We start from the raw sequence: 49849 nt of genomic DNA, 5'->3' as shown, positions 1-49849 counted from the left end.
GGCTGACAGTGCCTTCTGATGCTGCTCAGACATACTATGCACAGATATAATCACCCGTCCGTCCTTGTGATTATCGGAAAAGGCCATGCACCGGAGTCGGCAAACCGGTATGCAGTGATGTGACTTTAATCTTTATCAGCAGGCGCATTTCGTATTAAGGGAGCCAGTGTTAGCAACCCTGCCCAGGACGGAAGGACACTATCAGGACTGAACGCCAGTTTGGCGATTAAGGGGGTTAAATCTGCAAGCGGATGACAGTGCCCCAGCTGCTGCTCAGTCACACCACGTCCTGATAAAATCTCCTGCCCGGTAATGTGATGACCGAAAAAAGCCCGTGCACTGGTGTCGGCAGACCGGCACGCAGGAATATGACGTTAATCTGTATCAGCAGGTACATCTCGCATTAGGGAGCAAGTGATAGCAACCCCGCCCAGAACTGAAGGCCAGCATGAGGACAGAACCCCAGTTTGGCGATTAAGGGGGTTAAATCCGGCAGCGTGAGTAAGTGCCCGTGCTGTGTTAAAGAAATATTCCCTAAGGACAATCTTCCGCTCGGCCTTTTGTATAAAGTTGTCACCCCGGGAGCGGGGATCACTTTACCTGCTTAGCCTAAATCTTACGTCAATCGCTATCCGGAATTTTAGCTTAATGGTCCTGAGTAAGTTAAAAGGGCTACCCATAATGACGTCCCCAGATGGTGATAAAGGAGTTAATTCCGCCTTCGGCTTACAGTGCCGCAGCTGCTGCTCAGCAACACCACGCCCTGATTAAATCTCCCGCCTGTCCTTGTGATGACCAAAAATAGTCCGTGCACTGGCGTCGTAAGACCGGCATACAGGAATGAGGCGTTAATCTTTATTAGGTGGCAGGATTCGCATCATGGGAGCAAGGGCCCTAGAACTGTAGACTAACATTAGAAAATCACAGTTTGGCGATAAAGGGGGTTAAATAAGTTAAAAGTCTTCGGTGAGCAAATTGGATAAATTTTCAGAAACCAAACCGTTAATAATAAACTTTTAGAAGAATGATTAAAGGATATTAAGTTTTGTATGCAAAATGACACCAGTGATCTGTTTTCACTAATAATGCCGCGCTACTTTGATTACCTTTGGTAAACAAAAATGTAATTTACGTGATTTTCATCTTATAATGTCAGTATTGAAGTTATAAATTTTGTTTACTTAATGCGTACACAACCTAACTGCGATTTGTATTTATGTCACTGTTTTTACACCACATTAATTATAAAACCAAAATTTGCAGCACAGTGATGAACTCATTAAGTCACAACCTCATTTGTTTACTTAAGGCATACAATAAAAAACCAGATTCTTATGAGACATCTGGTTTAATTATTTTTGCTTGAAGATATTTACTCTACGCGGCCAAACCCGCTGCTACTTCTTGAGCATAGAGAATTTCTATTGCCTCGCCATAGCTACAATTCTCGCGGCTTTGAATTTCCCATAATTTACTCCTGTCAGCACTATCCGTAGTAAAACAAAGCTCCATTTTCCGGTCTACGTATAACCGACAGATCTCTTGGAAGTTTTCGAACCTGACTAACATCTCTGAAAACACCTTTTTGACTGTACGAATATTTTTCATACGTTCATATTCTGCATCTGAAGTAGAAAAATATTTATTAGCCTTCATTGCTTCAATGCTTTCTTTTTCTTGTTTCATGATTATCTTCCAAGGCGAGTTAGCAGTCAGGGCCCGGCCAACAGAAGAAGTAAAATAATCTTCAAACGACTGTGTGATACAGATGCCAGCGCAGTTTGTTTTCCTGAACCTACGCCATGCCGCTTCGAGGAAGGAAGAGAAGAATTGGTTTGATTGATTTCCGGCACCTGATGAATTATCAGGACGAATGTACTCCCATGCTTCATCAAGGATGAACAAGCGACGACGCCCATCTTTTTTGATGAACATTGCATGCTGAGCAGCCTGAATGATAGACATTAATACAACTGTCTGAAGGTGGGGGGTGCCTTTTAGCTCCTCCAGTTCCAAAACAATAAATCTGCTGTCGAAGTTGATTGGAGGCAACGTATCGGTAAACCGGTGCCCATAAATTCCACCTTCGCACCATGCTCCGAGTTGCTCCCCAATATCCTTTATACGTTTGTCTTCATGCTTCTTGCAACGCAGAGCAAAGCCGGTTATTGAACCGGTCCGACCTGATTTTCTGGATTCTTGGTACTCTTCTGCAATAAGCTGAAGCATCACTGATTGTTGATAATCATCGATAAGGCCTTTCTCTGAAGCCATAATTTTTAGCTGATTCAAAACCATTATGGTCTGAGCAACTTTGTCTTTTTCTGCATCGTTTGAAGTTGATTCACCGGTAAATTCAGGTGCTTCGTTAAATACATCGTCGTTAACAGTGATGTCAGTTAGGAAGGCAAAGGGATTTAGGGTGAAGTCAGGGGTTTTACCGAAATCAATAAATTGACTGTTTGTATATTGTTCCGCAATCCCCTGGTAAGAACGGCCCACGTCCACAACAAATACTTGAGCACCGTCAGGATCATCATCTGGGTATTCGTTTTCTAAAAAATGCTTAAATGTTGAGCGATAATGAACGAGGTTATTAGATCGCGGTCCAGCTCCAAGATAGTTATTGATTAGATATGCTGTCCAGAATGACTTCCCTGCACCTGACGTTGCACCAATAACCATGTTATAGCTTGCAGAAGTCTTGAAAATATCAAGTCCCATGAGTTGACCTTCACGAGAAACTAAACTCAGTACTGGTCTATCTGTATTACCTTTCCAGGGCCCAAAGATCGGTGTCATATGAGCCGCTCCGGTGTTGCTCACTACTTCGGAACGGTCAAGGTCGAAAATTGTCTTTGGGTCATTGCACATTGGCAGACATGACATAAATGACGGGAAAACGATAAAGGAATCATCTGCTACTTTGACCCGGCTTTCGAGGTAAAAGGATTTGAGATCGTTAGCTGCTGTCTGCACAGAATTGGCATTACTACCCATAACAGTGAAAGTAAGATACCCTCTTAAAAGCTTTGCGCCATCCTCAAGCTCGCGAGTTACGGCCATGTAGTCATTATCCATATCCCGCAGGCGAGGGCAGAATGTGACAACTGAAGGTATACTTGCCTGTTTATTAGTGATTGCTTTGTAGCGGACGTTTTCTTTTGACAACTTGAGCGGATCGGCAAACTGAACAGTCTGAGTGATCATAAATGGGCTGAAAATTGTCTTACGTCCATGCATCCAGTTAACTACTAACTCATACATACAACCGAAATTGACGTATTCAGGAAACTTTACAACGGAAAGTTGTTTGAAGTAACGATGCTCAGATTCGTCGTCACTTTGTGTGACTGATGAGAAATGATTTTCTGTGACTGTATACTTACGGCCGGGAACGTTAACTTGTTCATTAAGCCTTTTCATAGTGTTAACGTCTATGAAACCTTCAGCCCACCGGGAGTTCTTTCCGGGGTTTACGACCTTATCTATACAATAGAGCCAGTTTTCTGCATCGACCTTAAACGGATGCAATCCAATCGTAATTAACTTACTTACAAGTTCAGAGTAAAGTGAATCGATACGCGAATGTTCCAGCTCGGTAGGAAGGGCAGACTGTAAAGGAATCGATAGCGAGATCCATACCTGAAAATCCCTCAACATAAGGTTATCATGATCAGGTTTTAAAGGCTTATGCATACTTCTGTCGTAGTAGTCCAACTGATAACCATTAAGCAGATCTGCTTTAAGCTTATCGTTCCCAGTCATACGCCCACCTCGCACAGCTGACCAAGCACTAAGCTGTAAAGTCAGGTCTGGCAATGCAGTCAGAGATATTTGACAGACAGTATCTGTAGGGAAATCCATTTTGAACATTTCAGCAAGAACATCTTGCTGATTATCAAAAACTCCAGGGGATGGATTACAGATAAACATAAACCCTAATCTGTTGCCATCAATCAAAAAATAGTGAGTCCCTGCTAATTGATCGTAAACAGGGATAAACCCACCTAATTGATGGCGATTTAAACCGCTATTGTAATTATTGATAGCTTCCATATTTGACCTTACAGTTGTCTAACAATGCCGTTCGAAGAGACAGCTTTAGTTGCTTTTTGTTGCTGCTGCATATTTTCCCGGGCCGCATCCTGTACTTCTAAAGGAACTATGCGAGCTGGGTTTGAGGTCGAATTCTTGCCAGCAATCCATGTTTGCGGTTTTACGTTGACATAAACGTAGCCGGGAAGATTAAGCGCATCGTTATCATCGGTATAAGGTGCAAAAGTAATTCTCATTACTTTCCCCTGTTGCAGAACAGCAAGTGGTTCAGGAGCCACTACAGCTTGTTTATAACCTTGCGAACGGTATTGCTGGATCTGCCCAGGGTTGAGAGTCGGGTTAACGGGCTGGCCATTGTAAAGAGAGTACATATCCTTACCAGGGCTGATATCAGAATTAGGTGCAACGTAGCGTGGGGCATTTCCAGCAGAAACCGGATAGCTTGTTTGTTTAACGACTTCCGCAGCCGGATGAACGAAAGGGTTACCAGTTGAAGAGGCAGTGCTATAACTGCTAGTCATCCTTACGTTTGAATTAACCGGTACACCAGAAATAGGCCGTGGTCCAATGGATGAAGTAGGGGCACCCATTTTTAAAGTTTTATCGTACATGACAGGTAACTGACCAACTGGCTTAATTTCGGTTTTTGAATAAGCCACAGGCTGATTTTTAAGGGTAGTAGACTGTGGATATTTGACTTCCCCTGGAGGGCTAATTTCAGTTGGATAACGGCTGTCATTGACAGCCGATTTCTCCTTTCCCGATTCCGACTCTTCCCCCGCCAGTGCAGACAGATCATCTCGATTATTAGTTAACTCCATAACTTCGCGAGGACCTTTACAGATAACGCCCTTTTCAATGCCTGGACATTCGGATTCGGAACTACCGATGGAGCACCCCGTAAGATATGAGGATGTACCTACAACCAGAGCACTGAGTACCAATCTTTTGATGTTCATAAACTAGCCTTAATTTGTCTCAAATGGATTTTTTAAGAGAGGTTCAACGCTTTGGTTCAACCAGTAGTCGAAATCTTTTGGAATGCCATTACCAGCCAAACCATCCTGTCTGACAACTGAAGGTACACCCTGCAATTTATAAATTCCTGCGAGCATCAATGACGCTACCAAAGGTTCCGCCGGACATTCTTCTGCTTCTTTTTGAGAGAGCAATCTTTTTTCAATGTCGGATTTGCTTCCCATTAGCCAACGAAGAATATCGAGGTTGTTTATTTTTCCTTTTTCTTTACTACACCAGAGCCTTCTAAGCTCTTCTTTTGGCTCACCGGGTGAGGGAACTAAAACAATATCTATCCGATACTTGTCCCGATCTGCATAGAATTTCTTAACAAGTTCCATGCAACCGTCACAATCAAGTGTTATGAAAATGGCTGCTTGTCTTTTAAGCTTTGAATTTCCCAGAGGAATGGACGCTACAGTTTCCAGAGGGAAGGGGGCCTCATCAAGACTAATAAAATAGGAATTCCTGATTTCTTCTACAGTCAGAACAGGTTTACGTTTAATTACATCAACAAGGCTTCCCCCAGTAAGGGAGTATCGGCCATCGGTCGTTACTGCCATTAGCTGCGAACGTTCGTCCTGAAAGAGGTATAGCCCACCAGAAGGAATGTATATGGCATCCTTAGGTTTATATCCTTTCATTTTTGATAACACACCCGAGATCTGACTGGGTGAAACGCCACCTTCCTTTGCCTTTGCCATTAACGCAGCAGCATCACTATTAGTTAGGACCTGCTCTGAAGCATAAGTGACCGTATTCGCCATAATGGCGAAAGCCGCCATTAAAGGGAAAAGTAACTTTTTCACTATTGGGTGCCCTCTACTTCTTTGCATTATAAGAACTTGATTGTACCGCTTCAGAGCTATCTTCAAGTTCCATATAAGTGACGATTTCAACACTATCCGGTACAGTAACGGCAAGCGTTGCATCAATAATTAAATAGCCACGGTCACGGTAGATCTTCATTAATGTTCTGAAATATTCTTCGAATTGAGATCTATCATTGTCAGCAGTACGGCCTCCGTGATGCTTGAAAAATTCCTTACGTAATTCAGGCATGTCAAGCACTGCAATCTTGTACGAAGGCTGGGATTGTTTATTGAAGTAATCGTAAACATTCATAAAGCCTTTATAACCATAAATAATGACCAATACGGCAAAGGCGAAGAAAAATAAATACTTCAATATTTTTTCAATATCAATTTCGAAGGTAATTTTTTTTGTTGTCCTTTCTCGCACCATTTTTTTAGTGATTTCAGGTCCAGCTGATTCAGGCGATTCTTTTTTTTCTAAACTATCCATTTAAACCTCAGCGACTGGTCAGATTCGTTGGAATTGTAGTTCCGGTCTGAACGACAAATGTAATAGCTCGGCCAGGGCTAATTTCTACGATTGGCCACTGTTGTTCTGCAATTGCGGTGTAGTAATCGACGAGTCGATTAAGACCACCTTGAGCTGCACCAGCCCCGGCTAATGCCCCAAGTGCACCAAAATTAGGGGACTGATACTGAGCCTGTGAATTAGGGTCGATGTTAAGTGAAGATACCTTACTGGGACTTAAGCTACCGGCAAGTGAAGAAAGTCCACCGGCAAATGCAGCTCCTGCAATTGCGTTACCATTTCGGCTGATAAGCGTGCCTCGGATCCCATTTTTTCCGTCATTTTCACTTACAGCATATGCTTCCAGTTTTACGTCAAAAGCTTTCCCTTTTGAATTAACACAAGAGATAGAAGTGGCACGTATGTAAGCACGCTGTGACGCCAGATCACCAACAGCTGAACCCAGAAGGTTACAGTCACGCAAATCCATGGTGAAATTATTGGGCATGATGACATCTTTTTTAATACGCATCGTTACTGGCATTGGTTCTGATTTGGAAGAAAGGCTTGTAGGCGCTTCAAGCCCGGTAATCAGAACACCAGTGATAATAGATGTTGCCGGAAGAAACATTTCATCTTTTCGGGCAGCATGCCGCGCTTTGCTATCAACTGGCGCAGTACCATCACCTCGTACAGTCCGAGTTGGCGCTTTATCTCCTGCAATGACCTCTCTGCCTTCCTTGATTCTGTTTTCAGACACGGGCATAACCTGAATGACACCATCGGTACCATTAGTCTTAATGGAACTTTGTGTGATTGTTCTCATTGGGCTATTACGCGTAGGTGTGATAGAAGCGTAATTAGGGTTTACGCCATTAATCGGCGCATTAGCATTAAGCTGATAAGGAGCTGCCGGTGCCTGCTCATTAATCGTTTTACGCGAACTACCAGCATCCAAGTTACGATTGCCGTTTCGATTTGTCTGCATATCATTAATTTGCTGAGACAGCTGCTGAAGTTGAGAAGTTAAACTTGCAACTTGGGCTTTAGTTTCCTGTTGGGCTTTTTCTGCTTTTTCGCGGTCCTCTTTCGCCGCATTTTGGTCAAGTCGGTTTTGCTTAACCATTTCTTTATATACTTTCTGGCTTTCTTCATTACTCAATTTGTTCATTTGCGAATCATCTAACAACAAATTGGTCTGCATGTCTTTTTTCTGTGTTTTCTTTTCTTTCTTAACTGGTGTGGAAAAAATAGACTGGCTAATAATATAAACAATCACTACCAGCAGAGCGCCAATAACAGAAAGTCTGACGGTCTTATTTTCCCAGGCCTTTTTAATGTCCATGATTAGCTCCACTTGTAGGTTTCTGGAATCGTTTAATTTTTAGATTTCGTTCGCTGTCAGACATCTGAGGAACGATATAGGGTTCACCTGCTCTGGCCCAGTTTTCACGAACAGATGGATGATTCATTTCAGCTTTATCTATCTGGCTCGTTCTAGATATTTCATGTTTGTAATTAGGTTCCAAAACGTTACTTTTGTGATAGTCAAAAGCATTCTCCTCATTAATATTGCCCTCTCCTACAAATTTATCAATAAGAGTTGGATCGTTCATTATTACTGTCTGAACGGGAAAAGCGTTACTGCCATCTTCGATACTAATGGGTGCGTCCGGAACGATTAATACACTCCTTTTTGGTATATATTCTGACCTGTAGTAAAAGCTGGTTAAAGCAAATACGACAAAACCAATCACGGTGGCCCCAAGCAGAGCAGGCAAAGTAACTTTTCCCATATTATTTTCTGATTAGACTTGGTCTGGTTGTAACCCGGGCCTCGCGTTCCTTGAACAATTTATCCCGGACTATGTAAAGCTCTGTTTCTTCTCCCGGTTGCAGGTATGCTTTATCAAATAAAGCACTTGCAATAACGCCTTCTGCCATACACTGCTGATCAGCAACGATTTGACCGTATGGTTTATCGTTTTTCACAAGAATTACATCAATAAGTTCACGTGAGCCAACCAGTCTCTGACCGAGCTTTGCATACATATTAAAGTTACATGGTGACTGCTCTGGCGCAGGAATACGAGAAAGTCGGTCCTGTTGTAAACTGAATCCTGAAGGGACCTCACCAAGAGCCACAGGAGTCAATAAATCAATGATTCTTTGTTTATGATCGTCTTGTTTTGGATCCGTTGGAGCCAGTTCTTCTGACTGGGAGCGGGCCAACATTTCCTCATAGTTTTGCTTATCCAATGAGGTTTCACGTTTGGCTTGCATAGATGGGCTTAAAGATGTAGTAACTGAAATCATCGCACCGGGAACATCAAGCGGTACCAGGGTCAGGTTATAGGTCGATTCAGGTACCTGATCTTCAGACAACATAATCCCGATTGGTTTATCGGTATTAGTTGAAATAAAGACATCGCCACCATTAACAAATATGCTTGCCTCTTCAGCAGGGGTAGAAGTACTGACAGAAGCATTCTTGAAGCTGGTCGATATTCTGTTTTGAAGTCCTCGTGAAACTGGCAGTACCACATTCCCACCAGGCGGCACATTTACACGCTGAACTTCTTTATATCGGTTACGAGCTTCGACATAAAGTTCATCGGCTTTTGACGTGGCGGTCGCATTGGTTGCATTCTGCTGGGAAGAGGTACCTGTTGGTCTCCCATAGCTATCAATTGCACCAGATCGGGTCTGTGCGTCAAATCCGGGGAGACTAGGATTATTTGATAATGCTCCAGTAATAGCGCTTACCGCAGGCGAAGCATTGCTGGCTGGGGAAAGTTGCACGGTAGGGAGATCAGTTGTAGGTTTTTGTCCCTGCGCATTACCGGCTTCACTAAGGTTTGTTTGTGCACCTGACTGTTCAGAACCAGCTTGACCCGGAATAATGGCTTTTGCAGCTCCATTCTGAAATCCGTCAGCACCAACTGGCATTACAACCGGGTTATTAATTGTTGCTGGCAATTGGTATTCTTCAGCGATTACGCAGTTCGAAGTCGTGAGCATGATCAATGCTGTAATTGCGTTGAAGCCTAAGCCCTTTTTTTTAATCATCACTTGTTACCTGTAGACGGTGGCGGATTATCCAGCGTTGCCAGTTGCTCTTTGCCGTTTATCGTAATTTTTTTAATATTCGGTGTTCCGGAATATTGATTTACATATGCAATTCTTGGGCGACCATTTTTCATCCCGAGAACCCATTCATAAGTCCATTTCGATGATTCAGTTTTGTCCGGAACATTTACAAGTCGAGTCGTTTTGGTACCCCAGACATAGACCATGTCATTTTTTGGATCAAAGTAAATATCATTAGGCTTAAAGGTCTGCTCAACACCACGAGCCTGCATGATATTTATCTGCTCCTGTAAAGACTCACTCGTTTTAGCCTGTAGTTCAGGTGAAAGGGCATCGAGGACATAGGCCGTCACAAAGGAAATATTAGTTGGATTAATATTCCCTAAAAGGGTACTAAAAAAGAGAGCCCATTGTGTTTTATAAGATTCCGATGCTTTGTTACCAACAACCGTGATCTCTTCATTCATGTTTGGAGGGGTAACAATCGTCACTGGGTCAGTGAAAAAAAGAATCTTTGCAACCAATAACCCAATGACGGCTATTGAAACAGTATTAATGCGGATAAGTTTTGTATCACGATTAATCAGGGCGCTGTATGTAATTCCAGCACCTGACGCTTCAGCTTGTGGGCTAAATCGTTTTTTAATGTCCAAAAAACGTCCCTTAGCACTTTCATCTTTCTTTACGTATGACTGTTCAAGATCACCGTTTTCATCCTTTTTAGATTTTTTGAAAAAAGGGATGTTAATGCCACTTAGCATTTTCATTCATAGCTCCATCAAGAATACAAATCTCTGATAAATGGATCGTTGAAATAACGGCTACTAAAAACTGCTTTACCTGGCAAAAAACCGAGCCACCAGAGTTTGTGTTTTAGCAATCCTCTTATTCCTGACTCAGCTGCTTTGTTATACGCAATCCAATACACAACCGCTGCTACAACAGAAAACCCGAAGCATTCGAAGATATTCCCAAATGCAACCAGAATGAATGCAAGCCCTAATTTTTTGGCATCCCAAAACAAAATCAGTAGAGGCATGTTGATCCTGAAAGGGAATCTATAGGTATGCTGAGGAACGTCGTTCTGCTTACTCATTAAAAATCCAGAGAGGGGGATGAACCCCCTCATGCATGATTAACAATAAATTACAGCGGTACGCCAGCATCCATAAAGGTGCTGATAATTTTCTCGCCGTTGGCCATTACCAGCATCATGAATAATGAAACCAGTGCCAGGCCCGGGTTAGGCTTAAGGACAGAGAAATATACGCTTGAGATCAACATCGCGGCTGCCAGAATTTTGCCCGGAGCTCCAGTCATACTTTCACTCATGTATGACCAAATATCTCCCAGTGCCCCATCATCTGAACCCGCATATGCCAGACCGCAAAAAAGCACGGTCAGCAGAACAAACAAAATCACTTTTGCGCTTTTTGTTTTAAAAAGTGCAGCCGTGTTAGATTTCTTTTCACTAAGGCCAATATTTAAAGAAAGTTCCATAATTACTCCGTGTAGATTTGAGTTCACGTAAACGCGAATGAATAATACTTTTTTATTCCGATCCTTCCGTTCGCATAAACCCCCTTTTTTTAACGTTTAGCGATTGGTGAATTTTTAAGCAAAGGGCCTAAAGCATAATCTTTGAAAGGTACCAGTGAACGCTTAGTAAAAGTTTGAAAGAGGGGAGGGGGTAAGATTACGTTAAGCTCAATCCTGAAGCTGATGAGACTCCTCAAGCATAAAAGTCACTTTTGATGGTTTGAAAAGCTCTAACTAGATATCGGGCAGGTAACTAAGCTTCATATCTAATCTTTTTTGTTCCCTTATTATCTATCTCTTGATTCTGAGAAGGCCGCATATCACTGTGCTCCCTGGTTCGGCAACTATCAGTTGGAGAAACTACATACAATCCTCGGGCCGGTGCGTCATTCATCTAAATGCCTTTTACACCTCTGGGCGTGAGTGGGACTTTGTCTTGTCCATACGAACATCATTCATTCGAATGCTTTTGGCCAATGCTATTTAAGCAAATGCTTTCTGGCTGAGTCCTTTTGCGAATGAGTCTTTGATATAACTGCATGAATTTTGGGTTGTTTGGTGTACTAACAAAACAAAGGCATTTCTTTGAATGCCATTGGAGTTGTGATGCTTCTGATATTTTTTTGATCTCATATCAAGCACATAGTCCTTCTGATGCCCAATGTCATAGATGTCTTGGACCATTCTCGCTCTTAACAAAGCTGAACTGTGTGTCATTCGACCTAATGCCATTCACCAAAATGCCTTTTTATACCACTGCATAGCTATGCTCGGGATACAGTGGCAAACAAAAGCATTTCAATGAATGAATTTTTGGGATACCGACATCAAAAGCATTTGTATGAATGTAAGAGGCGTAATCCACAAAAGGCATTCACGTGAATAGAGTGCGCACGAAACCATCTTGCTCAACGGCATTTAATGAATGGGCTAGCATGTACGCTTGAGTCAGAAAGGCATACAGATGAATAGTCAGGAGTTCGTTTGAAAAGTTACTTTTTTGCACATTAAGCCGAGATGTAAGACCAGTAGTAAAAGAAGCACTAAGCATAGCACTGATAAATAACTTATTTTTCAGCAGGTTATAACCAGTGCATACCAGATAGCTTTCAACCTTGTTTGGCAAGGGCCAGCTTAGGGCTTCTTTTGAAGATCTGAAATTGTATGTCGCGACCTTTCTTAACTTCTTGATAATCGAGATATCCGATAGATTCAAGTTCCCGCATTGCTTTACGAATTATCTGGTTTTGCGTACGAATAGGGGTTGTAAGAAGCAACCTTTCCCTCAACCGTTTCATATTAACGAACAACGTACCAGCTGGCATTGCTTCAAAATAAATATAGAGAGATTGCGCAGCTTCTTTTTTAGCCAAAATGTATAGAACCTGAAGGCTTAACAATGTCTTATGGTCGTAACGATACAGTTCCCACATAGAAGGATCCCCAACCAGCTCAACAGTATCGCTTTTTGGATCAATCATAGCCTTCTGCACCAGATGCGTTACTGTGAACCGACCACTACGAGAGTCTGAGAAGGCAAGCACTACCGATGCAAGGTTCATTAATGACTCTTTAAAGCGCGCACGAGTTCGTTTGTTGATGTTTGTTGAACTGATACCACACATCTTCGCAAACTCGTTAAAAGTCAGGCTAATCTTCTCGGAAGTAAAACCATATTTACTGAAAGCCATGATGATCCCGAGCCAGCACTTAAAGTCGGTAGACATAGATAGTTTGACACCAGTTATCTTGATGTCGTCATAACCCTCCGATCTTGCAATTTCCATACACGAAAGCTCATCAGAGGCATCAACTTCAAAGTTTCGGTCGCGGTTTTCTTTTGTGCCGACAGGGGTAAATACACTCAATCTCAGCAGGGCCACGGGCTGAACCGACTTGGACGAGTTAGGCGTCAGTTGATAAGTCTTACCTGATTCATTACTGGTTACGTCAAAAGGATGGATTAACTCGTTGTTTTTAATCATTAACTTAACTCGTCGGTGATAAGATTTTCATTTGGCAAACTGTTTATAACATATTCTTGCAAATGCTTTTTACGCATTTACCTAAATGCCATAAGCATTCCAGTAAATGCCTTCCTTATTCATTCAAATGCTTTTCGCATGCATCCGAATGCCGGATCCTTTCATAAAGTTACTATAATCAATGAGTTAAAGATGCCGTGATCTTTACTTGAACTCTATTGATCTTTAGTGATCTAAAGAATTGATCTAACCTGTTGAAAACAATGATAAGTCCATATAAAACAAGGAATAGCGCTCCTTTATCAATATCTACAGATCGCAAACGGAAATGAAAGTGGGTTTACTATCATTGTTTTATTCAAGACAGTTTTTATTTTAATTTTATTAAGCAAATTTTTTGAGTTTACCTTTTAGATGTATCAGCCCTATTTGGCAAATTTGAGGTTCATGTATCATGTAGTAAACAGGAGGAAGATATGAACAACAGCAAACATACAGTCATTGAAGTGGATACTAATCTAGTTGAAATTGAAAAGGGATTTAATCCCCGAGAGGCGGTAATCGGAGATTTGTGTTACGAACAAGAACCTGTCAAATCGATGATTGTGTCAATCAAACAAGCCTTTAAGGAAGGAAGGCAGGTTGATATGATCAAGGTCGTAAAAAGAAAAGGTAAATATTTAGTTCGTCAAGGTCATACTCGTTTTCATGGCTTAAAATTAGCAATTTCTGAAGGTGCTAATATTCCAAAATTATCTGTTATCTTAATCGATTATAAAAACGAAATTGAAGAATACCTTGAGAACCTCGATGGTAACAGAAGCAATGGGCTAAATCCGGTTGGGCAAGCTCATGCATTAGCTCATGCTGTTAGTCTCGGGTATTCGGTTGAAGAACTAGCAATGCGATATCAACGATCAACTACCGCAATTCGTAATATGCTAAAAATCCTTGATATGCCATTAGAGCTTCAACGTTTGATTAGCCTAAATCTAATCAAAAAAACGCTCGCCATTGAAATAATGTTAAAATATTCCAACGATCACAAAATGGTTTTAAAACATATAGAAGGTTTCTTACCTGGCGTTAAGAATATTGAGACTACAACGAGCAAAATTGTAGGCATACCTGAACACAATGCAGCTGGAGCAGGACCAGACACCTTAAATAAAGGCGGACCAGAAAAGAAAAATTCGGCAGTCACACGTAAGACTTTGGGTATTAAGCGCCTCTCGCATAAGAAAACAGAACGGCTAAAATCTGAATTTCTTGAGCTTGTGGAAAGTACACATACGGAATCTATAACGAATACTCAAACAGAACTAAAATTTGGTAGAGATAGTGCACACTTGTTCAAAAATGTTGATAGTAAAAATGTAATATTTTCTGATGATGGTGTTCAAATAATCTTGAATGATGAAAAGCTAAATATTTTATTGTCTTTACTTAACGACGAAAATACAGCAATCATTCTTTCTAAACCAAAATTAGAAGAGCTTCTGGAAATTCGAGATCTCCTTAAGGAATAAAAAACCGAGGATTAGTTGAGTGATTAAACCTATAAAGCTGACTCTTATCGATAATTATAATGATTTGCTTCTAACTCATGAAGTCCTTAAACGCAACATGGAAGAGTTAGAACACGGTAAACGTTTTGACCAATTTCCTGAAGGGCATGACCACTATGAAAAAACTGTGAAAGAAGCTGTAGCAATCGTAGAGGCACGTTTGGAGGTGTTTCGAAAATGAAATCTCTTTTCTTTACTCTTGATGGTCATATGGTACCAGCCTCAGTGAATGTATCCCTTAACGGAGATGGAAATTATTATGCACCTATCGAAAGAGAATGTAACGAATGTGCGGGCACAGGCCACAAAGGGGCTGATGTATGTGAAAAGTGTCATGGGGTGCAAACAGTTGGACCCATTATTGAAAAATTAGTGGTACTAGAGCCAATTACCTTTCTCGATAACATTCCGGAACTGCGTGTTAACCCAACACTCGAAGCATGGAAATCCAGAAACCACGTACTTATTGAGAAAGCAAAAAAGGCTAACACTAAGTTTTCTAATAGTATATTGGCGCAACTAGACAATAACCGTTTTTTGACAGAACGCCAGCTGGATTGTTTCTTTACAACCTTTGATGTGATGTTGTCTGAAACTCCGGAAAATGAACAAGAAATTTTAAAACATAGCTACAATATCGGCCAGGTCATAAGCATTGAACTAACATTTACTGAAGTCAGGGCCGCGTACGCAAAAAGTAAAGGGAGTTATTTTTTTACATTTACTGGTAAAGTTAGAAATGACGGGATCGCTTTAACGGCCGATAAACAGGATCACATTTTATTGGGTGAACGTTATCATTTGACTGGAAAAGTCAGAAAATTCTATGATTTTGATTCGAAAAATTATGCTGCAATAACAGTTTTTAAGTTAAGTAAACTCCAAGACAGTTAAATGTTTTACTGCTTAAATATAGAGCCAAGACTTAAACTGTCGTTAGGACTCACTCACGTAATATTGTTGCTTACGCAATGGGTTTTATCCCTCATAAAGATCTGCGAGTATAAATCTTTTACATTTAAATTCCCCTCTATCACAACCTTTTCAATAGTAAAAAAATGATAATCTTATTAATTATAATTTTTAATTTTTTGTATACCAATACCATACAGTTAAGGCTAAAAGGTGATGATGGAGATGGACTTTAAAATGCACAATGATCTGGGTCTCGGTTTCATTTGTAAAAATGCAAGAACATCGTCAAAGCCAACGTTAAGAAAAGTTACTTTTCCGGTAAGCGCATATGAAACGTCTAAGCTTTCTTTAACCGGTTTTCAATGCCCCACAGCCTGCCGATTTCCTTTTTTTGTGCTATGCATGATAATCCATAACCATCTTTCGTCTGCATGCCCTATCAACCAAAATGAATGTTCAAATCATATATCGCAATTTTCTATCGACATTAAAGTACAAGATTGGCTTAGCCGTTCAAGAGTAGCGTTTATTGATTTCCATAATCTAAGAAATACAGATAAAACCACATTAATAACAGTGGAACATCTTGAAGCTTTACTTACTGTTATGTCAACTACTCTTGTCGCTTACGCTCCATATTCAAAAAAGAGACTTAACTTTAGCTTTCTAAATTCATTTACTTTGTCTAAAACTTCTCAAAGTTACACATTAACTTTCCCGGTAGTTCTCAGTCCGCTTTTAGATGCTCTTGGCGGTTTCATTCAGGAATGCATAACCGAAAAATTGTTAAAACGACGAAATTCGAATTTCATGGTTTACGAGTATCTTAAACGTTCAGGCCAGAGCTCTCATAAAGTGGAGGACATTAATAACGACTTACAGCTTAAAACTCTAAATATAAGACTTATGAGCGTCCTTACTGGGCTTTCTCAGCAAGGACTCATTTCATTTATTTGCGAAGGAAAGAGGGGCGACCGGAGAATAGAAGAGCTTCAGTTTATACCTTATGTTCAACGAACTCACCCTGAGGTATTAACTTTTCAGGAATGGATTAGCCCCGTTGATTAGAATTAACTCTATTTCAGCACGGCCAGTATTTCTGTTTCCGTTTTCCGTGTATTTGGCTTACTTCCTACGGATCGGTAAGCGCTGAGTCTGTGTATGACGAATCCACGCTCTTCATAGAGGCCCAAAGTGAATGGTGTCAGGCTATTTGATATCGCAACAGCAGCGCCTTTTCTGTGAGCGTCAACGAGCATATTTGCTAACAGCACGTGGTCGCTTTGGCTGAACGGTTTACCATCGTAACTGACAAAACTAGTTTTGCTTGTTTTGTCATATGGCGGATCACAATAAATCTGATCTCCTTCGCCGGTTGCGGCCAGAGTCTCCTCAAAACCAGCGGTGATCAGTTCAATACCTGAAAGACGAAATGAAAGGTAGTCTATTTTATTGAAGTCAAGCTTCAGTTCTGTATGTTTCCCCCAGGGCACTGAATAGATTCTTTCTGAGTTATAGCGGCACATACCGTTATAGCCCAGGCGATTCAGGGAGTAAAACAAAGCCGCTCTTTGAAGCGGTTGACCAGAAATACAGGTTTTGTTGAAACGGTCCCTCATCTCATAGTAGTCCTTTTCGACAAAGGTTTTATCCGCTAGGTTTTGGACCTGATTTATAAAGTTAGTTTTCTGTCTTTGAATAGTCCTGTATAGGTTGATCAAGTCTGGATTGCTATCTGCAAGCAATGCATTTTGTGCAAACATGTTCAGAAAAACGGCACCACCGCCTATAAAGGGTTCTACCCACCGGCAACTATGATCGTGTGGGTAGTGATGGCTGATGAAAGGCATCAGTTTCGTTTTTCCACCAGCCCATTTGATTATCGGCATGTGTCTGAGATGTCGAGTCAAAGTGTCTATACCTGAGAGAGAAATTTAGGTGCTGGTATCGTACCTAACCACGGGCTTTAACTAATAACTTAGGGAGCAAAAAAAAGTTGTTTAAGACGCACAGTTTTGACTTTCAGCATTGCGGATTTATAAGATTTTTCCTCACTGATACCTGAACTTTATGTTTTGGATTTATGTCTTTGTTTATGAAGCGATTTTGATGCCATCACAAGAAATGGGGAGCCCTCTTTTTTTGTGAAAAATCAGAATAGGCTCAAAAAGTACCTTTTTTGCGAAAAATTATGGATTTTTTTTTCGGTAGTATCCCCGCTACGCAGAAAGTAAGCAGAAAAATGTAACGGAGCCCCTATGAGTGTTTTACTGACAGAACCTACACAGCAAGCTAATGACAAGGTCTTTAAAACGGCCCATGTTGCCTTTTCAGTAGTTACTGGCACAGGTCGTTACGTCACTGGGCTTAAACAGTTCCGTGATGCAAACCCTGAACTTTGTACTGAAGTAAGTGACCAGAAAGCATGGGCTATCCACCCTTCAGTAATTCAGGTCACGCCAGGCTTCAACTCCCGCGAAATGGGAATGGGTGACGATTACTATAAGCTCCCTGAGGTTGAAGAACACATCTACAACATCAAGAATGCCTACATTCGAGGTGACTATGTAGACCCTATCCGAGTACGTGTCATTGATGGGGTACCTTTTGTTCGCCAGGGGCACTGCCGTTTAAAAGCCGCAATGATGGCATGTGATGAAGATCATGACATCACAATCCTTTGCGTTGAGATTAAAGAAGATGAAATTGGCTGTGAGCTCGCGACCATTGATGGTAACCGTGGTCTTGCGCTTTCTCCTGTTGCGCTTGGCGAGTCCTATCGTCGCCTACATTCTCTTGCTGGCTGGTCACTCGAACGAATTGCTCAACGTGAAAATAAAAGCCCGACGACCATCAGTTCTCTTATCCGCCTGACAACCTGTTCTGTTGTTATCAAGAAATGGATTCATGCTGACGCTATTTCGTATGTTAACGTGCTTTCACTGATCGATGAGCTCGGTGAAACAGAAGCAATTTCACGTATCAAGAAGATGATCGCGGAACTTGAGCAGGCCGATGCGAATGGCATCACGGTGAAAAAAACCCAACATGGTCAGGTACGAGTCAGACCTTCAGACTTCAAGCCAGCACGGATTCCGCCGGTTATTGCCACAAAAGCCGTAGAAGGCGTCAAACTCATCACCACCAGCTTATTACAGAAACTGGGGGATATTGAATTGCCGGAGATGACAGATTCAAGTGCTGACGAAGAAATCAACATTACGTTGAACCGCAGTACTCTGGAGATGCTGAGAAATCTTTCAAAAGAGATCACAGAATCAGAGAACAAGCAGCTTCGCCGTGCGGAGAATCGTCAGGCAAAACTTAATGGTGAGAAGCCAAAATACCCACGTAAAAAAAATGCTAAGAAGGCAGGGGAAGAGACCGATCAGGATACTGACCCACAGCCGGACGCAGAATAATTTACTTTTGGCAAAGTGTTGGTTTTGTCAGAGTCATTAAGGATTCAGGCTTTTTGCCCGCCTTTTTTAAACCTCCATGTATCGTTCTTGCCCCGTTTATGCGGGGCTTTTTTTTTGCTTCTTTCTATGAGTTGACATCTTTAAGTTTTATTCAGAGACATAAAAAACTTTTTCGTGTCACTGAACCTATTAGGTTACAGAGCGACGTTGCTATCCTGGTAAAAGTTTTTTCTAAAGGACCGGTAAAATGTCATCTCTTGATTCTGAAGCTAAACCCGATAATGCAGGTCACAGCGTACTGGCTTTAACAACCTCTCATAGCCTGGTGGTTAGCTCTTCTGAAACATTTCTTCCAGATATGCGCAAAGAGCTCGGCATTATCGCGGATCTTGTTGAGTCCTATAATGATGAACTCTGCTTGTTGAAACACATGGCTGTCCAGTTCAAAACCCACAATCACCAGAAACTTTATTCTTATCTCTCAGGCTACAACCACAGTATCTCTGAAGCGGATGCCTTGTTCGCGGAAAACGCTCTGAGATCTGAATACTGGAAACGCGTTATGGCACTCACTGATGTTTTGCCTATCATGTCGGATGCCAAACGTAACGAATGGGATAAGCAGTTTACGGCCGACCGCTATATTATGCCGCCTCAGGTGATCCCTGATTTCACAGCTGACGCTGTAGTAGGCACAGTCGTTGCTTTGCTTAATGACCGCAATCAATTTATTAAAGAAAGGGTTTACGACGTCTTCCAGTCTCTGAGCCGCAGTCATAAGACAAACAAAGCTTTTGGGTTCTCCACCCGCATGATCACTACCGGAGTTTGCGAGCCGTCTAAATACCCCTGGCAGAAATTAAGGGTGGATTTTAAAGAGTCTGGCATTTCACCACTGAGCGAGCTCCGCGTTATATGCGCATTCTTCCGTGGCGAACAGGTGAAGGCGATCCATAACACCAAATCATTGGTTGAGGCGTTGGTCGAACATGAGGGGTTCAGAAAATGGATCTGCATCGATGGCAACAGTATTCGTTTCAGGGTTTACAAAAATGGATCAATGCATATTGACGTCCACCCTGATATCGCCGAGCGGCTTAACAATATTTTATCAGCTATCGTACCGCTGGCATTACCTGCCGACCGCATGGCTCATAGCAAGAAATCTTTGGAGGCATTCCCTGTACTTAAGCAGTGCATCGACTTTGATACCCGGATGCAGCTTTCTGAACTAATGTTTAAAAATGACGGGGACAATAAATGGAGTTGCTGGACATCTTTAGGGTCTCTCGCCGAACGCAAATCTTCGAGTGTTGCCGCTGACACCCTTCGGTTCTTAGGGGCAACAGTAACAAAATACGATGTGACATTTTCCTATGATCCGTGTGAGGTTATTCGTTACATCGGCCAGATAGGGGAGATGCCTGATATTGTATCGCATCAGTTTTACCCTTCATCTTGCCGAATCAGCGAATATGTATATTCCCTGCTCGGTGCAGGGGAAGGGGATACCCTCCTGGAGCCTAATATTGGCCATGCGGATTTGCTTAAATCATTCCCTGCCGGTGTGATCGTTACTGGCATCGAGCTTGATACTTTGAATTGCCTTATCTCCCGGGCTAAGGGATACGATACGACAGAAGCTGACTTCCTCACATGGTCTAAGTCTAATCAACAGAAGAAGTTTGATTATGTCGTGATGAACCCACCTTTTGCCGATAACCGGGCCAGGCTGCATCTCCAGGCAGCTGCATCTCATCTCGCAGCCGGGGGATCTCTAGCAGCCGTTCTTCCATTATCTCTTCAGGGGCTCGATAACCTTCTGGGGGAAGAATTCCGGACGGAATGGATGGACGTTTTTGAGAACGAGTTTGAAAACACGACCGTTTCGGTTCGCATCCTGTACGCCGAACGTATTCAACAAGAGGAAGTCCTATGAGCAACCAACCCACCAGCCTGCCAGAAGAAGATATTGAGTTTGTTATGGATACCTTTCAGAGGAGCATGGGTAAATCCAAACCTGTCAGGGATACTCAAATAGAGGGCGAGAAACCGCAAAGTAAAGAGTCCGCAAACTCAACTGAAAACCCCGGTTATGAAGAATTCTTTTAATTACGCTCATGATATCCTGGTGCAGTTATTTAGAATGATATTTGAGGGATGGGGGACATTGTGATTAAAAGGCGTAACATTCGACGATCAGTTTATGGATTGCTTATTGTTCTTATCGCCGGAAATGTGTGGTTAGGCCTTAGAGCTGATAAAATTCATAAAGTGCGTTATCAGGATTTCTGGTCACCGGCAACTGTGATTAAAGTAACTGTAATGCCTTCAACGAATGAAATCCAGCTCAGTGGTAAAATCCCTAAATCGGTAAGAGTTTCAAACAATTATGTTGAGTACTCGTTACCGGGCACACTCTCGGACAAGACCATTTACCGAAGCGTGTTAGAAGATGAGATGCTCACTTTGCTTAATGCTGGAGGTCAACTTGAAGTTAAATACACTCTGGACAAGCAGACAAATCGAACTAAGGTATGCACTAAGTGCTTACGGGTGATTAAAGATATTAACCATCAATATTCAGCCACTGAGGTAAAGCATGGGCAGTCCTAAATTTGAAATTGCTGAGCAAATTAAAATGTGGATCGTTGTTTATCTAGTTTGCTTTTTAGCACTTTACTGTGTGTTAAGCGCTCTACATGCGCTTTATGATCCGCTAAATTTACCTGCCCTGACGTGGCCTATCAGCTGGTTCGTGGTGCCTGAAATGACAAGTTTTGGCAGTGCATTATTAGCTTTTGTCCTAACGCCAGGCCTTTGCTCTATAATTGCTGTTTTATTCGGTAAGTCTACCTTTAAAAAAGCTAAAACAAAAATATAGAGTTAATTAGATTGGTGGCTCAGGTTTATAAAACCTCTCACTAGAGAGGTTTATTTATTATTTTTGACTGAGATTAACAGCGTTTTCCATAAATGTATCAATAACAACCGTAAGAGACTGGCTGGTACCATGGCTATACTCAGGCCAAGGTAAAAAAGGATATGAAGAATACGCCATCAACATGATACTGGTTGGGCAACGCCAGTCCGTTGGAACACCTTTACTGTAATGGACAATCATAGCCGGGCGACTACAATCAATATCTCCAGCGTTTTTATCGAGTACGAAAGTAGCCAGAACGCCGGTGTCCTTCTGGGATACGAAAACAAGGCTGTCAGTAAAAATAAAGGCCATTAAGGAAGAGGCCAGGAAAGCGCCAGTAAATAAGGACTTCTTCTCTTTCCAAACGCGTCGAGCATATAACCCCATTAGCGCTACCGCTGAAACCATTCCGGACCACTGAGCACCCAAAGAAAAATCTGTTACTGTTTTAGATGTCATACTTTCATTAATAGTAATCATTGCGACAATGAATGGTGATGCAATTCCAAGTGTTGCTAGGACTATCAGCGATATTTCAGACCGGTTTTCTTTAGCGGATCCTTTACTTATTGCAGACATTGCTCTGAACATAACGAATGTACTGTTGAGCATCAGAAAACAGCATAAGAGCATGTATAACATTGGGTTTCCTCAACCTAGAAGTGATGGTTACCCTGTTATTTTACATAAATTTGACTCAACAGATGCTTTTAAAATCTCGCTTCCTTGAATTTAAAAACATATCAGCACAATTGGCAAACATAAAGGAGCAGCGTCTATCAAAAGTTACTTTTATGATTGGTTGAATACTCATTTTGAAGGCTAAAATCCAAAAAAGTGGGTACAAAAAGTTACTTTTGCGTCATCCAGATGCACTGCCGCCATTTTGCATTCTGTACGTTGGTTGCTTTCTCACTTGATGTCTCTTTTAACAGGCAAATTATCACTTTATCCGACCGGACCTTGTAGGCTGAATCCGTAGAATAAGGCTATAACCTATTCCCGGAGCATCATATGCGTAAAACTCTAATTGGCTGCATGGTTGCAACTGCCCTTGCTACTGTATCTTCGGCACATGCTCAGGTATTTAGCTACTCATTTACAGATACCAATAAGGCTGTTCGGAATATTAAGCCTGCAACACAAACATATCTTAATCCCGCTGGTGTTTTGACTCTGAACTTGATATCGGGTCTTGATCGGTACGAGCGAGTGACGGTCACACGAGACAGCGATAAAAAGGTTATGTATTCCTCCGTCTCGACCAAAACGAGCGTTGCAGATCGTATCGTTGCTGCCGATGGAACAGAATACTATGGAAAGGATATGGTTCTACCGGCGCTCGGAGAAGGGACCTTTACTGTAGTCAATGAAACTCTGGATATTCGCCAGACTGTAGTGAGCACATCTACTTATCATTTCATCGTTGATACAACTCCTCCACGCTATAAGAGTATTTATCCGAGTCAAAACGCAGGTTACGACATGGTACTTTCTGGGCCACTTTGGGAGTTGGGCCGAGGCGGTAGTGGCCAGTTTTCTATATTTGCAGACGGTATTGAGGATGCTAGTGGAATTGCCAAGATCCGTCTTGTCATTAAACGAAGTAATGGTTCTGTGGTCTCCGACAATAACCTGAGTTATGACACAGCCAATAAACGTGCGTTCTATCCGTGGATTAAAGATATGAACACCCAGGCTGGCATGCCCTCAAGTGATCTTGATGAAGAATTCACCTTCAATTTCATCGTTACGGACCTGGCAGGAAATACGCTTAACATTCCTCCCCAGCGGTTTTTATATGACGATCAAATGGGAGAATTTACGCCATTTGCAGTTCATGACTCACGTGTAAGCACCAGTGTTGTACCCGGCATTTCTTCGGGATACGTCCCGTTTAAACGAGGCCTTACAGTGCTGGAAAACCCCTACAAGTTGGTTATACGTATCCCAAGAACTAACTGGAAGCCATATCGAAATGGTGGCATGAGCATTACCAATAACTATGGCGGAGTACAGGTCCTTTCCGAAGATGCCACCTATGTCTACGTGGAAGTTAAGCTGCCACAGGGTGCCTTAGATGGAAACTACTATAGACCTGTGAATACATATCAATGGTCTGGAGGAGATCTTGGTCAGTATGCCAGCTGGCTCAACTGGGATCCTGCCTCTGTAAAGAGTCCGGCTTGGGGAAGTTCACCCATAGAACGACAAAAGGCTGATGGAACATGGTTCAACAGCGTAAACTGGAACCTGTTCAAGGCATCTGATATGCCTATAAAACTTACTAATATCCGGTTCAATGTACAGGCTAGGCCATATGATCAAAAAATCACTGGCGGAGCAACATGCAGTATTCCAGCTGGCTCAACAACCTGTACCGTCTCTTTGCCCCAGGATATTATAAATGGCACTACCGGCTATCTTCATAGTGGCTATGAAGTAAGGTCAACCACCGAAGCAACCTTCTTTGCCCCTATATGGGAGAATATAGCCTGGCATACACTGGGTCCCTCCGTCACTGGATTTGATTACATTGAAACCACCAACATTCTCCAGGTTTACGTGAATCAACCTGGAGATGGTTCATATTTCGACCATGTTTATGTAAATCGAGTTTGGTTGTCAGATAAAAACCGTAACAACGCAGAAATAAGCGTAACCGGCAAACAAACAGGTAGAAATATGGCGTCTGGGAACTACACGTATGAGTTCAACATGAAAGAGGTACCAGAAGGCAGTTATAACGTGGTAATTAATGCCCAAGATACATTCAACAATACCGGTAACCTCCCTTATCAAACTGTTGTCGTTGATAATACAGCACCATCTGTAAGTATTAGCTACGAAGGAAAACCGATCAGCAAAAACGTAACAGTATATGGGCTGGAGAACGTCCGTATACAGCTCACCGATGCTCTAACTAAACCATCCTTAAGCCGTATGACTCTTCGCGGTGGCCCTGTTTCTGATGCGGTGGAATTGTCTTGGGTGAATCTGGGAAACAACCTGTATGCACCTAATTATCCCAAGATCTTTCCGTCTCTTAATGAAGGCGAAACATACACTCTCACAGTTCAGGCCAAAGATGAGATGAACAACGTTAAAGAAAGCTCAGTCGAATTTAACTACCTTCCAAACAATCTCGTCAGGCTAGAGAATCTGAAAACCTTAGCTGTCAATGCTTCTCTCAAAACATCTGACAATACTCCTCTGGCTGTTCTGTATGCCAGCCAGCTGCGTAAAAAGGATGGTTCAATCGCTACAGGGCTTCAGGACGCAGTGCTTACTGTCCGTAAGGACGCTGCATTCGGCGTGACTGTAAATGGTGTTTCTGCGATGCCAGGTGAAAGCAAAGAGCTTCAACTGGATTTGGGGCTCGGGGACAGCCGTAGCTTTCCTATTTTCCCTGCTGTATCCGGCCTTACAGGCAGATCTGAGTTCATGATTAACATTGAAGAATTAAAATAAAGCAGGGCTGTTTTGCTGAAGCACAACGGCCGTCTTCTGATGCGCCGTAGCCCATGTTGTTGCAAATCAGTCCGACGTTCATTGCGTAAGTAACGCTTACTGCGGACCATGGTAGTGATTAGACTCACTACCATGGTCATTTCACCACATATCTTCTCTGCATTGCTCTTGTTGGGCAGACTAGTAACTCGTCACTAAATTGCAGCTTTTGTCTTGCTAAGTCGCTGGTATAACTGCACTACGAAATCGTCAAAAGATTTTATCCCTCATGTAGATCCAATAAATGATCCCAAAGGTGCCAGAGAGTACAAAGAAGATCCCGGTACGCTGTAGGCCGCATGGTTACTGGGCTGGAGCATTGTCACTGACAACAGTAGCGACATAAGTGACAACGGGAGTGACTTAAAAGACAATGGTAGAGACTATTTCGACGTTGGTAATGATTTTAAGTGACAATGGTAGTGAGGTTAGACTTAAACTTCCACTGTAAGGTAAGGTGACTCGCATTATTTAAATAAATTATTACTTTCAATTACTTGCGACACGAGTCTGCATGTATGCTTCTATTTCTCAAAAATTTATCCACCGAAAATGCCTGTGGCTGTGATTTAGCTTTGACGACAGTTTTTATCAGGGAGGCAAGTTGAGACCTGTATAAGAACTAAGCATTTATTTATCCCCATTTTCCACAAGGTAGTTCCAATAATTAGTACCTTAGTGTTCCTGATAGATCAAAAGAGATCCCCGCTGCCTCCAGGCCAGACGGCACAAGGCCTGAGACGTGATCAGTGACAACAGTAGTGATTATTTTGACATTGGTAGTGATTATTATAACGTTGGTAATGAGTTTTTTGACATCAGTAGTGATCAGAGCGACAATAGTAGTGACTTTTCATTAGATCTTTTTAACTTGATCTGATCCGTTGTTGATAAGAGTTGCAGGTCATTGTATGCAAAGAGTTTTTGCCAAGTTTTAATGAGTGGAGTCGTTTTTTTAGGTAGAACTTATGCACAGATATGGATCATCACAATGATCCATCCAGTGACATAGAGTTCGCTGGGGCTTACTATTCACCAATCTGTTTACACATTCAGTGATAACTTATTATGACTAAAGAGAAAGATACTGAGCAGCAGGACCTGGTCACCAGGGCTTTCTCTGTTAGAGAGAAAGAATCAGGTAAAGACATCATTTTGCGTCCTAACAGCAACCGTACGGTGCAGTCTATTGCTTTGATGCGGCTCGGGCTGTTCGTCCCATCACCAAAGAGTGTGGGGCGTCAAAATCGGGAATATAAAACGGTTGGCTTTGACGCAACGAAAGAGTTACAGACGCTCTCTTTAATGGAGAGCGAGGGGTTCACCAATATTTCAATTGTCGGTGAGCGTCTTGATATGTCAGTAGATTTTAAGACGTGGATGGGCATCATTCGAACCTATGCCAATCATCCGATTAACAATGACACGATAAGCTTAAAATTCACTGAATTCCTCAAGCTATGTACGCCTGAAAATTATCGCTCATCTACAGCGTCCAGAAAACGTATAGACGCCTCCTTACGCAGGTTAGCATCCGTTACCTTGTCGTTCACCAGTAATAACTCGTCCAAAGTCTATACAACGCATCTGGTACAGTCTGCCCTGTTAGACCCGGAATCAGATCAGGTTGTCCTTCAGGTTGATCCTAAGATTTTCGAGCTCTATCAATACGATCATAAGGTTTTGATGCAGCTGAAGGCAATTAAGGAGTTGGCCAAGAAGGAAAGCGCCCAGGCTCTCTATACGTTCATAGAGTCATTACCGCCAAATCCTATACCGATATCCCTTACTCGGCTGAAAAATCGTCTGAACCTCAAAACACGAGCAAATAGTCAGAATGCTACCGTGAGAAAGGCTCTTGAAGAGTTGGCATCGATAGGATACCTCCAGTACACCGAAATTAAGAAAGACGGAAAAGTATACTTCCAGATTCATAAGCGGGATCCCGATCTGAATTTGAACAATACTCAGCCTCCTTTAGAAGTGGTTGAAGATGAAGAAGAGAACTCAGGGTCTTCTGTTTTAGAAGGTGAGTTATGCCCACCAGCTGACCCGATAGACGGCGATGATGTTCTTACCGTCCATGATTTAACCGCTGAAGAACTGCGCTATATTCGTAGTCTTCGAAGCCAGAAAAAGAACAGCAACGCCAGCTAAAGTTAACCCGGCGGTTCAGGCTCCGGGTGCTAAATTACTTCTTCGATTTTCGTTAGTCCCAGCCCGCTCTTTCACGTCAACGGTAATGAGTCAAAAGTCATTACCGTTGTCATTGTTCTCTACCACCCTATGTAGATCGAGATTGCGAATTCAACGCTTTCTCCTGAGTCACCTGTTAACACCCGGTTTCTACGCTTTACTTCATTGGCCAGTACATCCAACGGAAAATATCGTAACGGGGTGACAATGGCAGTGAGTTGACCCACTCACTACCATCGACATTCAAATCCCGGCTTCTCTGGTAGCTATAGTGACAATGGTAATGATGTGTACCTTACTGGCATTGTCATTGTCCTCCGAGTGTGCGTTCAGCTTTGGGAGGACACCGGAACTTAATGCGGCGAGTCACGGCCATTGTGAATCTCGATTGGATTGGCGAATACGGCTTCCGGTTGGGCCAGATGTCAATGGTTATGCTTCATCCAGCTCATTACTGTAGTCATTGCCGTTCAGCTGAGCTGATGCTCCTCTCATTCTATGTGGCGACAACGGTAGTGAGCCCAGAAAGTGACTACCGTTGTCATGGCCGTCCAGTAGAGCGGGTCAACCTCTTAAATCACAGGGTGACAACGGTATTGAGCCCAGAAAGTCACTACCGTTGTCATGGACGTCTGGTTAAGCGGATCTACCTCTCAATTCACAGGGTGACAATGGTAGTGAGCCCAGCAAGTCACTACCGTTGTCATAGTCGTCCCGTTGAGCAGATCAACCTCTTAACTTACAGGATGACAACGGTAGTGAGCCTATTAAGTCATTACCGTTGTCATTGCCATCCAGAAGAGCGGATGATCCTCTCAATTCATACGGCGACAATGGCACTGAGCCCAGCAAGTCACTTCCGTTGTCATAGCCTTCCAGAAGAGCAGATGAGCCTCTTAATTAACAGGGTGACAACGGTAGTGAGCTCATTAAGTCATTACTATTGTCATGGCCGTACAGCTGAGCTGATCATCCTCTCAATTCACACGCCGACAATGGTAGTGAGCTATTAAAGTCACTACCATTGTCATAGACGTCCAGTTAAGTGGACCATCCTCTCAATACACACGGTGACAACGGTAGTGAGCCATTAGAATCACTACCGTTGTCATTGCTTTTCAGGTGCACTGATAAGGCTCTCAATAGACACGACGACAATGGCAGTGAGCAATTAGAGTCACTTCCGTTGTCATTGCTTTCAGCTGAGCTGATAAGGTACGTCATTTACACGATGACAATGGCAGTGAGCCAATCGAGTCACTACCGTTGTTAATGCCGACCAACCGAGGGAAGGGTCCGCTCAAAGAACTGAGTGACAACAGTAGTGAGATCATCCAATCACTACCATTGTCAGCTTAAACCTGTAGGACGAAGAGGCTTGTCCGATAAAATGACGACAATGGAAATGAGCCTATCCATCACTACCACTGTCATTAAAGTCCAGCGGTTCAACGTTAATCAGTAGCTCCGGATGACAATGGTTGTGAGTCAGGCAATTCCCAAGCATTAAGTGACAGCAGCGTAACACCTCTAAGCTCACTCCTGTTGTCAGGGGTTAGGGTATTGAGTCTCTACCGTCGTCAGTGTTTCTGAGACACCAGTATTGCAGATCACTACAATTGTCACTTAAGTATCGACGGGGGAATAGATGCAAGTGACTGGCTAACCAGTACCAGTTTAGATTCAAAACGATCCCATCTTTGTGGATGCACTTGAGTAAGCTCGTATGACGATATGTCAGAGAAGTGACAACGGGAGTGAGTTGCCGGACTCACTACCGTTGTCATCCCCGGTTGAAGGAAGAGGATCCCCGGGGCTGTATATTTACCGGGTATCCTTACTCAAGGGTTTCGACACTCACTCCCATTGTCGTAATCAACGAGTGTGCATTGTCTTTTAAAAGCATCGCTGGAAACGTACGATTAAAGTAACTTTTCTTTCGGTTCTTCCTTGCGAATCTCTGAAGACGTACTGGCTGATCGGAGTCAAGGAGGGCAGTAAAATTGAAGCCGTCAGTTTTACTGTCGGCTCCGGGTAGTTACTTCAACTCGTCGATCTGAATCATGAATTCTGAGGTGCCAACTTTCCCATTTTCGGAAGGATAAACGGGTAACAGAAGATTATCCCCCTGGCCCATATCTATTTGCACCTCAACTGACTCACCTGGAGCCGCCTGTGCCCCGTTAAATTTAATACCGAAGGCTGCATCCTTCCGCACAGTCAGCGTTGCGTTCTGGACCCCTTTAGCAATTTCTCCATTTGTCTTACGCAGAACGTTAGTGGACAGGTACGCAAGGGGTACGCCATCTGTCGTTTTGAGAGGCGAACTGACCGATAATGTGCGTAGATTATGTAACTGCACAAGGTTATTCGGTAGATAACTGAACTTCTGAGTATAGGTTTTGGTATTCGACTGACTATCGGCAACTGTTACGCTAATTGAATAATTTTCAGATGGTTCGAAATTTGGGAACAGCCTCGGATACTCAGGCATGTATGTATCTTTGCCTGCCGGTGACCACGTAAGCTCAACGTTATCAGCTGTGGGGCCACCTACGAGCTGAAGACGGGTTATCCTCGGGGTTGTCAGATTATCTGCCAGAGCGATCCTGAGGTTCTCCAGGCCGTACACTACCGTATCGTCTTTTACCGGCTTTCCGTCGAATGTTATGGCCACTGTCGGAGGAGTGTTATCCAGAGCAATTTCTCCGAAAGTTTTATTGGTCTGGTTCTGGAAGAAGTCCCTGATGTTGACCTCAACGTTGTATTTTCCTTCAGACTGACGGGATAAATCATAAGCAATCGTGTAGTTACCTGAGATACGAGATTTGATTACGCCTGTGGGTGACATCCGGGTACCGGTGTTCTTATCGGAAAGATAAAATTCCCTCAATGAGACCGAGTCGAACCAGTTACCATCGCCTTCAAGTGACGCCAGTACATCCAGCTGCTTGTTAGTCTCGTCATATGATATCGAGTTTATTACCGGCAGTTGTTTATTGTTCCAGCGTGTCATAATCCATTGCTCAGACCGCAAAATGGGATTGCTGATGCTGCGAACGAAGTAAAGGATCCTATTGTAGCCCTGGGTACCCAAGGCCATATCAAACGTCTCAGGCGCTTCACACGAGGTTTTTCCTGCCGGAATGGTGCAGGTCGCCTTACCGCCGATCTCTTGTGCAAAGGGCCGGGCTTCAACGTTAAAACGAAGTCGGGAAATTTTAATTGGCAGTCGTGATGAAGCCACACTCTCAAAATCCTTCCACTTAACCCAGTTCCCCTTATCATCGAGGAAATCTACCCAGGTACCCGCAAATGCAGGCGTTTGGTTTGCAGATGGGTTTAGAACGAGGCTGTATGACGGATAATACCCTCCCCACTGGCCAAAGTTCGCCATACGAGCCATATCCCCATTAATTGAGCCATAGGGAAGAGTCATTTCAACATAAGCATAAGTGCTGTCTACAGCTATCTCTTTGGGGGCGGAATATTGATTGATGAACTGAAGCCCACCTTCTGAATAAGCACGGTAGTTAGATTTTGGGATCCGGTAGACTAATCGAATAGGGTTTTCGTTAACGACCATACCGGCTTTGTAAGCCGGATAATTAGAAACCCCGGGTACGACGCTGGAAGACGTATTTGGATCATGAACGGCCCACAGTGTCATCTCACCCAGCGTGTTGTCGTAGCGAAATTTTTGAGTTGGCAGCGTTCGGCTATTACCTGCGTTATCGAAGATAACAACTTTTGCAGTAAAGTCTTCATCCAGGTTGCTGTCTGGTATTCCGGTTCCCTTAACTGAATTCTTAGAGTAAGTGTGGTACATCTTTTGGCCGGATACGTCATACTGCATCTGTGTAGTGCTGTAGAGGCTACCGTCCTGCCTGTAAATATATATTAGGCCCTTATCAATACCATTTGCATCACTTACGCCCGAAGAGGTGAAGTCATACTGCCCCGTTGCCTCTAATCCAAGCTTCCACACGTCACCAGCGGTAGAGCCAGAACCAGTATTAGCGGTAAGAGCATTTGCCGCTGGAGGGGTGACATCAATTAGCCAGTTATAGTTATAGGTCGCTACAGGCTTCTGATTGAGATCTAACACGTTTATCTGAACGACAAATTTGCCTTCACCCAAAGCAGGCAAAGTTACTTTTTTGCCGTAGAACTCACTACCGTCAGCAGCTGTTAGTCGGTCTGATACACCCGTCCGTGTAGTCGTAGTATTAAGAATGACAGTTCCAGTGTCTTTCGTGACTTTGACATTAACGAAACGATCAAGACCTGAAATAAGTGTCAAAGTTACCGGTGATGCCGGATTAAGCATAAGACGAGAAGACGGGGCGTGGATCTCAATACCGTTCGTGTCTTTAAAGGCCGATTCATATATCTGAGCTGGGGCCTGAACAGACATACCGAGTCCGGCTACAGCAGTAATAAAAGCGAGATGTTTCATTCTTATTCCCCTTTAGGTTTGGTGTTATTTTAAGCTTTTCCTAAAGGTCACTATGTTCGTAAAAGTATAAAAAACTTCTCCATATGGTGCTCGAAATTACAAATCTATAATTTGCCTTTCGACAAACCTTATTGTGCGTTCAGGACGGAAATCTTTCTTTTTGGAATTACATCTGACATTTCTGTGGTGTCCAAACTGGCAACGATTGCAAAACTTATAACATTAGCCTGAAACTATCGGCATCCACATATCGCATTAAGTGATGCTTTTACTTTGTGTAAAAAAGAATCAGGATAAATTAGGTATGTCAGATATAAATGCGTTAACGGACGGCATATATGAATCAAAACCTGGCGGCATTACGCCACCAGTCGAGAGGGGAGTGAACCTCAGTCAGTACGTCTACCTTCGTTCCGCAAGGCGCTTCTTGTTGTGAATTACAAACTGCCCTGGCGAGAACTGCATCATTTCACCCCTAGCAACACACGTGCCTCTTCAACGGTTTGCCAAGAAGGCATTGCTACGCCAGATTGAGTGCCGTTGCCCCTGCGCTCACCTGTGTCACATTCTACATAAAGACGCATCAGCATCGCTTCTGTTTCAGCGGCCCGGCTATTATCCATTACCAGTTCTGCTGCGCGTCGTAGCTGTTCTGGAATGTCATTCCACATTCCCGCACCACTTCTGTCTTTGTTAGTGAGCAAGTCTTCAATAGCAGATGAAGCCATGTTAAGCAGGTCAGCCGAAACTAAAGGCATCGGCGGGGCGGTATAGAGGATTCGACGTCTTCCGCGTCTGTCTGGATCGTATTTATCATAAAAAGCTTTGTTCACATCTTCCCAGTGCCACTGAAGTTGCCCGGTTGCGTCATGGTGGCAAAACTCGCACTGATAAACAGGCGCAATCGACATAACTGCCTTTCCAATACGTGCCAGTACAGCAACTTCGTCAGCTCTGAGACTCATTGCTTCGCTTGGGTTACTACCCTCGGCAAATTCCAAAATTTGTTCAATACGTTCTGGTGTGAAAGTGGTCATAGGCTTTGAAAACATATTTTTCCAGTTGTGCTTACCATATCATCAGGCATTAGGAGCGTTAGCGAATAATTAACAGGTCAGGACCAAAACTAAATCCTTCCCCCATACGGTCTTCATGACGGGAGACATATGCCTTACCGTATTTCTCCAGATCCTGTAAGCGATCTTTTGCCAGATTCCACGAGTATTCCTGGCCCCACACGGGTCCGTCACGCCCGTCAAAGCGGTCAGGTTTACAATTTGCTTTCAGAAGAGCGTAGACATGCTCCACCGTGGGTAGCTGCAAAGCACTATTAGCCTGAGAAACGGCAGTATGCGTCATTTCTGTTCACTCTTTATTGATTTAGTCAGTTAAGCCGGTCAGGTAACTTTAACCGGCTACTCGTATTAAGATTTCTTTCCGGTTGCTTGTCAGTTAGCGGCGAAGATCAATTTCAAGGCGGGCTGTTTTGACCTTTGTTCCGGACTCCCTAAATGTATCATCCGGAAGAGGCGAAATTTGTCCGCCAAGTTGTTTGACTCGCTCCCTGAGCGCTTTTGTCAGTGTGTCTTCCCGGAACAATACCCCAGCTGACAGAATGGCCTGTAAGCGACCTCGCTTAGCGAGCATTGCGATGGCATGCATGACATGTTTAACGTCAGAGCGTTTAAGGAATGGTGGATTCATAACGATAACATCAAAAGTTTCATCGGGCTGGTACCCAAGAAAGTCGGTATGCACCAGCTCGACTCCTGTGCTAAGGACACTATCGTTCTTCACTGCAAGGAATCGCTCATCGTTCAATTCGATCCCGGTAATCAATGCATCCGGAGCCGCCAGTTTTAAGGCTTTCAGAATGCGGCCATCACCAAACTCTGGCTCCAGTACACGCTCCCCGGCAGCTGGTTCAGCGCGTAGAACCATATCTGTGACTAAATTCTCAGGTGTAGGGAAGAAATTGAACAGATCTCGTGGGATGTCAACCGAACCTGTCAGAATGATTTGCTCGATACGCTCAGCTGCATCCGCCGTAAAAATATGTGCCTGCTCTTTTCGGTTCCATTTGCCACCGGCGGCTTCGAGCACTTTGTTTGTCTTAACATAAATGCTGCGGTCGAGCTGGTCGGCCAGGAAAAGAAAGTTCCCTTCAGCACGGCAGCGAGATAAGACGTTCAGAACTTCAGTTGAGATTTGCATTAAAACTCCATTAAGAGGATTTACCCGCCTGGCGGCAGCGGGTTGGTTACTTAAACGGGACAATTCAGATTTGGCCTTGGTTAGTCGGCAGACAACAGCAGGGATGGGCTGTTATAAGAGAAGCGGTCAACGGGAGCCTTATCAAATCGCTGACCGCTTGCATCAGGGGTCAGAACGAGTCCGTTATGGGCGCAATGAATGTGGAGCAACATATCCCCGCCGGTGTTGATGTGTAAGGCAGGCACACCCTGATCGATTTCGAACATGACACCAAAACAGGGGTTACCTTCCTTGTTAACAACTTCACAGTGGATGTTATGTTGGCCGGTAACGCTGACCTGATAGGCCTGACTGTCCTCTTCTGGCAGTGTTTCCTCCTCCAGGCGCCAGTCCTGAAGTGTGAGGCTAATTTCAGGGGTGTCATGCTCTTTCTGAAGAGCCTGGATACCTTTACGGAACAGCTGCATCATTTCAGGAGTAAGGCAGTCTTCCTCAGCTCCAAAATGTTCTTTCCAGCCTTCAGGATCTGCATACATCCAGACGTTTTTAGCGAGCGAAGGTAAGGAAGCATCAGGCTCTACAAGGAGGTGAGGGATGTTCTCTTTGATTCCGAGATAACGTACCGGCTGGCCATTAAGCGGTAACCCATCCGACACTGTAACTTCTGTTCCTGGCAAGACGACGCTGTTTACCAGACCTCCACAATGTTCGGCCACCACGCGGCCTAAATCTGCCATAAACATCCGATGCTTTTCTGGTGAGTCCAGCTCACCAAGGAGTTCAGGTTTAAGCAGTAAACCGGTAATAATCTCAGTCAGTTCACGAGGAGATACTAATTTATACATTTTGTTTTCCTTTTCTGTGTTGGCTTTATATTACCAATCCAGATGCACGAGCTAATAACCTCCAGACAACTTTTTCAAAAATTATTTACTTAAAGCAGGGTGCTAATATGCGCAAGAAATGAATTTAGGAAGGACGGCTTCAAATTTAACTTTTTGGTTTTTTATTTTAGACGGACTTTAAAATAGCATCGTTGATAAAATAATAAACATGGTTTGTTTTTTTGTTTGTATTGACAATCAAATGGGTATAAATTAATTTACTTACATGGCGTATATTTAACGCCACCGCCCCGGCGGCACCGGGCATAAAAGGAAAACCATTTTGAAACCGATGCTCAAAAAAGATTTTTTTTCAGCTATTGAAAACCTTCTCAAAGCTGGCTTTCAACCTCGCTTTTACACTGTTAACAGTGGCCGAATCGGTCTCATTACATTCACTGATAAAAATGGAACAAAACAGGTCGAACAGGTTTATTCCTGCACTTCTTTAGCCGCCAATACTTTTGGAAAGCGCTTCACCACTTGGTTAGAAGAAATTTTTCAAAAGCATAATGAAGAAAAAGTAGCTGATTCCGGGTTCGAGGTTGGTAGCCGTGTCTGGGATAAATTGATGTATACGTTGCGCACCATTTCAGAAATTCGTGCCGGGGGGGTGCTGGTGCTGGATAACGGTGCACAGCGTACACTGGATGAAGTGCAAAAAACGGCACCTGAAACAAACCAGGTGGAGCCAAAGGAAATCTCTTCACTTCAGGAGCTGCTGAACGCTTCCAAAAATCTGGAGCCGACTTCGCCTGAGCTAATTGCGGCTCTTAATGAGGCTCTGTCAACCGCCATAAAACGGTGAATGCAACGGCAGTCTGGCACATCAGGCCTTGTCAGAGATTAGGCCTGAAAAGCACTTACGTACCGATATAACACCTAATTCCCCTCTAAGGAGATTGCCCTAAATGGCGATGAATAAAAAAGAACAAGCCGCGTATGATGAGCTGGTGGCACAGGCCAGAATAAACCGCGCTTTACGCTGGTCTGACTATGGCGTTGAACGCGATATGCCCGTACCAGAGGTCTCGGGGGAATACCAAAACGGCTGGAGCTTCAACACCGCCACTGGCACTGTTTATCCGACATGGAGCGGAACTACGGTTCACGGCACACGGGAAGAGGGAGAGGTTGTCGATGCAACCTCCCGCCGCATGCGAGGCATGAATGGTAGCCAGAACGGCATACCACAATACAGCACCAAAGAACGCGCCCTGAAGGCATTACGCTGTTCGCTTGAAATCAAGTTTGCCATGCAGCTGGATGCCATAGATAAAGCTATCGCAAAAGAAATAGAGCTGTCCACCGCTCGCCGGGAGAGCGATACATCAGATGCCTAGCGGTAAACCATCAATTCAGGCCCGTGATCAGAGGGGCCTTAACGCCCTGAAAGAGGCGGTTCCAGCGACGGCACAACTACAGATGCGGGTTACCCCTGAACGTAAACTGCGTTACGTCAATCAGGCAAAGGCCGAAGGTCTGGGTCTAACAGACTGGGTCCAAAAGCATATGGATAACGTGTGTGATCTGGCAGGCCAGCCTGAAATAACCATGTACAAAGATGATGGAGAAACAAGTGGCCAAAAATAACAACAGTCTCAAACAGCATGTCTTCAATATGCTGTCGGCTGGCAGCGAACTTAAAGAAGTGAAGCGTTTTCTCACCAGCAAGCGAGTTAAAGCCCGCCTGGCAGTGTCAATGATCCACGAGCAGGCGATTGCTGTGCAGAACACTGAATACCAGAATTATCCGGCTTATAGCTAACTGGTAACAACAATTACAGAGAGATACTTAAAATGAGCGTAAACCCAGAATACACCAGGGTTCAGCATGTCCAGATTATTCGCGAGCGAGATGGGCAGAAGGAAGTTGTTCGAGTCTATGATGAAGATGGCGACGTGGTTCTGTGTTTACCTGCCTACATTCAAGATGAGGAAATAAATCTTATTCTGCGCCGGTTGAATGACGTATATTCAGTCGGATATCGTGTAGGTGATGCAGCCCGCCGCCGCGCCATCAAAAAAGCGCTGGGGGATGATGAGGAGTAAGGCCATTTTTACTGGCAAGATATCTGTATACCGGAGTCTTTAGAGTACGTTCTAATGGCTCCGGATTATTAATACTGTTTTACTCATGCAATAAAAAGCAAACCAAAATTCTTTCGCTAATTCATTTTTAAATGCTCAAATCATTAAATGTAAGGAGCGTTATTTATCAATAGGTATGGCGTTCTTAATGGCTATTAAGCTAGTTCTGCTTTCGCTTGCTTCTGGAAATTAGGGAAACCTAATTTTACCCTATCAAAAAGTAACTTTTCTGGTTTTGTTGCATTCACGTAAACAAAAAAGTCCCGCCGGGCAGAAAAGAAAAACATCAAAAATAGCTATTTTCCCGAAAAGATCACGAACACTGAAAAAGTATCATGGGGAACCTGATCAGGAGACAACCCATGAAAATCAAACTAGCCCTGCTTATTGCATTTGCAGGTTTCAGCGCAGGAGCTTCCGCTGAAATCGCAGAATTCAGCTTTAAAGATACCCTGAACGTTAAAAAGACCGTATCGCCTGCATCCGTATGGATTAATCCGGTAACGAGCTTTGACGTTGCCGTTATTTCCGGTCTGGACCGTTATATTACGCTCAGTCTGCTGAAAAGTGACGGGAGCCTCATCTGGAGCACGAAAAGCAGCCTGGTTACCGTTGATGACCGTACCACATCTTCGACAGGCTTTGATTATTACGGCAAGACTCTGACCGTACCAGCGATGGGAGAAGATAGCTTCACCCTCAGAGAGGTGATTACCGACTTGCAAGGGAAGGAGGTCTCCCGGCAGGATTACCCGCTTGCAATTGACCGAACGCCTCCGGCAACGGGTACCATAAGTTATACGAGAAATGGGTGGAACTTTGGCAGCGAAGCGATCTTCACTTCAGTACCAGCCGGTATGCAGTACGCCAGCGTCCAGGCACTGGTCTTTAATGGACTGAGTGATAAAGGTTCCGGGCTTGCTAATGCTGAATATTTCATAACCGATGCCGCTGGAGTGGAGCGTAAAAAGCCAGCGGAAATTAATACAGTGGAAGGTAGCGTAACCGTTCAAGTCGCCGACGCAAGCAGCAATGCCCTGGCACCGGAAAACCGCTCTGAATATAAAGTGGGGATCTACCTTTATGACAAAGCGGGAAACAGGAGCGAACTAAGCCGCCGAAGCGTAATTGATCGGGTTAAGCCTGACGATATCATCCAGGTGCAGGACGCCACTACCGGATCATGGGTCTCCTATCAGTCTGGCATGACCGTCTTCCAGAACCCTATTTCCGTACGGGTATTAAGGAAGAAAAGTGACTTTACTGCTGTTAACGGTTCCAAATATGGCTGGGCGGACTCGAATTTCCAGACGTCCGATAGCACTTATAATATCTATACTTTCAAATACATATATCCAAATGTGGGGGATACTTATCATGAATTTCAGACTCTGGCGGGAGGAGTAAGACGAATTCATCATAACTCCCTCAACTTCACTCCAGCCCCGGCGATGGAAATAGCCCCGAAGATAGTGGCTAAAGAGATGTACCGGAGTGATACCAGTGAGTGGTTAACTCAGGCCTCAATCAGCGTTAAAACCGCCACCATTAGCCGCATAAAGGTAACCGCAGAACCCCGACCATACGTGCAAAAGTTCAGAACGGTAAAAAATGCAGCCTGGTTCTGCACTATTCCTGTCGGACAAAGTTCATGCGAGATGACGGTTAACTTCAACTACACCAGTGACAAAGGATTTGAGTATCTGCATCTTTACTCGGGAAAAGATGGTGACAGCATATTCGATGCGCTTGCTGGTAATTTTACGGTTATCTGGGATAACAACCCACCGGTGGTTAATGTCGCTCAGGTAAACAAGGCCTCCAAGACAATCACTATGACGGCCACCGATAATGATCGCGTCAACGCCTGGAACATCAGCTACTGGGATACCAAAGTTTTCGAAGCCACCCTTAAAAATGCCCGGGGGGAAACTTTCACCCTGAAGCCTGTGACTGTCAGTGAAAGCGATTATAAAACCAAAAACGCCACTTTCTCATACGCTGGTCTACCGGACGGGGATTATACGGTTGTTAGCGTGTCTGCCACGGATCTTGTTGGAAACACAGGAACCAAAACGCTTAATGCACCGCTGAAAATTGACTCAACGCTTCCGGTTATTGCGTTCAGCTTTAATGGCGCAGACGCAGAAGGAAAACTGGTTAAAGGGCTTGAGAACCTACGCATAAGCGTTACTGATGCCTCTGGGGATGCTTCCCTGATATCGCTTCAGCTCGCTGGTGGACCTAACTCTGAAAAGGTCACCCTTGCATTCACGCCGCTATCCAAGGATGTCTTTATTCCTGAATACCCCAGAATCTTCCCCAATACTGACGAATCGGGACAGATGTATCATCTGGAGGCTCTGGCTATTGACGAATCAGGTAACCGGACCACTAAAACGCTTAATTTTACCTACCAGCCAGCTAACCTGATTATGCTGGATAATCTCAAGACGCTGGCCACAGCCGTAGCACTGAAAGCAACGGACAACACGCCGCTGGCCATCATCCGAACCAGTGTGTTGCGTCGTCAGGACGGTTCTATCATTACCGGACAGTTAAACGGAACCCTGACTGTTCAGAAAAACGCCCAGTTCGGCGTTACGGTTGCCGGAGTTACGGTCCAGCCTGGTGAAACTAAATCGCTGTCACTGGATCTTGGTAATGGTGAAGAGCGCACATATCCCGTTACTCCCGCTGTAAGTGGTCAATCTGGCACGGCCACATTTACTATAGAATTCCCTCAAACATAAACCCTACACAAGGGTACGGTAGTATGCCGTACCCTGTTACGCCATCCTCAATGTAAAATGTAGAGTTGAGCATGACTTAATTATTACTTTCTCATTAAGTGTCTCTTAAACTGCAAACGGGAAAGTAATATTCCCGAGACGGGAAGGACTCCTTCCTTTTGGTTATAATCTATGATGCTAAACTGTGTAATTACACCGGAACAATGTCCTCGTTTAAATCGCTGGCACCAGTACATGATTTATCCATGAATGCTTTTTGATGCAATTTTACTTCAGAATGCTCTTAATTTTTTAAACAAATTATATTTGAATCCTTCGTGTATAAATTTGCAGCCCCTCTCTCAATGTTTTTTTAAAATATTTACTCTCAGGTTATTAGCCAGTAGATTCATTCTGTCATGATTACTCCAGAACTAACCGGAGGAATCACATTATGACCAAATATTATGATCGCAGTGGAATTGAAATCTCCAGCGCAAAAATCCGCTGTGTTGATTCTGTAAAAGGTACTGCGGAATATACTTTTCGTATTGTTTGCGATAAATGCAATGGGCGGGGAGAGCGTAAGCATTTTTATAGAAGTCGCTGTATGGCTTGTAAAGCCACGGGTTACAGCCTCGAAACGACCCGTACTGCTTACACGCTGAATGCGCTGTACCGCATTAATGCGCAAGCTGCCCGCAAAGTGTCAGCATCCCTGCAAGACGAGCGTTTAAGGACTGAAAGCGCCCACAGTTCTGCGTTCACAGCATGGTGCAGGTCTCATCAAAAAATGGTTGATGCAATCACCCAACAATCCAGTAGTAATAATTTTCTGGAAAGCCTTAAGTCTTCTTTAACCCACCAGCGTCAGTTAAGTGATAAGCAGCTGGCAGTTGCCGCCCGCATTTTAGGTATTCATTAATTCAAAGCCCTTTTAATTTAATTTTAAGGTCAATTATTACGGAGGAACTATGATCCATTCATTTAAAGACAGACGGCTTGAAAAGTTCTTCCGTAATGGAAAAACAACGGCAGGTATTCCTTCTGAAATTATTAACGCGATTCTGTGTCGACTTGAAACGCTGGATAATGTCCAGAGTGAGCGGGAGTTATTATCCAACAGCTTGCGTTATGAACGCTTAAGAATGACGTCAAACCGTTATTCCTCCATTCGAGTAAACTCTAAGTATCGATTATTCTTTGAATGGAATGATGGCGCACATAATGTTCATTTGTCTGCACATGACTATAAATCGCTCATCCATTAAGGTTAAAAATGAAGCTATTTTCAATTTCATCCCGGGATACAAGCATGGACGCGATGTTTTATATCCAGGCCAGTACTAAACAACAGGCAAGTTACATATTTAGTACCCTTTCCCCGAAGCCTACTGCGAACTGCCAGCTTACAGATTTGCAGAATGAGACGGTCGTCCCTTCCATAAGCCCTATTTCGCTTTCACTTAACCCCTGGTCGATCAATTCCCAGTCCCGAACCCGGGAACTGCGTATGGCCACGCATGGTCTTAACCTGATCTGTGCAGTCACGGATGAGCATACCCGTCAGATAGTTGACTTTTGCGATAACCTTGGACAGCAGCTTAAGGATCCGGACGACAAAAGCGCCTGGGTTAAGCTCATTAATTCTGAATGCGCTTTGCTTAATTCTCCGCGTCTCTATCCCGTTCTGCTTGAGCCGGATACACCGGCACAATTTGAAATCTTTGTGCCAGCTCCGGAAGATGGAGAACACGACACGGTCATAGCCAGCGTTGTTAAAGAATGTTTCGGAGATGAATGCCGGTACAGAGTAACGGACAAAGCTTTTGCAATGTCGGAAAAGCCAGTCATCAGGCTGGAAGCTCATTTCAATGACAAACGCGAAAAGGTTTTAGAACTGACCTTTTCCTGTTTCAATCTTTCACTCTCAGCGTCCGTGCATGAAAACCAGCTACGTCAGATTTTGTTACTTTGCGAAGACTTTGGCGTAAGGCTTCAGGGTAGAGCAGGGGCATCCTGCCACGTTAATATGCGCAGTGCTTACCGTCGTCTTGCTCATGTTGGCACCGGCTCTCGCCCAGGTGATGACAGTGATGTGCGGGTCTATACCTCGTTAAAAGAAGAAAAAGATGTTAAGAGGCTGCTTGATAAGTCAACCAGGGGAAGTGAGCTTGTACCGGCGAGGCACGGGCAGCAGTTTAACGGGGTCTTAGTGAATGCCACACCCGCATCGGCCACTACTGGTTTCATTTACCTTTCGCATGATTTTCCGGAAGGCCAGTTTATGATGACAGCCGAGGTGTTGCATGTTGGAATTACACCAGGCGGTATTTACTACATTGAAACACTGGACGGTTACCGGTTTATCGTGACAGCGTTTGAGAAGGGATTAATGAACGGTTTGAGGGAGTTTATAGCTGCAAATGAGGAATATTTTAAGTATTACCGCTGGTCTTAGTATCTGAGCTGAAACCGGTAGGCCAGGGAAGGCAACCGGGAAAATGCAATTTAACCTGATCCTATACCTACGACTATCTTTATCCACTTATAATAGCCTCACCAAATTATAATGCCCGATCACCGCATTTGCTTAAACCTCACATATTCTTCTTATGCTTCCCCTGATAATCTACGACCGAAAGACAAAGGAAAGTGAATACGAAATAAGATTTATGAGCACATAAAAGTTACTTTTCCTTGGTGGCACATCACAAACATTGTGGGTTTCATAATCCTTTTTGTTATTTAAAAAGGATGTGTTCAATTCTAATTAAAGGTGGTATTTTTTTTGAAAGTTTGCTGGGAGGTTATTAGCTGGGGGGATGGGTAACAGTATAATAAGTACAGATGAAAAGGAGGTTTTATGAAAGCGTTAGACGTGGTTTCAACTCAACTCAACTTTATTAATCTGTTGGATCAGGCAGGATATGCTCTTTCAGAAATTATTGTAAAACGCTTCAGTGCTGCACCAGCCTTTAACGAAGGGCACTGGTTGTTCATTGCAGAGCAGGATAACCGCTACATTGAAGTGGTCTGTATTCTCTCTTTAGCTTCAGAAAGCGGAGAGCAGCATATTGATGTTTTTATTAATATGTTCGAAGACCCGATTGATGATGTTATTTCACGAAACATTGAAACCAAAACCTTTGCGACGCTTTATAAATACATTGAACGTATACCTTTTACTCCGGGTGTAAAGAAAGAATTCTTGAGCAGTATTGAGAACATCAATTTTAGTTAATCAAAAACCACAACTTTTTGCCACCAAGTTATTAGGTAATGCTATCAACCTGATATAATTACCTTAACATGAATATGAGCGGAGCCGGGTTATGTCTAATAATACTGAAGTCATTAGCTGTGATTTATTTTCAACTCTATCTTCACTTAATTTTAGCACCGAGGATATTACAGGTTTGACTCCGGCCAACTTTCGAAAGGGAGCTTTCTTACATGCAAAAATTTCTGCTAGCCAGGCCACGCGAGCGACTGATATTTCCATTCAATTACTCACGGATCGTGTTTCAGGTGAAATGAACTACGTAATAGTAATTGGCAGGCACGAAGGACTCCTGCAAAGCGAAGCAATTGACCCAAACGCTGATAAGCAATACCGGGAAAACCGTTATTCTCGCCATTTTATCTCAGTAACCGATGCCAATACCAAAGCCCTGAAAAAAACCTGCAAGGTAATGAAAACATATATCAAAGAGCAGGCATTTAAGCCTAACACCTGGGGGCACAGTTTCATTAAGGGTTGATTTATTCTTGCCCCGGTGAGCCGGGGCAACGCTAAATTAACCTCAAACTGTGCTGGAGGCACAAATGTCTGAAAAACACTTTATCGTTAAAATCCAGAACCGAAACGGCGACCATGAGAATAGCTATGTTCGGTTACTCGTCAGCGATTGTGAGAAAAATGCTTGCCAGACGGCACTCATTTCAGAGTGCCATGGCGAGCTTGAACAGCTGAGTTTTGAAGACGGTGGGGTTTACGACTACAACGGCGAAAATCACTACAGTGTCAGGAGCTGCGTGGAGGTTGCTCCAGAAGACGTTGCAACTTTGCAACGCTTCCTTTAACACCTGCGACATTTGATTAAATATCGGGCGTCCGCTACAGGATGCCCGTGATTTAAACGATTCCTCAAAGATCGCTGTCACTCCTGATAACTGTATTAAGAGCAGGTTTGTGATAGGTTCAGCGTAACAACATTACTGGAATTTTGGTTGCCTTGATGAAGAGCTGCTTTTCTGATTTACCCGTTAAAGACGGCACGTCCGGAACCTGGAAACTGGACACATTCGAAATTACCGCAGATAAGGCGATGAGCCTCGCCCTTCGTGCCGAGTATACAGGTAATACAGACGAGTTTATCCCGCCCGGTAGATATCGGCGTTTGTCCAACGGCTGGGATGTGGTGATGTCCAATACCCCGATGGAGATCAGAACCTGCCAGGATTTTTTAGAGCGAGCCACCGGGCGCGTGCTCATTAATGGTCTTGGTCTGGGGATGGTGCTTCACGCCATTCTTCAAAAAGAAGATGTAACCCATGTAACAGTAATTGAAAAAGAACAGGACGTTATTAACCTCGTTGCGGCCTCGTTTGCAAACGATCCTCGCGTTGAAATTATCCATGCTGATGCAATGATGTATTGCCCACCAGCAGGCGTCACGTACAACGCATGCTGGCACGACATATGGCCAGACTTCGCAACAGCTAACCTCTCACAGATGGATAAGCTGGAAATTAAGTACCGGGACATCTGTGAATGGCAGGGCTCGTGGGGCAGGGAGGAGTGTGAGCAAAAGCACATTGAGTTTCAAAATCTTGGGGCTGATTGAGTACAACTTTTGAAGGTGTCTCCGCTAAAGAAGACTGGGTCTCTTTGCGCATGCCCAGCTGTGCTGCATGACCTGACAAAGCCTATAAATAAACAGATCGGTTTGATTTAGTAATCCCCCTTCCAACCATCAGGCCGATATTTAAACTGCATCTCCATTAAGGATGGCTGATGAGCACGATTTCTACGGATTTAATTGCACGGATCTACGCAGCCTCCGAATTGCCGTTGAGCAACGACGAGCTTTATCGCGAAGTGCAGCGTGAAACTGGCATGTCGGATGCCGAATTGCACGAACTGAAAGAATTTGGGTCAGATAAAACCAGAACCAGCGGCGTCAAACACAAAGTACGCTGGTTTCAGCAGACTCTTCGGCAGGCCGGAGTCATCGAACGCGTTCCAGAAAAACGGGGCGTCTGGAGATACTCCTCTAAGACGAAAACAAACCTACACGAGTCATGGGAAAAGCTCTGTGTTGTCGGTTTCTCAACTTCTCTTGGGGCATCGGTTTTTGGAAACGCCTATGCCTTCTTCAGCAATATCACAGAGCAAATTCATCTTTGCCTGACCTCGCCGCCTTACCTCCTTCGAAATTCAAGAGACTACGGGCATGGCGGGGGGCGTGGCGAGCAGGTTTATATTGACTGGCTTCTGCGTATCCTCGAACCGATCGTGAAACAGCTTGTACCCGGCGCAAGTGTGGCATTGAATATCACTCAAGATAGCTTTAATAGGGGCAGGCCTTCACGTTCTCTGTATCTGGAGCGTCTGACACTGGCATTATGTGACAAGCTGGGGCTTGAGCTCATGGACAGGCTTCAGTGGGTGAATCGCAGTAAGCCCCCATCGCCAACGCACTGGGCATGTAAGCAACGAGTGCAGCTCTGCTCATCGTATGAGCCTGTGCTGTGGTTTACCAATGATGCGAGTAAGGTTCGTTCAAACAACTTACGTGTACTGCAACCGCATTCAGAGCAGCATCTTAAATTGCAGGCAGCAGGCGGTGAAAATCGCACGACCTTTTATGGTGATGGGGCGTACCAGCTTAAAAGCGGATCCTTTGGAAATAAAACAGAAGGAACGATCCCCAAAAATACTTTGTTTTACGGCAATAGCTGCGCTGATACGAGATTTTGCCATTCCATTGCCCGCGAGCTAGGTTTTCCGCTGCATGGTGCAACGTCTCCTACCAGGCTTGCAGCGTTTCTGATTGAGTTTTTGACAGAGCCGGGAGATCTTGTTGTAGATCCCTTCGCTGGCCTGCATAAAGTTCCCATCGCAGCCGAGCGACTTGGCAGACGTTGGCTGGCGACGGACAAAATCATGGAATGGCTGGCGATTTCCCGAAACCTTTTTACGGCCGCACCGGGATATAAGAGTAACCCCATGCTGGACGAGCTCGCCGAACTGTATCGGGCTTAATGCAAGTTAACGGTTTTGATAAAGTGGTTTGAAGCGACAAGCGGTTTATTCATTTTGCATTGTTTCTACCATAAAATGACAATATTAACGGCTTAGCATACGCCGCAGAGATAATTAGGGTGCCATTCATTTCCGGTTGTCTGTATTAACGAGTGTATTCAATATTCACTTGTTTCTCCGATATAGACCCAACAAAAAAAACTGATGGTTGTGATACAGAACTTGTTGAATTAACATCCGGTACATTAACTATATTGGTAATTTAGACGGTTTCTAAATTAAAGGTGGACAGATATGAAGTCAGATACAGAAATGGTTTCTCCTATCGAGTTGCACATTGGCGATCATGTCCAGCGGCATGGTGCTTTATTTGAGGTTATGCATATTGTTGAATCCGAATGCGATATTCCCGGCGGCATCCGGGTAGCAGCATGCATTTCACGGGTTATCGGTGACGTTACGGGCAATATTCCTCGTGGTTGGCTGGAAACACCGAAGCGTATGGCTGAGCGAGGAGTTAAGTGGGCGACGAGTCTGCCTGAGGGGCTTTACTTTAACATCCAGGGGAACGCACATGCGAAAGTAAGCCGGGTTATTCGTAATGTGACTAATTGAAACTTTTTTCTGAATTGCGGTGTAAAAGTTACTTTTCACCGCATCGTTTTCCCTAACTACTAAATCAGAGCTTCTCTGAAATAAGCGGATTTAACCGCTAGCGATTTATTCAGGCCATTTTATTCTAATCATTATCCTACACTTCAAAAATATTCATTATTTTTTCTTCTGACCTATTAGCCAGAATTCTCGATTCGGTATCATTTACTTACGGTAAATCTTTTGAAAACGAGGTAAATGGCATGCATTCTCAGGATCCTATCACGAAATTAACCCAGACGTTGCAACGCGACGATGGTTCTCAGGTTCGTATTGTAGCGCAGCGGGGATATGGAAGTGGGCTTACAGCCTCGCTTGATGTGTACGTTCTCCGTCGTGATTCCTCTGAAAGCAACTGGTCACTGTGCGGAAAAGATCCTCACCCAGAGTGGAGAAAGATGTCAGTAGATGAGTATCAGAAATTTGGACGCTCTGAAATGCTGCGTTATGCCACACCAGGTGAAATTCTCAGGGTGGCATCCGCTATTGGCCAGCCAATGAGCTTCCTCGATGGCAACCCTGCGTTTTAGCCCGAACCCTGGCGACGCCTTTTAAACCGGCGTCATTCTTTTTACGAGCAACAGACGGAGAAAAAATGAATCTGAACGAACGAAGCACGAGCGCAGCAACGCCAGATTTGAGCCGACTTTATCTCATTTCCGGGCGCATTATGTTTGATGATGATGATCAGGCCTACCTGGTCGAAGCCGACTCCCCTGGTGATGCAGAGGAGGCTTTCCGGCATCATATTGCTGACAGTGCCGACGACTTAGAAAAGGTGATTATAGTTTCCTCTACAAGTTTCGCTTCAGCTCACAGCAGTCGCGTAATTTGTCGGCCTGCCGTGAAGTAATTTCAACTTCCAATGATATTTCCCTCTTTATAAAAGCCGCCGTCTGGCGGTTTTTATTTGCAAAAAATGAATATTAATCCTGAATGATATTAATTTAAGATGAGGTAGTGTTCATATTCTTCTTCTTAATATTTTTTCTAAAAAAACGCCTTCAGGTTATTAGTTGGTATTAGTGTATTTGTTATGATCTTCTCATCAAATACATTAATTAAATAATCAAGGAGTCAACTGTGGCAGATAATTATACTCAGGCGTCGTTTATTATTCCCTGCACTCAGGAGCAGGCAAAAATGGCACAAGAAGCAATCACATTCGTTACCGAAGCAGAAATTGCAGAAGGTGAGCGTTTGCTTGATAAGCCACTGACAGATTGTTCTCTGACTGAGAAGCTGATCCTCAGTATTATCGAGAACCACCCTGAGTATGACCCTTCTGAGCCGAGCTTTGGGCAACCATCCTGCCCAGACTGCAATTATGAACTGTTGTTCGCAACAGAAGTTACCAGCAGTGGGCTGGCAGTTTTTCATGGAGAGACCATTGATCTTGACCATGCAATTTGCCTCACAACTGCCGTGCTGTCGGTATTCGACCTCTCGGAAATGGTAACAATTACTGCTGCATTTACATGCAGTAAAAGCCGGACAGATGAATTTGGGGGTATGACTATTCTGGTCACAAAGGATACCCACTATTACCAGGATGGCTGTCAGTTTTCTCGTCTCATGAATGAGGCTCACAAAGCCGGTATCCAGTATGCTCTGTGTAAAGTGACGCATTACCACGGTGAGAGCAGCTATGTGGCAAGCTATGTCCTGAGCTGCGACGTAGCGGATTCAGCCCAGGAGGTCGTTAACAAACGACTGAAGGCATGTGCCGGAAAAGAGCCAGAAGACGGAATCTATATTCTGTGTGAAGAAGACAACACTAGTCTTTCGGTCGAACTCGTTACAGAACTGTCTCCGCTCGATTACGACAAGCTGAGCAAGCTTCTCCCTTCCCTTGACACCCTTTGCGGCGCTTAAGCCTGCCAATTACCGTAGCCACCGGTTTCCCCGGTGGCCTGGAGCCTGCCATGACCAATAAATTCATAGTTTCTACCGTTGATTGTATCAATGAATTTGCAAGTGACGTTCCGCAGAGTGTTTCCTTACGGATAGATACAATGCTTGAACAGCGTATCCGCAAATTGGCGGCATACGTGAAAGAAAACGATCTTCATTTAACTGAGTTTTACTTCTATGAGGCTTTGTTGAATAAATCGAACTTTTGCTGAGTTGAAGGATCAGATCACGCATCTTCCCGACAACGCAGACCGTTCCGTGGCAAAGCAAAAGTTCAAAATCACCAACTGGCCCACCTACAATAAAGCCCTCATCAACCGTGGCTCCATAACTTTCTGGCTGGATGATGAAGCTATTCAGGCCTGGTATGAGTCGGCAACGCCTTCATCACGGGGAAGACCTCAGCGCTATTCTGATCTCGCCATCACCACCGTTCTGGTCATTAAACGCGTGTTCAGGTTGACCCTGCGGGCTGCACAGGGTTTTATTGATTCCATTTTTACACTGATGAATGTTCCGTTGCGCTGCCCGGATTACACCAGTGTCAGCAAGCGCGCAAAGTCGGTTAATGTCAGTTTCAAAACGTTCACCCGAGGTGAAATCGCGCATCTGGTGATTGATTCCACCGGGCTGAAGGTCTTTGGTGAAGGCGAATGGAAAGTCAAAAAACACGGCAAAGAACGCCGTCGTATATGGCGAAAGTTGCATCTGGCAGTTGACAGCAACACACATGAAATCATCTGTGCAGACCTGTCGCTGAACAATGTGACGGACTCAGAAGCCTTCCCGGGTCTTATCCGGCAGACTCACAGAAAAATCAGGGCAGCATCGGCAGACGGCGCTTACGACACCCGGCTCTGTCACGATGAACTGCGGCGTAAGAAAATCAGCGCGCTTATCCCGCCCCGAAAAGGTGCGGGTTACTGGCCCGGTGAATATGCAGACCGTAACCGTGCTGTTGCGAATCAGCGGCTGACCGGGAGTAATGCGCGGTGGAAATGGACAACAGATTACAATCGTCGCTCGATAGCGGAAACGGCGATGTACCGGGTAAAACAGCTGTTCGGGGGTTCACTGACG

The 49849-nt window shown here is 44.0% G+C and carries 48 protein-coding genes; 30 read left to right on the top strand and 18 right to left on the bottom strand.

Annotated elements, in window-relative coordinates; all coding sequences use genetic code 11:
• Positions 1 to 1377: 1377 nt before the first annotated feature.
• The 11 genes from ACOTX2_RS18860 to ACOTX2_RS18810 form a co-directional block, all read right to left on the bottom strand.
• Positions 1378 to 4059, bottom strand: a complete 2682-nt coding sequence (locus ACOTX2_RS18860; protein ID WP_000387412.1) for a TraC family protein — start codon at positions 4057 to 4059, stop codon at positions 1378 to 1380.
• 8 nt (positions 4060 to 4067) lie between these two features.
• A complete protein-coding gene (gene trhV / locus ACOTX2_RS18855; protein ID WP_001022588.1) occupies positions 4068 to 5018 on the bottom strand; it encodes an IncHI-type conjugal transfer lipoprotein TrhV in 951 nt (316 codons plus the stop codon).
• A gap of 9 nt (positions 5019 to 5027) precedes the next feature.
• Positions 5028 to 5780: a protein-disulfide isomerase HtdT gene (htdT, locus tag ACOTX2_RS18850; RefSeq protein ID WP_182911723.1), complete on the bottom strand. Its 753-nt coding sequence runs from the start codon at positions 5778 to 5780 to the stop codon at positions 5028 to 5030.
• Between the two features lie 118 nt (positions 5781 to 5898).
• Positions 5899 to 6381, bottom strand: a complete 483-nt coding sequence (locus ACOTX2_RS18845) for a hypothetical protein (RefSeq protein ID WP_000377632.1) — start codon at positions 6379 to 6381, stop codon at positions 5899 to 5901.
• A 7-nt stretch (positions 6382 to 6388) separates the two neighbouring features.
• On the bottom strand, positions 6389 to 7744 hold the full coding sequence (gene trhB / locus ACOTX2_RS18840; protein ID WP_000351841.1) for an IncHI-type conjugal transfer protein TrhB: 1356 nt from the start codon (positions 7742 to 7744) through the stop codon (positions 6389 to 6391).
• Complete coding sequence (gene htdO, locus ACOTX2_RS18835; protein ID WP_000521242.1) at positions 7734 to 8195, bottom strand: plasmid transfer protein HtdO; 462 nt, start codon at positions 8193 to 8195, stop codon at positions 7734 to 7736. The genes trhB and htdO overlap by 11 nt, the downstream gene beginning before the upstream one ends.
• A gap of 1 nt (position 8196) precedes the next feature.
• Positions 8197 to 9468, bottom strand: coding sequence for a TraK domain-containing protein (locus tag ACOTX2_RS18830; protein ID WP_000592092.1), 1272 nt, complete (start codon positions 9466 to 9468; stop codon positions 8197 to 8199).
• A complete protein-coding gene (locus ACOTX2_RS18825) occupies positions 9468 to 10256 on the bottom strand; it encodes a TraE/TraK family type IV conjugative transfer system protein (protein ID WP_000783153.1) in 789 nt (262 codons plus the stop codon). The genes ACOTX2_RS18830 and ACOTX2_RS18825 overlap by 1 nt, the downstream gene beginning before the upstream one ends.
• Positions 10257 to 10267: 11 nt before the next feature.
• On the bottom strand, positions 10268 to 10618 hold the full coding sequence (locus ACOTX2_RS18820; protein WP_001447770.1) for a type IV conjugative transfer system protein TraL: 351 nt from the start codon (positions 10616 to 10618) through the stop codon (positions 10268 to 10270).
• Between the two features lie 17 nt (positions 10619 to 10635).
• Positions 10636 to 10989, bottom strand: a complete 354-nt coding sequence (locus tag ACOTX2_RS18815) for a hypothetical protein (protein WP_000423602.1) — start codon at positions 10987 to 10989, stop codon at positions 10636 to 10638.
• A gap of 1148 nt (positions 10990 to 12137) precedes the next feature.
• Positions 12138 to 13013 (bottom strand): RepB family plasmid replication initiator protein, encoded by an 876-nt coding sequence (locus ACOTX2_RS18810; protein WP_000594611.1) that lies wholly within the window; start codon positions 13011 to 13013, stop codon positions 12138 to 12140.
• A 476-nt stretch (positions 13014 to 13489) separates the two neighbouring features.
• Between ACOTX2_RS18810 and ACOTX2_RS18805 the strand changes: the two genes are divergently transcribed.
• From ACOTX2_RS18805 to ACOTX2_RS18790, 4 genes are all read left to right on the top strand, one after another.
• Positions 13490 to 14542: a hypothetical protein gene (locus ACOTX2_RS18805; protein WP_001065778.1), complete on the top strand. Its 1053-nt coding sequence runs from the start codon at positions 13490 to 13492 to the stop codon at positions 14540 to 14542.
• 19 nt (positions 14543 to 14561) lie between these two features.
• Positions 14562 to 14762 carry a hypothetical protein gene (locus ACOTX2_RS18800; protein ID WP_000594930.1) on the top strand — a complete coding sequence of 67 codons (201 nt, stop codon included), beginning with the start codon at positions 14562 to 14564 and terminating at the stop codon, positions 14760 to 14762.
• Positions 14759 to 15475 (top strand): zinc finger-like domain-containing protein, encoded by a 717-nt coding sequence (locus ACOTX2_RS18795; protein ID WP_000838219.1) that lies wholly within the window; start codon positions 14759 to 14761, stop codon positions 15473 to 15475. Before ACOTX2_RS18800 ends, ACOTX2_RS18795 begins: the two co-directional genes overlap by 4 nt.
• A 234-nt stretch (positions 15476 to 15709) precedes the next feature.
• The gene (locus ACOTX2_RS18790; RefSeq protein ID WP_000970401.1) at positions 15710 to 16564 is read left to right on the top strand and encodes a hypothetical protein; all 855 of its coding nucleotides are present in this window, start codon (positions 15710 to 15712) and stop codon (positions 16562 to 16564) included.
• Between the two features lie 8 nt (positions 16565 to 16572).
• Here ACOTX2_RS18790 and ACOTX2_RS18785 read toward each other — a convergent pair whose 3' ends face one another.
• Entirely contained in the window at positions 16573 to 17385 is an 813-nt protein-coding gene (locus ACOTX2_RS18785; RefSeq protein ID WP_001121574.1) for a DNA adenine methylase, read from the bottom strand.
• A gap of 369 nt (positions 17386 to 17754) precedes the next feature.
• Here ACOTX2_RS18785 and ACOTX2_RS18780 point away from each other — a divergent pair, with 369 nt between their 5' ends.
• The 5 genes from ACOTX2_RS18780 to ACOTX2_RS18760 all read left to right on the top strand — a co-directional run bounded on the left by ACOTX2_RS18780 (position 17755) and on the right by ACOTX2_RS18760 (position 21802).
• Positions 17755 to 18918, top strand: a complete 1164-nt coding sequence (locus tag ACOTX2_RS18780) for a hypothetical protein (RefSeq protein WP_000114860.1) — start codon at positions 17755 to 17757, stop codon at positions 18916 to 18918.
• 247 nt (positions 18919 to 19165) lie between these two features.
• A complete protein-coding gene (locus ACOTX2_RS18775; protein ID WP_000096325.1) occupies positions 19166 to 20857 on the top strand; it encodes a DUF4942 domain-containing protein in 1692 nt (563 codons plus the stop codon).
• On the top strand, positions 20854 to 21030 hold the full coding sequence (locus ACOTX2_RS18770; protein ID WP_000070862.1) for a hypothetical protein: 177 nt from the start codon (positions 20854 to 20856) through the stop codon (positions 21028 to 21030). Before ACOTX2_RS18775 ends, ACOTX2_RS18770 begins: the two co-directional genes overlap by 4 nt.
• Positions 21031 to 21090: 60 nt before the next feature.
• On the top strand, positions 21091 to 21534 hold the full coding sequence (locus ACOTX2_RS18765; RefSeq protein ID WP_001805248.1) for a hypothetical protein: 444 nt from the start codon (positions 21091 to 21093) through the stop codon (positions 21532 to 21534).
• Positions 21521 to 21802, top strand: a complete 282-nt coding sequence (locus tag ACOTX2_RS18760; protein ID WP_000535423.1) for a hypothetical protein — start codon at positions 21521 to 21523, stop codon at positions 21800 to 21802. Before ACOTX2_RS18765 ends, ACOTX2_RS18760 begins: the two co-directional genes overlap by 14 nt.
• A 57-nt stretch (positions 21803 to 21859) precedes the next feature.
• On the opposite strand, the gene ACOTX2_RS18755 is transcribed toward ACOTX2_RS18760, so the two are convergent.
• Positions 21860 to 22486 carry a hypothetical protein gene (locus ACOTX2_RS18755; RefSeq protein WP_000966518.1) on the bottom strand — a complete coding sequence of 209 codons (627 nt, stop codon included), beginning with the start codon at positions 22484 to 22486 and terminating at the stop codon, positions 21860 to 21862.
• A gap of 372 nt (positions 22487 to 22858) precedes the next feature.
• On the opposite strand from ACOTX2_RS18755, the gene ACOTX2_RS18750 reads away from it, so the two are divergent.
• Together ACOTX2_RS18750 and repHI2 are read left to right on the top strand one after the other, a co-directional pair.
• Complete coding sequence (locus tag ACOTX2_RS18750; RefSeq protein WP_001232713.1) at positions 22859 to 25315, top strand: Ig-like domain-containing protein; 2457 nt, start codon at positions 22859 to 22861, stop codon at positions 25313 to 25315.
• Positions 25316 to 26422: 1107 nt separating this feature from the next.
• On the top strand, positions 26423 to 27511 hold the full coding sequence (gene repHI2, locus ACOTX2_RS18745) for an IncHI-type plasmid replication initiator protein RepHI2 (protein ID WP_000159528.1): 1089 nt from the start codon (positions 26423 to 26425) through the stop codon (positions 27509 to 27511).
• A 2077-nt stretch (positions 27512 to 29588) separates the two neighbouring features.
• Here the strand turns inward: repHI2 and ACOTX2_RS18740 are convergent.
• The 5 genes from ACOTX2_RS18740 to ACOTX2_RS18720 all read right to left on the bottom strand — a co-directional run bounded on the left by ACOTX2_RS18740 (position 29589) and on the right by ACOTX2_RS18720 (position 35068).
• Positions 29589 to 32009, bottom strand: coding sequence for an Ig-like domain-containing protein (locus tag ACOTX2_RS18740; protein WP_000681217.1), 2421 nt, complete (start codon positions 32007 to 32009; stop codon positions 29589 to 29591).
• Between the two features lie 464 nt (positions 32010 to 32473).
• Positions 32474 to 33061 (bottom strand): hypothetical protein, encoded by a 588-nt coding sequence (locus tag ACOTX2_RS18735; protein WP_000491820.1) that lies wholly within the window; start codon positions 33059 to 33061, stop codon positions 32474 to 32476.
• A gap of 43 nt (positions 33062 to 33104) precedes the next feature.
• Positions 33105 to 33368, bottom strand: a complete 264-nt coding sequence (locus tag ACOTX2_RS18730; protein ID WP_000149862.1) for a hypothetical protein — start codon at positions 33366 to 33368, stop codon at positions 33105 to 33107.
• A gap of 93 nt (positions 33369 to 33461) precedes the next feature.
• Positions 33462 to 34223: a methyltransferase gene (locus ACOTX2_RS18725; protein WP_001447802.1), complete on the bottom strand. Its 762-nt coding sequence runs from the start codon at positions 34221 to 34223 to the stop codon at positions 33462 to 33464.
• A gap of 80 nt (positions 34224 to 34303) precedes the next feature.
• Entirely contained in the window at positions 34304 to 35068 is a 765-nt protein-coding gene (locus ACOTX2_RS18720) for a hypothetical protein (protein ID WP_000277498.1), read from the bottom strand.
• A 331-nt stretch (positions 35069 to 35399) separates the two neighbouring features.
• Here ACOTX2_RS18720 and ACOTX2_RS18715 point away from each other — a divergent pair, with 331 nt between their 5' ends.
• The 19 genes from ACOTX2_RS18715 to ACOTX2_RS18625 all read left to right on the top strand — a co-directional run.
• Positions 35400 to 35915 carry a hypothetical protein gene (locus ACOTX2_RS18715; protein WP_012695482.1) on the top strand — a complete coding sequence of 172 codons (516 nt, stop codon included), beginning with the start codon at positions 35400 to 35402 and terminating at the stop codon, positions 35913 to 35915.
• Between the two features lie 103 nt (positions 35916 to 36018).
• Positions 36019 to 36450: a hypothetical protein gene (locus ACOTX2_RS18710; RefSeq protein ID WP_001251242.1), complete on the top strand. Its 432-nt coding sequence runs from the start codon at positions 36019 to 36021 to the stop codon at positions 36448 to 36450.
• A 236-nt stretch (positions 36451 to 36686) separates the two neighbouring features.
• Positions 36687 to 36875, top strand: a complete 189-nt coding sequence (locus ACOTX2_RS18705; RefSeq protein WP_001107529.1) for a hypothetical protein — start codon at positions 36687 to 36689, stop codon at positions 36873 to 36875.
• Between the two features lie 32 nt (positions 36876 to 36907).
• Positions 36908 to 37159 carry a hypothetical protein gene (locus tag ACOTX2_RS18700; RefSeq protein ID WP_000115760.1) on the top strand — a complete coding sequence of 84 codons (252 nt, stop codon included), beginning with the start codon at positions 36908 to 36910 and terminating at the stop codon, positions 37157 to 37159.
• A 401-nt stretch (positions 37160 to 37560) separates the two neighbouring features.
• Positions 37561 to 39951, top strand: a complete 2391-nt coding sequence (locus tag ACOTX2_RS18695; protein ID WP_000694552.1) for an Ig-like domain-containing protein — start codon at positions 37561 to 37563, stop codon at positions 39949 to 39951.
• A 433-nt stretch (positions 39952 to 40384) separates the two neighbouring features.
• Positions 40385 to 40855, top strand: a complete 471-nt coding sequence (locus tag ACOTX2_RS18690) for a hypothetical protein (protein WP_000170639.1) — start codon at positions 40385 to 40387, stop codon at positions 40853 to 40855.
• A 49-nt stretch (positions 40856 to 40904) separates the two neighbouring features.
• Positions 40905 to 41201 (top strand): type II toxin-antitoxin system RelE/ParE family toxin, encoded by a 297-nt coding sequence (locus ACOTX2_RS18685; protein ID WP_000581857.1) that lies wholly within the window; start codon positions 40905 to 40907, stop codon positions 41199 to 41201.
• Between the two features lie 44 nt (positions 41202 to 41245).
• Positions 41246 to 42391 carry a hypothetical protein gene (locus tag ACOTX2_RS18680; RefSeq protein ID WP_000339750.1) on the top strand — a complete coding sequence of 382 codons (1146 nt, stop codon included), beginning with the start codon at positions 41246 to 41248 and terminating at the stop codon, positions 42389 to 42391.
• Between the two features lie 405 nt (positions 42392 to 42796).
• Entirely contained in the window at positions 42797 to 43174 is a 378-nt protein-coding gene (locus ACOTX2_RS18675; RefSeq protein ID WP_044704553.1) for a hypothetical protein, read from the top strand.
• A 91-nt stretch (positions 43175 to 43265) separates the two neighbouring features.
• The gene (locus ACOTX2_RS18670; protein WP_000069824.1) at positions 43266 to 43694 is read left to right on the top strand and encodes a hypothetical protein; all 429 of its coding nucleotides are present in this window, start codon (positions 43266 to 43268) and stop codon (positions 43692 to 43694) included.
• Positions 43695 to 43758: 64 nt separating this feature from the next.
• Positions 43759 to 44016: a hypothetical protein gene (locus ACOTX2_RS18665; protein WP_001290639.1), complete on the top strand. Its 258-nt coding sequence runs from the start codon at positions 43759 to 43761 to the stop codon at positions 44014 to 44016.
• 155 nt (positions 44017 to 44171) lie between these two features.
• Positions 44172 to 44780, top strand: coding sequence for a hypothetical protein (locus tag ACOTX2_RS18660; protein WP_000833775.1), 609 nt, complete (start codon positions 44172 to 44174; stop codon positions 44778 to 44780).
• Positions 44781 to 44950: 170 nt separating this feature from the next.
• On the top strand, positions 44951 to 46201 hold the full coding sequence (locus ACOTX2_RS18655; protein ID WP_000104393.1) for a site-specific DNA-methyltransferase: 1251 nt from the start codon (positions 44951 to 44953) through the stop codon (positions 46199 to 46201).
• A gap of 294 nt (positions 46202 to 46495) precedes the next feature.
• Entirely contained in the window at positions 46496 to 46816 is a 321-nt protein-coding gene (locus ACOTX2_RS18650; protein ID WP_000834113.1) for a hypothetical protein, read from the top strand.
• Between the two features lie 242 nt (positions 46817 to 47058).
• Positions 47059 to 47385: a hypothetical protein gene (locus ACOTX2_RS18645; RefSeq protein WP_000556022.1), complete on the top strand. Its 327-nt coding sequence runs from the start codon at positions 47059 to 47061 to the stop codon at positions 47383 to 47385.
• A gap of 65 nt (positions 47386 to 47450) precedes the next feature.
• The gene (locus ACOTX2_RS18640) at positions 47451 to 47708 is read left to right on the top strand and encodes a hypothetical protein (RefSeq protein WP_001052325.1); all 258 of its coding nucleotides are present in this window, start codon (positions 47451 to 47453) and stop codon (positions 47706 to 47708) included.
• 230 nt (positions 47709 to 47938) lie between these two features.
• Positions 47939 to 48730, top strand: a complete 792-nt coding sequence (locus ACOTX2_RS18635) for a hypothetical protein (RefSeq protein ID WP_000774871.1) — start codon at positions 47939 to 47941, stop codon at positions 48728 to 48730.
• Between the two features lie 50 nt (positions 48731 to 48780).
• Positions 48781 to 48981 (top strand): hypothetical protein, encoded by a 201-nt coding sequence (locus tag ACOTX2_RS18630; RefSeq protein WP_022646497.1) that lies wholly within the window; start codon positions 48781 to 48783, stop codon positions 48979 to 48981.
• A 1-nt stretch (position 48982) separates the two neighbouring features.
• The coding region (locus ACOTX2_RS18625; protein WP_163528513.1) for an IS5 family transposase at positions 48983 to 49849 on the top strand (867 nt) is incomplete at its 3' end.

The sequence above is a fragment of the Enterobacter cloacae complex sp. IR5412 genome, assembly GCF_049237385.1.
Classification (GTDB): domain Bacteria; phylum Pseudomonadota; class Gammaproteobacteria; order Enterobacterales; family Enterobacteriaceae; genus Enterobacter; species Enterobacter intestinihominis.
The sequence above is the reverse complement of the archived record's forward strand: the minus strand, read 5'-3'. Positions and strand labels throughout refer to the sequence as shown.

Coding starts and splice junctions, on each gene's coding strand:
- ACOTX2_RS18860 (WP_000387412.1), bottom strand. CDS start 4,059: ATGGAAGCTATCAATAATTACAATAGCGGTTTAAATCGCCATCAATTA.
- trhV (WP_001022588.1), bottom strand. CDS start 5,018: ATGAACATCAAAAGATTGGTACTCAGTGCTCTGGTTGTAGGTACATCC.
- htdT (WP_182911723.1), bottom strand. CDS start 5,780: ATGGCAAAGGCAAAGGAAGGTGGCGTTTCACCCAGTCAGATCTCGGGT.
- ACOTX2_RS18845 (WP_000377632.1), bottom strand. CDS start 6,381: ATGGATAGTTTAGAAAAAAAAGAATCGCCTGAATCAGCTGGACCTGAA.
- trhB (WP_000351841.1), bottom strand. CDS start 7,744: ATGGACATTAAAAAGGCCTGGGAAAATAAGACCGTCAGACTTTCTGTT.
- htdO (WP_000521242.1), bottom strand. CDS start 8,195: ATGGGAAAAGTTACTTTGCCTGCTCTGCTTGGGGCCACCGTGATTGGT.
- ACOTX2_RS18830 (WP_000592092.1), bottom strand. CDS start 9,468: ATGATTAAAAAAAAGGGCTTAGGCTTCAACGCAATTACAGCATTGATC.
- ACOTX2_RS18825 (WP_000783153.1), bottom strand. CDS start 10,256: ATGAAAATGCTAAGTGGCATTAACATCCCTTTTTTCAAAAAATCTAAA.
- ACOTX2_RS18820 (WP_001447770.1), bottom strand. CDS start 10,618: ATGAGGGGGTTCATCCCCCTCTCTGGATTTTTAATGAGTAAGCAGAAC.
- ACOTX2_RS18815 (WP_000423602.1), bottom strand. CDS start 10,989: ATGGAACTTTCTTTAAATATTGGCCTTAGTGAAAAGAAATCTAACACG.
- ACOTX2_RS18810 (WP_000594611.1), bottom strand. CDS start 13,013: ATGATTAAAAACAACGAGTTAATCCATCCTTTTGACGTAACCAGTAAT.
- ACOTX2_RS18805 (WP_001065778.1), top strand. CDS start 13,490: ATGAACAACAGCAAACATACAGTCATTGAAGTGGATACTAATCTAGTT.
- ACOTX2_RS18795 (WP_000838219.1), top strand. CDS start 14,759: ATGAAATCTCTTTTCTTTACTCTTGATGGTCATATGGTACCAGCCTCA.
- ACOTX2_RS18790 (WP_000970401.1), top strand. CDS start 15,710: ATGATGGAGATGGACTTTAAAATGCACAATGATCTGGGTCTCGGTTTC.
- ACOTX2_RS18785 (WP_001121574.1), bottom strand. CDS start 17,385: ATGCCGATAATCAAATGGGCTGGTGGAAAAACGAAACTGATGCCTTTC.
- ACOTX2_RS18780 (WP_000114860.1), top strand. CDS start 17,755: ATGAGTGTTTTACTGACAGAACCTACACAGCAAGCTAATGACAAGGTC.
- ACOTX2_RS18775 (WP_000096325.1), top strand. CDS start 19,166: ATGTCATCTCTTGATTCTGAAGCTAAACCCGATAATGCAGGTCACAGC.
- ACOTX2_RS18770 (WP_000070862.1), top strand. CDS start 20,854: ATGAGCAACCAACCCACCAGCCTGCCAGAAGAAGATATTGAGTTTGTT.
- ACOTX2_RS18760 (WP_000535423.1), top strand. CDS start 21,521: ATGGGCAGTCCTAAATTTGAAATTGCTGAGCAAATTAAAATGTGGATC.
- ACOTX2_RS18755 (WP_000966518.1), bottom strand. CDS start 22,486: ATGTTATACATGCTCTTATGCTGTTTTCTGATGCTCAACAGTACATTC.
- ACOTX2_RS18750 (WP_001232713.1), top strand. CDS start 22,859: ATGCGTAAAACTCTAATTGGCTGCATGGTTGCAACTGCCCTTGCTACT.
- repHI2 (WP_000159528.1), top strand. CDS start 26,423: ATGACTAAAGAGAAAGATACTGAGCAGCAGGACCTGGTCACCAGGGCT.
- ACOTX2_RS18740 (WP_000681217.1), bottom strand. CDS start 32,009: ATGAAACATCTCGCTTTTATTACTGCTGTAGCCGGACTCGGTATGTCT.
- ACOTX2_RS18735 (WP_000491820.1), bottom strand. CDS start 33,061: ATGTTTTCAAAGCCTATGACCACTTTCACACCAGAACGTATTGAACAA.
- ACOTX2_RS18730 (WP_000149862.1), bottom strand. CDS start 33,368: ATGACGCATACTGCCGTTTCTCAGGCTAATAGTGCTTTGCAGCTACCC.
- ACOTX2_RS18725 (WP_001447802.1), bottom strand. CDS start 34,223: ATGCAAATCTCAACTGAAGTTCTGAACGTCTTATCTCGCTGCCGTGCT.
- ACOTX2_RS18720 (WP_000277498.1), bottom strand. CDS start 35,068: ATGTATAAATTAGTATCTCCTCGTGAACTGACTGAGATTATTACCGGT.
- ACOTX2_RS18715 (WP_012695482.1), top strand. CDS start 35,400: ATGCTCAAAAAAGATTTTTTTTCAGCTATTGAAAACCTTCTCAAAGCT.
- ACOTX2_RS18710 (WP_001251242.1), top strand. CDS start 36,019: ATGGCGATGAATAAAAAAGAACAAGCCGCGTATGATGAGCTGGTGGCA.
- ACOTX2_RS18700 (WP_000115760.1), top strand. CDS start 36,908: ATGAGCGTAAACCCAGAATACACCAGGGTTCAGCATGTCCAGATTATT.
- ACOTX2_RS18695 (WP_000694552.1), top strand. CDS start 37,561: ATGAAAATCAAACTAGCCCTGCTTATTGCATTTGCAGGTTTCAGCGCA.
- ACOTX2_RS18690 (WP_000170639.1), top strand. CDS start 40,385: ATGACCAAATATTATGATCGCAGTGGAATTGAAATCTCCAGCGCAAAA.
- ACOTX2_RS18685 (WP_000581857.1), top strand. CDS start 40,905: ATGATCCATTCATTTAAAGACAGACGGCTTGAAAAGTTCTTCCGTAAT.
- ACOTX2_RS18680 (WP_000339750.1), top strand. CDS start 41,246: ATGGACGCGATGTTTTATATCCAGGCCAGTACTAAACAACAGGCAAGT.
- ACOTX2_RS18675 (WP_044704553.1), top strand. CDS start 42,797: ATGAAAGCGTTAGACGTGGTTTCAACTCAACTCAACTTTATTAATCTG.
- ACOTX2_RS18670 (WP_000069824.1), top strand. CDS start 43,266: ATGTCTAATAATACTGAAGTCATTAGCTGTGATTTATTTTCAACTCTA.
- ACOTX2_RS18665 (WP_001290639.1), top strand. CDS start 43,759: ATGTCTGAAAAACACTTTATCGTTAAAATCCAGAACCGAAACGGCGAC.
- ACOTX2_RS18660 (WP_000833775.1), top strand. CDS start 44,172: ATGAAGAGCTGCTTTTCTGATTTACCCGTTAAAGACGGCACGTCCGGA.
- ACOTX2_RS18655 (WP_000104393.1), top strand. CDS start 44,951: ATGAGCACGATTTCTACGGATTTAATTGCACGGATCTACGCAGCCTCC.
- ACOTX2_RS18650 (WP_000834113.1), top strand. CDS start 46,496: ATGAAGTCAGATACAGAAATGGTTTCTCCTATCGAGTTGCACATTGGC.
- ACOTX2_RS18645 (WP_000556022.1), top strand. CDS start 47,059: ATGCATTCTCAGGATCCTATCACGAAATTAACCCAGACGTTGCAACGC.
- ACOTX2_RS18640 (WP_001052325.1), top strand. CDS start 47,451: ATGAATCTGAACGAACGAAGCACGAGCGCAGCAACGCCAGATTTGAGC.
- ACOTX2_RS18630 (WP_022646497.1), top strand. CDS start 48,781: ATGACCAATAAATTCATAGTTTCTACCGTTGATTGTATCAATGAATTT.